Annotated in this window: 45 protein-coding genes, 1 tRNA gene, 1 pseudogene and 1 riboswitch (2 of these 48 only partly in view); of the genes and pseudogenes, 20 read left to right on the forward strand and 27 right to left on the reverse strand. The window is 71.1% G+C overall.

The window, feature by feature from the left end:
• The 6 genes from P3T29_RS09590 to P3T29_RS09615 all read right to left on the reverse strand — a co-directional run.
• Positions 1-458, reverse strand: the 5' portion of a protein-coding gene (locus P3T29_RS09590; protein ID WP_280715881.1) for a shikimate kinase. It extends 82 nt beyond the left edge of the window; only the first 458 of its 540 coding nucleotides appear in the window; the start codon lies at positions 456-458; the stop codon falls past the left edge of the window.
• Between the two features lie 173 nt (positions 459-631).
• Positions 632-1,285: an isochorismatase family protein gene (locus P3T29_RS09595; RefSeq protein ID WP_280715882.1), complete on the reverse strand. Its 654-nt coding sequence runs from the start codon at positions 1,283-1,285 to the stop codon at positions 632-634.
• Between the two features lie 513 nt (positions 1,286-1,798).
• Entirely contained in the window at positions 1,799-2,386 is a 588-nt protein-coding gene (locus P3T29_RS09600) for a transketolase C-terminal domain-containing protein (RefSeq protein WP_280715883.1), read from the reverse strand.
• A gap of 188 nt (positions 2,387-2,574) precedes the next feature.
• A complete protein-coding gene (locus P3T29_RS09605; protein ID WP_280715884.1) occupies positions 2,575-2,940 on the reverse strand; it encodes a hypothetical protein in 366 nt (121 codons plus the stop codon).
• Between the two features lie 428 nt (positions 2,941-3,368).
• A tRNA-Ser gene (locus P3T29_RS09610) sits at positions 3,369-3,456 on the reverse strand.
• 80 nt (positions 3,457-3,536) lie between these two features.
• Complete coding sequence (locus P3T29_RS09615; protein ID WP_280715885.1) at positions 3,537-5,174, reverse strand: trypsin-like peptidase domain-containing protein; 1,638 nt, start codon at positions 5,172-5,174, stop codon at positions 3,537-3,539.
• 215 nt (positions 5,175-5,389) lie between these two features.
• Positions 5,390-5,557: riboswitch (TPP riboswitch) on the forward strand.
• Between P3T29_RS09615 and P3T29_RS09620 the strand changes: the two genes are divergently transcribed.
• From P3T29_RS09620 to P3T29_RS09635, 4 genes are all read left to right on the forward strand, one after another.
• The gene (locus tag P3T29_RS09620) at positions 5,550-6,917 is read left to right on the forward strand and encodes a cytosine permease (RefSeq protein WP_280715886.1); all 1,368 of its coding nucleotides are present in this window, start codon (positions 5,550-5,552) and stop codon (positions 6,915-6,917) included. (Overlaps the previous riboswitch by 8 nt.)
• A gap of 149 nt (positions 6,918-7,066) precedes the next feature.
• Positions 7,067-7,918, forward strand: coding sequence for a glycerophosphodiester phosphodiesterase (locus P3T29_RS09625; RefSeq protein ID WP_280715887.1), 852 nt, complete (start codon positions 7,067-7,069; stop codon positions 7,916-7,918).
• Positions 7,919-8,243: 325 nt separating this feature from the next.
• Positions 8,244-8,819, forward strand: a complete 576-nt coding sequence (locus tag P3T29_RS09630) for an ATP-binding protein (protein ID WP_280715888.1) — start codon at positions 8,244-8,246, stop codon at positions 8,817-8,819.
• Positions 8,820-9,014: 195 nt separating this feature from the next.
• On the forward strand, positions 9,015-10,016 hold the full coding sequence (locus P3T29_RS09635; RefSeq protein WP_280715889.1) for a DUF5926 family protein: 1,002 nt from the start codon (positions 9,015-9,017) through the stop codon (positions 10,014-10,016).
• A 276-nt stretch (positions 10,017-10,292) separates the two neighbouring features.
• Here P3T29_RS09635 and P3T29_RS09640 read toward each other — a convergent pair whose 3' ends face one another.
• The gene (locus P3T29_RS09640) at positions 10,293-11,018 is read right to left on the reverse strand and encodes a bifunctional DNA primase/polymerase (protein ID WP_280715890.1); all 726 of its coding nucleotides are present in this window, start codon (positions 11,016-11,018) and stop codon (positions 10,293-10,295) included.
• Positions 11,019-11,506: 488 nt separating this feature from the next.
• Between P3T29_RS09640 and P3T29_RS09645 the strand changes: the two genes are divergently transcribed.
• From P3T29_RS09645 to P3T29_RS09655, 3 genes are all read left to right on the forward strand, one after another.
• Positions 11,507-13,042, forward strand: coding sequence for a PP2C family protein-serine/threonine phosphatase (locus P3T29_RS09645; protein ID WP_280715891.1), 1,536 nt, complete (start codon positions 11,507-11,509; stop codon positions 13,040-13,042).
• 223 nt (positions 13,043-13,265) lie between these two features.
• Positions 13,266-14,759, forward strand: a complete 1,494-nt coding sequence (locus P3T29_RS09650) for an aminopeptidase P family protein (RefSeq protein WP_280715892.1) — start codon at positions 13,266-13,268, stop codon at positions 14,757-14,759.
• A gap of 189 nt (positions 14,760-14,948) precedes the next feature.
• Complete coding sequence (locus tag P3T29_RS09655; protein ID WP_280715893.1) at positions 14,949-16,427, forward strand: hypothetical protein; 1,479 nt, start codon at positions 14,949-14,951, stop codon at positions 16,425-16,427.
• 66 nt (positions 16,428-16,493) lie between these two features.
• On the opposite strand, the gene P3T29_RS09660 is transcribed toward P3T29_RS09655, so the two are convergent.
• The gene (locus P3T29_RS09660; RefSeq protein WP_280715894.1) at positions 16,494-16,952 is read right to left on the reverse strand and encodes a rhodanese-like domain-containing protein; all 459 of its coding nucleotides are present in this window, start codon (positions 16,950-16,952) and stop codon (positions 16,494-16,496) included.
• Between the two features lie 133 nt (positions 16,953-17,085).
• On the opposite strand from P3T29_RS09660, the gene P3T29_RS09665 reads away from it, so the two are divergent.
• Together P3T29_RS09665 and P3T29_RS09670 are read left to right on the forward strand one after the other, a co-directional pair.
• The gene (locus P3T29_RS09665) at positions 17,086-18,105 is read left to right on the forward strand and encodes a helix-turn-helix domain-containing protein (RefSeq protein ID WP_280715895.1); all 1,020 of its coding nucleotides are present in this window, start codon (positions 17,086-17,088) and stop codon (positions 18,103-18,105) included.
• 206 nt (positions 18,106-18,311) lie between these two features.
• Positions 18,312-21,137, forward strand: a complete 2,826-nt coding sequence (locus P3T29_RS09670; RefSeq protein ID WP_280715896.1) for a right-handed parallel beta-helix repeat-containing protein — start codon at positions 18,312-18,314, stop codon at positions 21,135-21,137.
• A gap of 95 nt (positions 21,138-21,232) precedes the next feature.
• On the opposite strand, the gene P3T29_RS09675 is transcribed toward P3T29_RS09670, so the two are convergent.
• Positions 21,233-22,000 carry a MerR family transcriptional regulator gene (locus P3T29_RS09675; RefSeq protein ID WP_280715897.1) on the reverse strand — a complete coding sequence of 256 codons (768 nt, stop codon included), beginning with the start codon at positions 21,998-22,000 and terminating at the stop codon, positions 21,233-21,235.
• 259 nt (positions 22,001-22,259) lie between these two features.
• On the opposite strand from P3T29_RS09675, the gene P3T29_RS09680 reads away from it, so the two are divergent.
• Both P3T29_RS09680 and P3T29_RS09685 read left to right on the forward strand, forming a co-directional pair.
• Positions 22,260-25,136, forward strand: coding sequence for a PKD domain-containing protein (locus tag P3T29_RS09680; protein WP_280715898.1), 2,877 nt, complete (start codon positions 22,260-22,262; stop codon positions 25,134-25,136).
• A gap of 172 nt (positions 25,137-25,308) precedes the next feature.
• Positions 25,309-25,491 (forward strand): annotated as a pseudogene (locus tag P3T29_RS09685) (aquaporin); the annotation flags it as partial.
• 16 nt (positions 25,492-25,507) lie between these two features.
• Here the strand turns inward: P3T29_RS09685 and trxA are convergent.
• The 5 genes from trxA to P3T29_RS09710 all read right to left on the reverse strand — a co-directional run bounded on the left by trxA (position 25,508) and on the right by P3T29_RS09710 (position 30,018).
• Complete coding sequence (trxA, locus tag P3T29_RS09690) at positions 25,508-25,846, reverse strand: thioredoxin (RefSeq protein ID WP_280715899.1); 339 nt, start codon at positions 25,844-25,846, stop codon at positions 25,508-25,510.
• A gap of 29 nt (positions 25,847-25,875) precedes the next feature.
• Positions 25,876-26,274, reverse strand: coding sequence for a MerR family transcriptional regulator (locus P3T29_RS09695; protein WP_280715900.1), 399 nt, complete (start codon positions 26,272-26,274; stop codon positions 25,876-25,878).
• 60 nt (positions 26,275-26,334) lie between these two features.
• Entirely contained in the window at positions 26,335-27,663 is a 1,329-nt protein-coding gene (locus P3T29_RS09700; RefSeq protein ID WP_280715901.1) for an RNA polymerase sigma factor, read from the reverse strand.
• Positions 27,664-27,710: 47 nt separating this feature from the next.
• The gene (locus tag P3T29_RS09705) at positions 27,711-28,145 is read right to left on the reverse strand and encodes a YciI family protein (protein ID WP_280715902.1); all 435 of its coding nucleotides are present in this window, start codon (positions 28,143-28,145) and stop codon (positions 27,711-27,713) included.
• A 208-nt stretch (positions 28,146-28,353) separates the two neighbouring features.
• Positions 28,354-30,018, reverse strand: a complete 1,665-nt coding sequence (locus tag P3T29_RS09710; RefSeq protein WP_280715903.1) for an alkaline phosphatase family protein — start codon at positions 30,016-30,018, stop codon at positions 28,354-28,356.
• 300 nt (positions 30,019-30,318) lie between these two features.
• On the opposite strand from P3T29_RS09710, the gene P3T29_RS09715 reads away from it, so the two are divergent.
• From P3T29_RS09715 to P3T29_RS09735, 5 genes are all read left to right on the forward strand, one after another.
• Positions 30,319-31,140: a PP2C family protein-serine/threonine phosphatase gene (locus P3T29_RS09715; protein WP_280715904.1), complete on the forward strand. Its 822-nt coding sequence runs from the start codon at positions 30,319-30,321 to the stop codon at positions 31,138-31,140.
• A 162-nt stretch (positions 31,141-31,302) separates the two neighbouring features.
• Positions 31,303-32,283 (forward strand): MASE1 domain-containing protein, encoded by a 981-nt coding sequence (locus tag P3T29_RS09720; RefSeq protein WP_280715905.1) that lies wholly within the window; start codon positions 31,303-31,305, stop codon positions 32,281-32,283.
• A gap of 135 nt (positions 32,284-32,418) precedes the next feature.
• Entirely contained in the window at positions 32,419-35,265 is a 2,847-nt protein-coding gene (locus P3T29_RS09725; protein WP_280715906.1) for a PKD domain-containing protein, read from the forward strand.
• Positions 35,266-35,572: 307 nt separating this feature from the next.
• Positions 35,573-36,832 (forward strand): Ig-like domain-containing protein, encoded by a 1,260-nt coding sequence (locus tag P3T29_RS09730; protein ID WP_280715907.1) that lies wholly within the window; start codon positions 35,573-35,575, stop codon positions 36,830-36,832.
• Positions 36,833-37,282: 450 nt separating this feature from the next.
• The gene (locus P3T29_RS09735) at positions 37,283-39,175 is read left to right on the forward strand and encodes a transglycosylase domain-containing protein (RefSeq protein ID WP_348532807.1); all 1,893 of its coding nucleotides are present in this window, start codon (positions 37,283-37,285) and stop codon (positions 39,173-39,175) included.
• A 72-nt stretch (positions 39,176-39,247) separates the two neighbouring features.
• Here the strand turns inward: P3T29_RS09735 and P3T29_RS09740 are convergent, their stop codons facing one another.
• The 12 genes from P3T29_RS09740 to P3T29_RS09795 form a co-directional block, all read right to left on the reverse strand.
• A complete protein-coding gene (locus P3T29_RS09740) occupies positions 39,248-40,477 on the reverse strand; it encodes a hypothetical protein (RefSeq protein WP_280715908.1) in 1,230 nt (409 codons plus the stop codon).
• 183 nt (positions 40,478-40,660) lie between these two features.
• Positions 40,661-41,398: a TIGR03943 family protein gene (locus P3T29_RS09745; RefSeq protein WP_280715909.1), complete on the reverse strand. Its 738-nt coding sequence runs from the start codon at positions 41,396-41,398 to the stop codon at positions 40,661-40,663.
• An 82-nt stretch (positions 41,399-41,480) separates the two neighbouring features.
• Complete coding sequence (locus P3T29_RS09750) at positions 41,481-42,395, reverse strand: permease (protein ID WP_280715931.1); 915 nt, start codon at positions 42,393-42,395, stop codon at positions 41,481-41,483.
• A 240-nt stretch (positions 42,396-42,635) separates the two neighbouring features.
• Positions 42,636-43,850, reverse strand: a complete 1,215-nt coding sequence (locus P3T29_RS09755) for a GDSL-type esterase/lipase family protein (protein WP_280715910.1) — start codon at positions 43,848-43,850, stop codon at positions 42,636-42,638.
• Between the two features lie 119 nt (positions 43,851-43,969).
• On the reverse strand, positions 43,970-44,461 hold the full coding sequence (locus tag P3T29_RS09760) for a YbaK/EbsC family protein (protein WP_280715911.1): 492 nt from the start codon (positions 44,459-44,461) through the stop codon (positions 43,970-43,972).
• Between the two features lie 84 nt (positions 44,462-44,545).
• On the reverse strand, positions 44,546-45,358 hold the full coding sequence (locus tag P3T29_RS09765) for an S-methyl-5'-thioadenosine phosphorylase (RefSeq protein ID WP_280715912.1): 813 nt from the start codon (positions 45,356-45,358) through the stop codon (positions 44,546-44,548).
• Positions 45,355-46,146: an acireductone synthase gene (gene mtnC / locus P3T29_RS09770; RefSeq protein ID WP_280715913.1), complete on the reverse strand. Its 792-nt coding sequence runs from the start codon at positions 46,144-46,146 to the stop codon at positions 45,355-45,357. The genes P3T29_RS09765 and mtnC overlap by 4 nt, the downstream gene beginning before the upstream one ends.
• Entirely contained in the window at positions 46,143-46,769 is a 627-nt protein-coding gene (locus tag P3T29_RS09775) for a cupin (RefSeq protein ID WP_280715914.1), read from the reverse strand. The genes mtnC and P3T29_RS09775 overlap by 4 nt, the downstream gene beginning before the upstream one ends.
• The gene (mtnB, locus tag P3T29_RS09780; protein ID WP_280715915.1) at positions 46,766-47,449 is read right to left on the reverse strand and encodes a methylthioribulose 1-phosphate dehydratase; all 684 of its coding nucleotides are present in this window, start codon (positions 47,447-47,449) and stop codon (positions 46,766-46,768) included. The genes P3T29_RS09775 and mtnB overlap by 4 nt, the downstream gene beginning before the upstream one ends.
• On the reverse strand, positions 47,446-48,978 hold the full coding sequence (gene mtnA, locus P3T29_RS09785) for an S-methyl-5-thioribose-1-phosphate isomerase (protein WP_280715916.1): 1,533 nt from the start codon (positions 48,976-48,978) through the stop codon (positions 47,446-47,448). The genes mtnB and mtnA overlap by 4 nt, the downstream gene beginning before the upstream one ends.
• The gene (gene metK / locus P3T29_RS09790; RefSeq protein WP_280715917.1) at positions 48,975-50,201 is read right to left on the reverse strand and encodes a methionine adenosyltransferase; all 1,227 of its coding nucleotides are present in this window, start codon (positions 50,199-50,201) and stop codon (positions 48,975-48,977) included. Before metK ends, mtnA begins: the two co-directional genes overlap by 4 nt.
• A 38-nt stretch (positions 50,202-50,239) precedes the next feature.
• The gene (locus P3T29_RS09795; RefSeq protein WP_280715918.1) at positions 50,240-52,051 is read right to left on the reverse strand and encodes an AfsR/SARP family transcriptional regulator; all 1,812 of its coding nucleotides are present in this window, start codon (positions 52,049-52,051) and stop codon (positions 50,240-50,242) included.
• Positions 52,052-52,368: 317 nt separating this feature from the next.
• Between P3T29_RS09795 and P3T29_RS09800 the strand changes: the two genes are divergently transcribed.
• Positions 52,369-53,079, forward strand: a complete 711-nt coding sequence (locus tag P3T29_RS09800) for a methyltransferase domain-containing protein (RefSeq protein ID WP_280715919.1) — start codon at positions 52,369-52,371, stop codon at positions 53,077-53,079.
• A 195-nt stretch (positions 53,080-53,274) separates the two neighbouring features.
• Here the strand turns inward: P3T29_RS09800 and P3T29_RS09805 are convergent, their stop codons facing one another.
• The gene (locus P3T29_RS09805; RefSeq protein ID WP_280715920.1) at positions 53,275-54,039 is read right to left on the reverse strand and encodes an alpha/beta fold hydrolase; all 765 of its coding nucleotides are present in this window, start codon (positions 54,037-54,039) and stop codon (positions 53,275-53,277) included.
• Positions 54,040-54,236: 197 nt separating this feature from the next.
• Here P3T29_RS09805 and P3T29_RS09810 point away from each other — a divergent pair, with 197 nt between their 5' ends.
• From P3T29_RS09810 to P3T29_RS09820, 3 genes are all read left to right on the forward strand, one after another.
• Positions 54,237-55,181, forward strand: coding sequence for a TauD/TfdA family dioxygenase (locus tag P3T29_RS09810; RefSeq protein ID WP_280715921.1), 945 nt, complete (start codon positions 54,237-54,239; stop codon positions 55,179-55,181).
• Between the two features lie 23 nt (positions 55,182-55,204).
• Positions 55,205-56,197 (forward strand): TauD/TfdA family dioxygenase, encoded by a 993-nt coding sequence (locus P3T29_RS09815; RefSeq protein ID WP_280715922.1) that lies wholly within the window; start codon positions 55,205-55,207, stop codon positions 56,195-56,197.
• A 466-nt stretch (positions 56,198-56,663) separates the two neighbouring features.
• On the forward strand, positions 56,664-57,671 hold the beginning of the coding sequence (locus P3T29_RS09820) for a non-ribosomal peptide synthetase (RefSeq protein ID WP_280715923.1). The gene runs 3,585 nt beyond the window's last position; only the first 1,008 of its 4,593 coding nucleotides appear in the window; its start codon is at positions 56,664-56,666; its stop codon lies beyond the right edge, outside the window.

Raw genomic sequence — 57,671 nt, forward strand, 5'->3', positions numbered from 1 at the left:
ACGTTGTAGGTGGCCAACCGGTGGTAGATCGGGGTTCTGACGGCGACCAGCGTGCGCAGCCGGCCCGGCGGGTCGTCGGACAGCAGTATCCGGCCCTTGGCCGAACCGATCCGGCGCGCCAACTGTCCTTCCGGAACCGCGAGATGGATGACCAGATGGCGGTTGAGCAGCCGCTGGGTCGCCTCCTCCAGCACAGCCCCGCCGCCCAGCGCGAGGACACCCCGGTGCTCGGCCAGCGCGCAGCGCACCATCTCGCGCTCCCGCACCCGGAAGTGCGCCTCACCCTCGTACCGCAGGATGTCGCGGACGCGCAGGCCCGACGCGCTCTCGATATCGGCATCGGTGTCCCGGAAGCCCACCCCGAGCTGCCTGGCGAGCAGCCGCCCGACGGTGGTCTTGCCCGACCCGGGTGCGCCGATCAGGACGGCTACCGGCCGCTCCGGACTTCTCCGGCTCACCGGACCTCCCGAGCCCCCCGGACTTTCGGGCCGCCCGTCTCCCGTGTACGCCATGGTGGCTCCCCTCCATCTCAGATGCGGTGGCGTTTCAGATAGCGGTGCTGTTTCAGATGCGTGGCGTGTCAGATGCGGTGGTGTGTCAGATGCGGTGGCGTGTCAGATGCGCTGATCTGTCAGATGCGCTGGCGCGCCTGACCGAGCTCGGCGAGCACCGTCCTGGTGATCACCGTCATCGCACAGCGCTCGGCCGCGTACCGCAGGGCAGAGCAGTGGTACTCCCGGGAGAAGTCGGCGACGGCGTCGCCGACCAGGAACGGCTGGACGTCGTACGTGAAGGCGTCGCAGGTCGTCATCAGTACGCCGATGTGCGCGTACACGCCACAGACGATCAGCTGATCACGGCCCTGTGCCCGCATGAACGCCAGGAGTTCGGTGCGGAAGAAGGCGCTGTACCGCCAGTTGCTGAGGACCAGATCCCCCTCGGCCGGCCGAACCGGGTCGGCGATCTCCTGGTGCTCGGGAGAAGCGGTCATACCTTGGCCCCAGAAGTCCTTGAGCAGGCCGCGCTGTTCATCGGTCATACCGCCCGGCTGCGCCGTGTACGCCACCGGAACCCCGAGTTCGGCGGCCCGGTCCCGGAGCAGCGTGACATTCCGGAGCAGGTCACTCACCGGGGGCTCGTCGGCAGCGAAAGGCAGCAGGAAGTACTTCTGCATGTCATGGATCAGCAGGACTGCTCGCGCAGGGTCAACCGTCCACCGTGCGGTGTTCTCTGGCAGATCACCCTGGCCCGGCATCGGGTAAGGGGCGATGGCCGGGATTCCCATCAGTTTCCTTTCAGGCACGCGAGCAGACAATCCGGATCTCTTTCGCCCATGAGTGTGGGGAGACGAAAGAGCGCTGGTCAACGGCGGTCGAAAAACTTCGTCAGGTACTCCGGATTCCGCCGGCTGACAGCTTTTTGGCAGTCTCGTTCACATTCCCGATAATCGATGCTCCGGGTGAATTCTGACGGTAATTCCTGTCAGCTGGGCGTGACTTGGCGGAGCTGATACGTCACTACCGCAGAAGTGGCCGCACACACGAAGTGCCGGCATAACTCCGTCAGAAACGGCGGGCGGGCGGAGCGGGGCAGGGCGGAGCGGGGCAGAGCGGGTTGATACGGCGGGCGGGCGGAGCGGGCTGGTGTGGCGGCTGGTACGGCGAAGGGCCCGATCACCGGGTAGCGGTGATCGAGCCCTTCGTGGCTTTCTTGCCTTTTCTTGGCATTTCACGGCTCTTCTTGGCTTTTTGTGACCGCTCGCCGTTGGGATCGGCAATCAGGGGCGGCGATCAGGGCGTCAGTCGCGCTTCGGGGTCTTGGCCAGGCTCGAACGCGCGTGGGCGGCGACCCGCTCCGGCGTGAAAGCACACTGCTCACGGAGGGCCGGGTACGGCGCGGCGAGACCGACGTGATCCAGGCCCACCAACTCGCCGGCCGTACCGGCCATGGCGTACCAGCCGAGCGAAGCCCCCGCCTCCACCGAGACCCGGGCCCGGACGGCGCGCGGCAGCACCGCCTCCCGGTAGTCGGCGGTCTGCTCCTCGAACCACTCCACGCAGGGCATCGAGACGACCCGGGTCGGCGTCCCCTCTCGCTCCAGGATGTCCCGGGCGCGCAGCGCGACCGGCACCTCGCCGCCGGCGGCGATCAGGATCACGTCCGGCGTACCGTCCCCGGCGCTCGCCTCCACCAGGACGTACCCGCCGCGTTCCGCGCCGGCAGCGCCGTCGGCGGCAGCAGGCGTGCGGCTCGGCTCGGGGTCGGGGTGGCCATGCTCGTCGACCTCAACGGCGTCCACCGCCAGCGCCCTGACCACTTCGGCCGTCTTGTCGTCCAGGCGAGCCCACTCGAACTTGCCCTTGATGCTTCGTATTTGAGTAGTCATCAGAAGATTCAGGGCTCCTCTCCGAGGTACTGCGGCAGGGATCGGACCCACCCGACTCTCCGTCACCCTCCCCAGGGCCACAACCGCTCCCGGTCGACTACGTCACCTGGGCCCCCACCTGTGGGTCAGGTGGGGGCCCAGGTCATCGGTTACCCGGCAGCTGCGGACAGCGGAACGGCCTTACCTGCTCAACTGTTTGGATGCGTGATCTTGCTCGTGTCCAGGAAGAGCCCGCTGAACGCCACCAGGGATGCAGCGAGCGCCGCGCCGGCGGAGGGGCGCGCGGGAACGGCGAAAACCTCGACGGCCGCCCAGACCCCGATTCCGGCAGAAGCGAGGAGAACGATCCCCGGCAGGACTACGCCCCAGAAGACCCCTTCGCGCAGAGGATTGATGACCGCCCCCAGCAGACCCGCCGCGACCACCGAGATTCCACTCGTCAGATCCGGCACCCCGAGGTCGCGGGTAGTGGTGATGCTCAACCCCAGAAAGGCCATGAGCGCCAGGAACGCCAGAACAAGAATCGCCAGCAGAAGCCGGTCCATGGTGCTCACAGGTGGGGGATCCGGCGGAGGAGCCACTGGAACGGGCGCCGTCACCTCGACCAGCAGCACCTGCGGCGGCGGTTCCACGTCCACAGCCGGCCCCGGTGGTCGCGCCGGCTCGACCGCCACCGTCGGCGGCACACCCCGGAGGCAGGCAGCGGCAGCCCTGAACCTTGATCCGATCGAAGTCATGCCTCAACCCATACCTGCCGGCTACCACCCCCGCACGACGGGGGAACCCGACCGGCGTCGAGCCCGGCAGGCTACACCGAGCCTGCCGCCAGCGCCTTGGGGAAGGTAATCCTGACCCCCATCTGGCCCACCCGCAGTGGTCCAAGGCGGCATGCAAGTAGGGCAACTTGAGGCAGGGCATGACTCAGGCGGGGTGCCTGTTCTCACAGACACCCCGCCTGAGCTGGGCGTTTCCCGCCACACTGCGGAGAGCGTGGGATTTGAACCCACGGTGAGGGGTTACCTCACGACAGTTTTCAAGACTGTTCCCTTAGGCCGCTCGGGCAGCTCTCCTGGCGGAGGTCAGCCTAACGGGTCCGGAGGGGTTCGGTGCACACCGTTTTCCGGTGCGTGCCGAGGATTCGCGCGAGGGGTCAGTTGTCGCCCTTGCGTTCGCCGAGGGTGATGGTGGTGGTGCCGGGCTTGCCGTCGCGGGTGTACTCGACGGGGACCTTGTCGCCCGGCTTGTACGTCCAGATCTCGCTGACCAGGGTCGGGCCGCTGTCGATCAGGTGGTTGCCGAGCTTGGTGATGACGTCGCCGGCCTTCAGGCCGGCCAGGTCGGCGGGGCCGCCCGGGGTGACGGCCGGGGTGCCCTGGACCGGGCCGGTCTGGATCTGCGCGCCGTCGCCGGTGTAGTTGTCGTTGCGCAGCACGCCGAAGATCGCGTAGACCGGCGTGCCGGTCTTGATCAGGTCCTGGGCGACGCGCTTCGCCTGGTTGATCGGGATGGCGAAGCCGAGGCCGATGCTGCCGGCCCGGCCGGTGCTGCTGCTGGTGTTGGACTGGATCGCCGAGTTGATCCCGATCACCGCGCCGCTCGCGTTGAGCAGCGGGCCGCCGGAGTTGCCCGGGTTGATCGAGGCGTCGGTCTGCAGCGCGTTCATGAACGAGGACTGGGCCCCCGTGTCGTCGCCCGAAGCGACCGGACGGTCCTTCGCGCTGACGATGCCGCTGGTGACGGTGCCTTCGAGGCCGTACGGGGCACCGATCGCGATCGTCGCGTCGCCGACCGCCGCGTTGTCGGAGTCGCCCAGCGGCAGCGGGACGAGCTTCTCCTTCGACGGGTTGTCGAGCTTGATCACGGCCACGTCGTAACCCTGGGCGCGGCCGACCACCGAGGCCGAGTACGAGGAACCGTCGGAGAACTTGACCGACAGCTGCCCACCGGCCGCCGCCGCCGGGGCGACCACGTGGTTGTTGGTGAGGATGTGGCCCTCGGTGTCGAAGACGAAGCCCGTACCGGTGCCCGACTCCTGGGAGTTGGATGCCTTGATGGTGACGACGCTCGGCAGTGCCTTGGCCGCGATCCCGGCGATGGAGTCCGGGGAGCGGTCGACGGCCTTCTGGTTGTCGCCCACGGTGATGGTGGTGCTGGTGTGGCTGGAGCCGGAGTTGCCGCCGGAGTTGCTGTCGCTGTCGGTGATCCCGACACCGATCGCACCACCCGCGATGCCCGCGACCAGCGCCACCGCCGCGATCAGCGCGACCAACCCGCCGCGCTTCTTGCGCGGCGCCCCGCCAGGAGCGCCGGGGAAGTCGGCCGGGTAGCCCTGGTCGCCCGGACCGCCGGTGCCGCCCGGCGGGCTACCCCAGCCACCGAGCGGCTGCCCCGCCCCGAACGGGTGGTGCGCCTCGGCGGTCACGGTCGGTGCCCCAGGGGTCGGCGGGGCGGGCGGAGCAACCGGCGTGGCCGGAGCCGCGTACGGGTTGCCTCCCGAAACGGGCGCGGGCGCGTCGGCGTACGTGGGCGCAGCAGGCGGCAGCGGTGCGGCGGGCGCGACAGGTGCGGCCGGGAGCACCGGCGGCGGCGCGTCCAGGTACGAGGGCGCGGCGGCCGGAGCCGGCGCCTCCTCGGCGTCGCTCAGCTTGCTGAAGGAGAGCGTCGGCGCGGACTCGACGACGGGCGCGGCATCGGCCGACGCTGCGTCAGGAGCCGGACCCACCGCCCCCTGGCCGGCGGAGGGATGCTCCTCCGGCCCGGTGGAACCACTCGCGTGCTCGGTGCTCACGGACGACCTCCATAGCTGACAGGACTTTGGCCCATAGTTTTTCGCATCTCTGATTCAGTTACCGTAAGGACCCCCCTGAAGAACTCATAAGAATCCTTACGGGCCCCCGACGCCCCCTCGGCGCTGGTCCGGCACCGGACCGGCGCCGGTCCGCGATGCGGACGGCAGCCCCCTGGCCTTGGCGTTCCCGGGTCAGCCGGTTAGCCTTGCGCTCCAAACTGACACGCGGGAGCTTGGACCATCCAGGCTGAGAGTGCGCGGATCGACCGTACGCCATGTCACCCGATCATCCGATCGGACAAGCAGGTCGTACGGCCGGAGGAGCGCTGACCGCTCGAACCTGTCCGGGTAATGCCGGCGTAGGGAGAATCGGCCATGACGGCTGCCCCGCCACTCGTCGAACCGTCCACCACCACAGCGGACCACCGCCCCGAGGCGCCGCTGACGCTGGACACCTCACCACCCCGCACCCTCGGCTTCCGCGACCAGTTCGCGCTCTGGGCCAACCTCGGCGTCAGCCTGATCGGCTTCGCCAGCGCCGCGACGGTGCTGGGCACCCCGGGCGCGGAGCTCTCGTTCACCGCCGCCGTGACGGCGATCGTGGTCGGCACCGCGATCGGTACGGCGATGCTGGGCGTCGCCGCGCTGATCGGCGCGCGGACCGGCGCCCCGGCGATGGCGGTGCTGCGCGGGCTGTTCGGTACCAGGATCAGCTACGTCCCGACCGTGCTCAACATCGCCCAGTGCATCGGCTGGGGCGTGTACGAGCTGATCATCATCGCCCAGGGCGCGCAGACGGTGGCCGGTACCAACGGCTGGCGCTGGCTGTTCGTCGTCCTGGCCGGTGCGCTCACCACCGTGCTGACCATCTGGCCGCTGGGCTCGATCGCGGTGCTGCGCAAGTACATCGCGATCGCGGTCGGCGTGGCAATGGTCTACTTCACCGTCCAGCTCGGCCGCCAGGGCTTCCCCGACCCGGGCAAGGGCCACTGGACCGGTTTCCTGCACGCGACGGACGCGATCATCGCGGTGTCGATCTCCTTCGTCCCGCTCGCCGCCGACTACACCCGGCACTCCCGCACCACCCGCGCCTCGTTCTGGGGCACCTTCTCCGGCTACACCCTCGCCCAGGTGTGGTGCTACGTGCTCGGGCTGATCGCGCTACTGCAGTCCAACGGCGACGCCTCGAAGATCTTCTCCTCGTTCACCGGGGTGGCCGCGGGCTGGTTCTTCCTGCTCGTCCTGGTGCTGCGGGAGAGCGACCAGTCCTTCGCGAACGTGTACTCGACCGCGATGTCGATCCACAACCTGTTCCCGAAGGTCGACCGCCGGCTCCTCACCGGTGGGATCGGCGTGCTGGTCACCGGGCTGGCCCTGCAGATCCAGCAGTTCACCGACTCGTACTACGCCTTCCTCGGCCTGATCGGCTCGGTCTTCGTGCCGCTGCTCGCCGTGCTCGCGGTCGACTTCTTCCTCGGCGCCGGGCGGCGCGGCTGGAACCTGGAGCAGGACGCCCCCGCCCGCCCGCTGATGCTGCTGCCGTGGCTGCTCGGCTTCGCCACCTACCAGTACCTCGCGCCGACGGCCGTCGCGGGCTGGTGGACCAGCTTCTGGACCGACGCCCAGTCGGCCCTGCACTTCACCCCGCAGGAGTGGAGTTCCGCCTCGCTGTTCAGCTTCCTGATCGCCGGGGCGGCCACCTGGGCTATCGGCGTACTGCCCTCGCGCTCGCGCGCGGCGTAAATCTCCGAGGGGCGCGGGGCTCTGCTCCGCGCCCCTCTGGTTGCCCCCACGTTGGTTACCCCACATTGGTGACCCCACTGGGGATTGTTCACCGCGCGTTTTCCGTGGTGGCTGCTTTCGGCCATCCGAAGGCTCGTAGGGTTGTCGCTGTGGACACCCGGAACCTCGACTCGACCGCCCCCGGCGCGCACCTACCCGACCGCTCGGCCGTACGGGTGATCGCGCATCGCGGTTCCTCCGCCGCGCTCCCCGAGCACACCCTCGCCGCCTACCGCCTGGCGATCGAGGAGGGCGCGGACGCGTTGGAGTGCGACGTACGGCTGACCGCCGACGGGCAGCTGGTCTGCGTGCACGACCGTACGGTGCAGCGCACCTCGGACGGGCACGGCACGGTCTCCGCGATGACGCTGGCCCAGCTCTCCGCGCTGGACTTCGGCTCCTGGAAGTCCCCCGAGGACCCGCAGCCGCAGCCGGTGCTCACGCTGGCCCAGCTGCTGGAGCTGGTCGCCGACGCGGGCCGGCCGGTGGAGCTGGCCATCGAGACCAAACACCCGACCCGGTCGGCCGGCCGGGTCGAGGCCGAGCTGCTGCGGATGCTGGAGCACCACGGCCTGCTGCCCGCCGCACCCGCCGAGTCGGCCGGGTCCGCCAAGTCCGCCGCACCCGTCGGGTCGGCCGTACGGATCATGAGCTTCTCGGAGCTCTCGCTGCGCCGGATCCGCAAGGCCGCACCCGCCGTCCCCACGGTGTACCTGCTGGAGCGCCGCCTGCCGCTGCGCGGGCGGATCGCCTCGCTGCCCGGCGGCGCCGGGATCGCCGGGCCCGGCATCGACCTCGTCCGGGCGGATCCCGGGCTGGTGACGGCGCTGCGCCGGGCCGGGCACCGGGTGCACGTCTGGACGGTGGACGAGCCCGCCGACGTCGAGCTCTGCCTGCGGCTCGGGGTGGAGGCGATCATCACCAACCGGCCGCGAGAGGTGCTGGCGCAGCTCGGACGATAGATGATTATCGGCAGGAGCGAAGCCCCGCAGCGTCGGCCAATTGGCGTACGCGGGCGCGGGCGAGGGGGCGCGAAACACCTGCGAAGGGGGAATTCCGGGCCCTTTCACAACCGTCCGTAAGCAGCTAATCACCATTTGCGTACTGTGCGTTGCGGTACTCCGAATTGTCCGCCCGCGATCGGCCCACGGTCGTTTCGACGCATTCCCAGGGGGCATCCATCCTTCGGCAATCGCTGAAGGAGGTCCGGGGGTGGCACTGATGGTTGCGCGCGAAGTGCCGGTTACATCGACGCAGTCCTCAACACCGGCTTCGTCGACACTGGCAGTGCCGCACGGCGCCGCCAGTGTCGCGGTCGCGCGCCGACGGCTGCGCAGCGATCTGGGGGAACGTGAGATTCCGGACACGGTCATCGACGACGCCGTGCTGATCCTTTCCGAACTGCTCAGCAATTCCTGCCGGTACGCCCGGCCGCTGGGTCTGCTCGCCGAACTCGACGACCGGGACGCCGTCCGGGTGGGCGCGCACGCCCCCACCCGGCGCGGGTCCGGCTCCTCGGAGGCCGACCACCGGGACAGCGACCACCGGGACACCGGTCACCGGGACGCGGGTCCCCGGGACACCGGCCACCGGGACGCGGACCACCAGCCCGGCGGAGTGCTGGTGCGCTGGCAGATGCTCGGCGACGGCTCGCTCACCCTCGAGGTGACGGACGGCGGCGCGGTCACCCGCCCGCACCCGGCCCGGCCCTCGCTGACGTCCAGGGGCGGTCGGGGCCTGAGCATCGTCGGCAAGCTGGCGACCGCCTGGGGCGTCCGGGACGCGCCCGGCCGGGTCACCGTGTGGGCGGCGCTGCGCCCGGAACGGCCGGAGCACGCCGAACACGCGGCCAGGAGCGCCTGACCCGCGACGGCGACCGGGCGCGACCGACGGCGACCGGCCGGGCGGCCGTGAACCGCGCGTGAATCCCGGTGAATCTCGAAGGGCGGGAAACCTCAGTAGGCTGCGGGGAGTAAGACCGACCGGCGGCAGGCAGCGCGGGTCGCGGGCTCTGCTGCCGGTCGGTCAAAGTGTCACCGTCCCCGGGAGAGCCGCACCATGGCCAAGAAGGCCGCCAAGAAGTCGCCGCAGCGCAGTCAGTCCACCACCGTCGCCACGGGTGAGATCCCCGTCGTCGGCGCCCGGGAGGACTGCCCCTGCGGTTCGGGTCGCAGGTACAAGGCGTGTCACGGCCGGGAGGCCGCGCACGCGGTGCAGGAACTGGTGCACCGCCCGTTCGAGGGGCTGCCCGGCGAGGCCGACTGGGTGGCGCTGCGCGAGCTGGTCCCCGCCGCGACCGTGCCGCTGAAGCTGACCGCCGAGGCGGCGGCCGGCGCCCTCGGCGAGGTGCCGTCGGTGACCCTGGCGACCGTGCTGCCGCTCGCCTGGCCCGCGCTGCGGCGCCCGGACGGCTCGATCATGCTCGGCCTGCAGACCCAGTCCTCCTCCGGCGACCTGAGCCGGGACCTCGCGGACGCCCTCGAACTGGCGCTGACCACCGAGCCCGGCTCGCCGGTGCCCGCCCGCCGGACCGTCCCGGGCGGTCGCCGCCTGCAGGAACTCCTGGACCTGGACGCCGAGTTCGTCCCGGCCGTGCACACCGGCTTCGAGTTCTGGCTGGAGGACGCGGAGAGCTCGACCGGCGAGGTCGCGGCCTCGCTCGAGCGCGCCAACGCGTCCGCGATCCCGACCGAGAAGCTCACCGGTGTGGACTCCTCGTACTGGTGCGCCGCCGGGGACAAGAACCACCTGCGCTGGGTCATGACCGTGCCGGAGGAGCAGCTGCTCGACGCGCTGGCCCGGCTGACCACCGCCGAGCAGTCCTCGATCGGCCCGGACACCCGCCTGGTCGGCTCGTTCCGCGCGCACGGCCTGACCGTGCCGGTCTGGGACCTGCCCACGACGATGACCTCGGCCGACTGCGAGAAGCCGGCCGCCGAGTTCGCGGAGCGCCTGGCCGACACCCTCAAGGAACTGGCCTCGGCCGGGGCCGCGCCGCTCACCGCCGAGGAGCGCAGGGCGCGCGCCAACCTGGTGAACCGTCAGGTGACGCTCAACTGAGCCCCCCGAACGGGAGAGTGACTCGCGTCACATTTCAGCCATCCGGGGGAAATGGCCAGGTCGCACGCCAGATGGACAAATTGGCTCGGACGCGGATCTTTGTTACCATTTAAACAGTCCGGTCGCTGGTGCATCCCCCGTCGCCAGCGACCGGATCTTCCATTTCCGCCGACGTCCGGTGACTCTCCCCGCGCGGCGGAAAATGGAAATTCCCGGCCCGAATACCGATTCAGGACACCGGCGGAAACGCCTGCGGGCACACCGGCCGGAACGCTCTCAGAACGCCAGCCGGCTGCCGTCCGGCGCGGTCGTACTCGCCGCGATCAGCACCCCGAGCAGCCCGCCCACCTGCGGCAGCCATGGCCGGTCCTCGATCGGCGCGCGCACCCAGCGGACGCCACCCGAGCCGGTCCGCGAGGGCGGCAGCACCAGGTAGCCGTCCGGTCCGTGGTAGCGCAGCGAGCCCGGCACCCACGACCGGTCGGCGAGCAACTCGCCGAGCTCCGCCAGCGAATAGGGCGCGACCAGCAGCACGTACCGGCCCGGAGTCGCGAGCACCGGTCCCAGCGGCACCCCGTGCAGCTTGAGGTACTCCAGCGCCCGCGCGCCCGCCTCCGAGGGCAGGCTCACCGCGCAGACCGCGTCCCCGGTGGCGACCAGCACCGACGCCTCCGGGCTGCGCTGCTCCCACCACCAACTCACCATCCGCGTATCGGTGCTGGCCGCCAGCAGCGGCGGATCGTGCGGATGGCCCCCCGGCGCGGGACAGCACGGCTCCCCGCAGGAGCACGCCCCCGGCAGCCCCGGCACACCGTGGGCGCCCGGTACCACCGGCCAACCCCGGCCGGCCGCTGCCAGGGCGGCGCCCAGCAGGGCCACCCTGGCCCGGCGGCGACCGCCGGGAAGCAGCAGCCACCCCCGCCGCAGCAGCCCGCACAGCGACCAGCTCCGGCGATGCCGACGCCGCTGCGACCATGTCCGTCCGGGGCGCGTCCGCTGCATGGGCGCTCGTTCCTTTCCGCGACCGTTGGGCTCGGACCGTCAGACCGTGACTGCGACGAGGATGCGGCGCCACGGCAGTGCTGTGCGGTGCGATGTGCAGTGCGCACGACATGAGACGGGCAGGGCCCCTGAGAAGGTCGGCCCCTGGAACGAGAATCCCTCATGCGACCAGATGGACGCCGCTCGGAAGCTGCTGGTTCCACCGTACGAGTGAGTGAGTGGTGGCCGGACGAGACAACGGCCACTTGAAGCATACGATCCGGACGGCTTCTTGACCCCCAGTCAGCCGGACGCCGTCAGCCCGCCGGCCGGCGCCGGGCCCGCGCCTGTGCCACGGGCCTGTGCGGCGGGCCCTGTCATCGATCTGGACATGCCCCGATCGGCCTGTGTACAAGTGGGTGATTGATGCCGAAGTAGAGAGATAGAAATCGTTTTGGCCGGTCTTGGGAGTCCTGCGTGACACGTACCAGTGTGTGGGGAGTTAGGACATGACCGACGCCAAGCCGCTCGATCTGCCGGTGTCAGGCATGCAGCAGTCAGGCGTGCAGCAGTCAGCTGTGCAGCAGTTGGCGCAGCATCCGGCTCAGCAGTCGGCTCAGCCGTCAGGTCAGCCGTCAGCTCGGCAGGCGGCCGGAGTGCAGGTCCCGTCGGCGGGACCGCTGTGGGTGGGGGCCGCGAGCGGCGGCGGCCGGCCTGGGGCCTATCCCGCGCTGCTCGCGCTAGGCGCCGAGCCCGGTACGAGCCTGCAGGACCGTTTGGCCGGATGGCTGTCCGATTTCACCAGCCTGCACGAGCACACCGAACGGCTCGCCTCGGCCCGTGGCCTGGCGGCCACCCTGGACGCCGTACTCGCCTCGGGCGCCGCCCTGCTCGGGGCCCGGCGGGCGTTGGTCACCACCACGGCACGCGGCTCCGGCCGGGCCGTCGGCCTCGGCCTGGACCGGTCCAGCCTGGGCGCGCTGGAGACCGTACCGGCGGAGCACGGCCCCTTCACCGGCCTGCTGAGCCACCCCGTCCGAACCGGGCAGCTGCTGATCACCGACCTGGCGGCCGACCCGGGCGTCGGCCTGCGCTTCCGCGAGGTCGCCGCCGGGCTGGGCCTCGGCGCCTGCTACGGCCTGCCGCTGGCCACCACGGCGGACGGTCCGCTCGGCGCCGTCGTCTGGTTCTTCGACGAGCCCACCGAACCGGACGAGCGCCGCCGGCACCTGGTCCGGCTGTACTGCGACCTCGCCGCCCCACTGCTCGCCAAGCAGCTGGAGGCGGACCGCGCCCGGCGGGCCGCCGACGCGCTGCGCCGGGGCCTGCTGCCCGACCGGCTGCCCGTCGTCCCCGGGCTCCGGCTGGCCGCCCGCTGCGTACCGGCCGAGCTCGACCACTCGGCCGGCAGCGACTGGTACGACGCCATCGCGCTGCCGGACGGCTCGCTCGGGCTGACGGTCGGCAGCGTCTCCGGCGACGGCCCCGGCGCCGGGCCGGACTCCGCACCGGGCGCCGCGACCGCGATGGGCCGGGTGCGCGCCGCACTGCGGGCGTACGCGGTGCTGGAGGGCGAGGACCCGGTCTCCGTCCTCGGCGACCTGGAGCTGCTGCTCAAGACCACCGAACCGACCAGGTCCGCCACGGCCGTGTACGCCTGGGTCGAGCCCGACGAGCGCCGGATCACCCTGGCCGGGGCCGGACACTGCCCGCCGGTCCTGGTCACCCGGTACGGCGCCAACTTCGTCGAGACCTCGCTCTCCGCCCCGCTCGGCATGCTCAGCTGCTGGGAGGCCCCGGGTGTCGAGCTCGCAGCGGAGCGCGGCGACCTGCTGCTGCTCTACACCGAGGGCCTGGCCCGCCGCTTCGGCCCCACCCTGCACGCCGGGCAGACGGCGCTACGGCGGGCCGCCGCCGACGCACCCCGGGACGTCCGGCTCGACCCGGACCGGCTCTGCGACCACCTGCTGGCCTGTCTTGCCGCAGACGCGGCTGGGCCTCCGGCCACGGACGACCTGGTGGTGCTCGCTGCTCGCTTCGAGTGAGGCAGCCGGTTGCATTCTCAAGAGGCGCGAGGGGCTGAGCGAGACAGGAGGCTGCGGACCGTTGCCTTCCGGTTTCGCGCAGTTCCCCGCGCCCCTGGTATGGCTGAGCACAGCGGCCGAGCAGGCGTTCGGCTGGACATCCGTACCATGGGACGCACGGCCGCCCACGCGCGTCGCGATCCGACGGGTCCGGGGCGGCACCACTCGCAAGGAGGCGACGTACGTGACCGAGGACCGTACCCCGGCGGCAGCCGACAACCCCGAGGGCGCCGTGGACGGCGACGCCGAGCAGCCGATCAAGGGACGTAAGAACGGCTTGTACGGCGAGGTGTCCGACGAACTCGCGGCCTCGATGAAGTCCGGCTGGGGCGACACCGAGCTGCGCGGCCTGGCGCCGATCGCCCAGGCCGGGTACGCCGCCGAGCGCCGCGCGAGGCTGTCCGCCAAGTACCCGGGCGAGCGGCTGGTGGTCCCGGCCGGGAACCTGCGGACCCGGTCCAACGACACCGAGTACTCGTTCCGCGCCGCCAGTGAGTACGTGCACCTCACCGGCGACCAGACCGAGGACGCGGTGCTGGTGGCGGAGCCCGTCGCCGACGGGCACGAGTTCAGCCTCTACCTGCTGCCGCGCTCCAACCGGGAGAACGGCGAGTTCTGGCTCGACGGCAACGGCGAGCTCTGGGTCGGCCGCCGGCACAGCCTGGCCGAGGCCGAGCAGCTGCTCGGGCTGCCCTGCCGCGACGTCCGCAAGGCCGGCGAGGAGCTGAAGGCCGCCGCCCCGGCGCCGACCCGGATGGTGCGCACGTACGACACCGGCCTGGAGGCCGAGCTCGCCGAAGTCCTGGACGAGGAGAAGGACACCGAGTTCAAGGAGTTCCTGAGCGAGCTGCGGCTGGTGAAGGACGACTGGGAGATCGGCGAGCTGCGCGCGGCCTGCACCTCCACCGTCAACGGATTCACCGACGTGGTACGGGAGTTGGGCCAAGCCGTGGCCACCTCCGAGCGCTGGATCGAGGGCACCTTCTGGCGTCGCGCCCGGGTCGAGGGCAACGACATCGGCTACGGCTCGATCTGCGCGGCCGGCCCGCACGCCACCACCCTGCACTGGGTCCGCAACGACGGCGATGTCCGCCCGGGCGAGCTGCTGCTGCTGGACGCGGGCGTGGAAACCAACACCCTCTACACCGCCGACGTCACCCGCACCCTGCCGATCAACGGCCGGTTCAACGCGCTGCAGCGCAAGATCTACGACGCGGTGTACGACGCCCAGGAGGCGGGCATCGCGGCCGTCAAGCCCGGTGGCCGGTTCCGCGACTTCCACGACGCCTCGCAGCGCGTGCTCGCCGAGCGGCTGCTGGCCTGGGGCCTGCTCGACGCCTCGGTCTACGACGTCGAGAAGGTCCTGGAGCTCGGCCTGCAGCGCCGCTGGACCCTGCACGGCACCGGCCACATGCTCGGCCTGGACGTGCACGACTGCGCCCAGGCGCGCCGCGAGTCGTACGTCGACGCGCTGCTGGAGCCCGGCATGGTCCTCACCGTCGAGCCCGGCCTGTACTTCCAGCAGGACGACCTGACCGTCCCGGAGGAGTACCGGGGCATCGGCGTCCGGATCGAGGACGACATCCTCGTCACCGCCGACGGCAACGAGAACCTGTCGTCCGCCCTCCCCCGCACGGCCGACGACGTCGAGGCCTGGATGGCTTCGCTGACTGGCTGACGCCTAGTCACATCGCGCTGGGCGGCCGGGTTTCCCGAGTTCATCGGGGCACCCGGCCGTCCGGCGGTCGGAACCCTTTACACCGGACCGAACACCCTGATAGAAGCTTTGGAGCGCCCACTCCGGTCCGCTGACCGAGGTGTGTCCCATGGACCACCGGGGCGCTCGACTCACGGGGGGTCCACCATCATGCGCCTGCGCGCCATAGCTGCCCAACTCGCCGTCACCACCGCACTGTTAGGACTCGCCGTCCCGGCCGCAGCTGCGGCCACGGGCGGCCCGCACGCCGTCCTGTCCGTCAAGTCGGCGGGCAAACCGCACCTGCTGAGCTACCTGTTCGACGGCTCGGCCTCGACCGGCCCGGTGCCGATCGTCAAGCAGGAGATCACCTTCGGCGACAGCCCGTCGCAGTACGACTGCACCCACGGGTGCACCCACACGTACAGCAGCACCGATCAGTACCTGGTCAAGCTCACCGTCACGGACCGGAACGGCAACACCGACTCCGCGATCGTCGAGGTGGGCGCCTCATACCCGGCGGGGCGCCTCCGCCCGGCGTCCGGCCGCATCCTCGACACCCGTACCGGGTACGGGCACCGGGGCAAGCTCGGGCCGGGCGGCGAACTCACCGTCAACATCGATCCGGTGAAGCCGGCCAACGGCATCACCAACAACAACCCCAGCATCCTCGCGGCGGTCGTCAACGTCACGGTGGTGAACCCGACTGCGGACAGCTACCTGACGGTGTACCCGACGGGCCAGGCGCGGCCGACTACCTCCAACAGCAACTTCACCCCCGGACAGACCAGCGCACACCTCGTCACCGTCCCGCTGGGCGCCGACGGCACCTTCACGATCTACAACCACACGGGCAGCACCGACATCGTGGTGGACACGGTCGGCTGGTACACCCCGGTCGGCGAGGACAACTTCACCGACCTCGCGCCCACCCGGGTGCTGGACACCCGCATCGGCCTGGGCACCGGGAAGGCCGGGCAGATCGCGCCGCACACCACGTCCTGCTTCACGCTGCCGGCGGACAAGCTGGGCCTGCCGAGCGACGTCGACTCGGTGGTCCTGAACCTCACCGCGACCCGCTCCGACCGGGCCGGCTTCCTGGCCACGACCCGCGGCAGTGACCCCCACTCCTACACCGGCACCTCCAACGTGAACTTCGGGCCGGGCGAGACGGTCGCCAACCAGGTGATCGCGCCCGTCCTGAACGGCCGGTTCTGCGTCAAGAACGGGCCCGCCGACGTCGACGCCGTCGCGGACGTCAGCGGCTACTACGACCCCCACGGCTACACGGCCTTCACCCCCGTCACCCCCGGGCGGCTCCTGGACACCCGTACCCCCGAGGCGCCGATCGGCCCCGGCGGCTGGCGGCGCGTCGTCGCCGCCAACATCTCCGGCTTTCCCGTTCCCCTCAACGCCACCACCACGGTGGTGAACCTGACCGCCACGGGATCCGACCGCAGCGGCTACCTCACCGCGTTTTCCGGCTTCGGCCCCGATCCGGACGTCTCCAACGTCAACTTCGCTGCCGGACAGACCGTCTCCAACCTCGCCTATGCCGGGCTCGGGCACTACTTCTTCAACGTCTACAACAGCGCGGGCCACACCGACGCAGTAGTCGACCTCTTCGGCTACTTCAGCCGCACGCACTGAGCTCACCCGTGCAGGCGCCGCCCCGGCAGGTCCGGGGCGGCGCTCCGCCTTTCCGGGGCGGCCGGCTCAGCAGACCAGGCCGAGGTCCGACGGGGTCGCGTTGGCCGGGTCGATCGGGCGGCGGCCCTCGGTGGGCCAGCCCTCGCGGACCCAGTACTCCAGACCGCCGATCATCTCCTTGACCTCGCGGCCGAGCGCGGCGAGCTTCATCGCGCCCTTGGTGGAGCCGTTGCAGGCCGGGCCCCAGCAGTAGACGACGAGCAGGCCGGGCGGCAGTTCGGCGACCCGCTCGGCGGTGATCTCGGCGACCGGGAGGCTGATCGCGCCCGGGAGGTGGGCCTTGCGGTGGGAGCCCTCGGCACGGACGTCGAGGATGGTGAAGTCCTGCTGCCCATCTCGCAGCGCGTACCAGACGTCCGCCGGGTCGGCCTGGCAGCCGAGGCGCTCGGCGAAGAAGGCGAAGGCCCGCTCGGGGGTGGCCGCCGGGATCTCGGTCACGGGCGAGGTGCGGATGCTGGTGGTCATGTCCGGGCTCCTGACAGTCGATTGCGTGCTGCGGCGATGCATTGATCTTCCGATCCGGACACCCTCCGCCGACAGTGGCGTGAACGACTACACTCGCCAAGATTCCGCCAGAACGAAGATCAGGGAGAGCACGATGGGCCCGGTGGCTGTGACGATCGGACCGCCGCCCGAGCCGGTGCACACCATCGCGGTGTACGCGTTCGACGGCATGGCACCGTTCGAACTCGGCGTGGTGGTCGAGGTGTTCGGCCTCGCCCGGCCCGAGCTGACGGGGTTGCTGGGCGCGCCCTGGTACGGGTTGAAGGTCTGCGCGGACCGGCCCGGCGTTCCGCTCAGGGCGATCGGCGGCTTCTCGATGACGGCCCACCACGGGCTGGACGAGCTGGCCGCCGCCGACACGGTCATCGTGGTCGCCGTACCCAACACCTTCAGCGGCGAGGTCTCCCCCGGCCTGGTCGCCGCGCTGCGCACGGCGCACGAGCGCGGCGCCCGGATCGTCTCGATCTGCTCCGGCGCCTTCGCGCTGGCCGCCGCCGGTCTGCTGGACGGCCGGGACGCCACCACCCACTGGCGCTACGCCGAGCTGCTCCAGCAGCGCCACCCGTCGGTGCGGGTCAACCCGGACGTGCTGTACGTCGACAACGGGGACATCCTGACCAGCGCGGGCAGCGCGGCCGGTATCGACCTCTGCCTGCACCTGGTCCGCCGCGACCACGGCGCGAAGGTGGCCAACACCGTCGCCCGCCGCTTCGTCGTGCCGCCGCACCGGGCGGGCGGCCAGGCCCAGTTCATCGAGGCCGCCGTCGCGCCGGTCGAGGAGGAGGACGACGGCGTGACCCGCAGCATGCTGTGGGCCCTGGACCACCTCGCCTCGCCGCTCACCGTCGCCGTACTGGCGCAGACGGCCCGGATGTCCGACCGTTCCTATCTGCGGCACTTCACCGCCCGCAACGGCACCAGCCCGATGCGCTGGGTCATCACCCAGCGCATCGCGGCCAGCCTGCCGCTGCTGGAGTCGCCGGACGGCACGGTGGAGGAGATCGCCACCGCCGTCGGCTTCGAGAGCGCCGCCACCTTCCGGCACCACTTCGGCCGGGCGATGCGCACGTCCCCGACGGCGTACCGGCGGACGTTCGGCCACGGCGCGGCCTGAGCGGCGTGGCCGGTCGGGCCGCCGGCCGGTGCCCCGCACACACGCGCACGGGCACTGGCCGGGGGCGTAGGTCTGGGATCGGTAAAGATCGGTAACGGGGGTGGACCTGGGAGGAGCAGGCGGACGGGTGTATGGAACGCTGTGCACGCTCGGAGCGTCGGACGGCGCCCCGGGCCGAACAGTCACATCTTCAGGGGGAACTTCTCTTGTCCATCCGCCGCCGTGCCGGACTTGCCACCGTCGCCGCTGCCGTGGTGGCGGGTGTCGTCATGCCGATACCCGCCTTCGCGGACACCAGCACCACGCTCTTCGTCGACAACACACCTGGGAAGTGCTCGGACGCGGGTCAGGGCACCGCCGCGCTGCCCTTCTGCACCGTGCAGGCCGCCGCGGACATCGTCCAGGCCGGTCAGACCGTCCAGGTGGCGGCCGGGCCGACCACCTACCCGGAGCAGGTCACCGTCAAGAACTCCGGTACGCCGGGGCACCCCATCACGTTCAAGGGCGACTCCACGGTCCCCGAGAACATGCCGCAGGTCGGCCTCGACTACTGGCAGAGCAAGACGAAGCAGGGCCACGGCTTCGTGCTGTCCGGTGTGCACGACGTCACCGTGCAGAACTTCGTCTTCGACACCCCGCAGGAAGCGGTGCTCGTCACCGACTCCGACCGGATCACGATCGACCACAACCTCTCCTACAACGGGACGTTCACCAACTCGCCAGGCATCCGGCTGAGCGGCCGGACGACCGACTCCGTGGTGAGCCGCAACCAGGTCGGCGACTCCGGCTTCGCGGGCATCGCGGTCGACAAGGGTGTGACCGGTACGGTCGTCACCACCAACGCGCTGAGCGGGAACCAGGGCGCCGGCATCGTCGTCACCGACGCCCCCGGCACGGTCGTGACCAGCAACACCCTCAAGAGCAACAACGGCCGGGGCATCTCGCTGGCGGGCGACTCCAGCGGCGCGACGGTCGAGAACAACATCATCACCGGGTCCGACTTCGGCTCGAAGGACCCGGCCCACGCCGTGGAGCTGTCCGTCTCGGCCGGCTCCGTCAGCGGTACCAAGGTCGACTACAACGTCGTCCGCCCGACCGGCACCGGCACCGGCTACGCCTGGGGTGCGGACGTCTACCCGTCGCCGGCCGCCTTCCACACGGCCACCGGCCAGGGCTCGCACGACCTCAACGACAACCCCCAGCTGCCGATGGACCTTACGGGCAACAGCACCGTCGTCCCGCTGGCCGACTCGCCCGCGACGGACTCCGCCGACGCCTTGGCGCCCGGCGAGCTGTCCACCGACCTGATGGGCAACCCCCGGGTCGACGACCTCAACCGGGCCAACACCGGTACGGGCAACGGCTTCTACGACCGTGGCGCGATCGAGCTGCAGCCGTTCAAGAGCTTCCAGATCCGGGTCGACAACACCTACGGGCCGCACCCCATGCAGGTGACGGCCAAGGTGCAGTCGACCCGGAACTGGCCGGACACCGTGACATACAGCTTCGACTTCGGCGACGGCAGCGACCCGGTCGCGACCAACTCGCCGCAGGCGGCCCACTCCTACACGGCCAAGGGCGCGTACCTGATCACCGTGACGGCGACCGGCGTCACGGACGGCTCCGTGACGAAGGTGACGACGTCCTCCCCCGTCACCGTGAACGACCCGGGCCCGGTCGTGCCGCAGCTGGAGATCACCCCGGCCGACCGGAACACCAACAACGGGCCGCTGAGCTTCATGTTCAACCTGGACAAGTCGGCGGCTCCCTATCGGCTCAAGAGTTACCGGGTCGACTACGGCGACGGGACGCCGGCCTCGGTCGACAACCCGATCAGCTACCACAACTACGCCAAGCCTGGTGACTACACCGTCACCGCCACTGTCACGGACGAGTCCGGCGCCCAGGGCACCGTCACCAAGACCGTGCACGCCGCCTACCCGACGATGGGCTTCACGCCCATCACCCCGTTCCGGGTGCTCGACACCCGGAAGCCGCAGGCCCCCAACTTCGGTGGCCGGGTCGGCCAGGGACAGTCGGTCGACGTGAACCCGTACATCTCGATCCCGTCCGGGATGCACCCGGCCGCGGTCGTCCTGAACGTCACCGCCGTCAACGGCGACAAGGGCGGCTACCTCACGGTGTACCCGCGCGGTGCGCAGCGCCCGACCACGTCGAACGTGAACTTCACGGCGGGGCAGAACGCCTCGAACCTGGTGACCGTCCCGCTCGGCGACGGGGAGCAGCTGTCGGTGTTCAACCACACCGGCAACGTCGACGTGGTGATGGACGTAGTCGGCTTCTACCAGGGCGGCACCGGCGACCGCTTCACCACGGCCGGACCGGCCCGCCTGCTGGACACCCGTCGTAAGGGTGGCACCGCGCTCGGTCCGGACGGCAGCACCAGCATCCAGGTCCGTGGCGTCAACGGCGTCCCGGCCAACGCGACGACCGCCGTGCTCAACCTGACCGTCACCGGCGCCGACACCGGCGGCTACCTGACAACCTACCCCAGCGGCACCGCCCGGCCCGGCACCAGCAACCTGAACTTCACCGCCGGCCAGACCGTGCCGAACCAGGTCGTCGTCCCGATCGGCGCCGACGGCAAGGTCACCCTCTACAACCACACCGGCAACACCGACGTCGTCGCCGACCTCTTCGGCTACTACAGCCCGACCGGTGACAGCCTCTTCACCCCCGTCATCCCGACCCGCCTGGTCGACACCCGGATCGCCAAGAGCACGCTCGGCCCGGACAGCACACTGACCGTCCCCACCGGCACCCCCGCCGGCACCACGGGCGCCGTGCTCAACGTCATCAGCACCGGTTCGACCACCGGCGGTTACCTCACCGTCTGGGCAGACGGCACCGACAAGCCCGGCACCTCCAACCTCAACTTCACCGCCGGGCAGACCGTCCCCAACCACGTCACCACCCCGGTCGGCACCAACGGCAACGTCGACGTCTACAACCACACCGGCAACACCGACGTCGTCGCCGACCTCTTCGGCTACTTCAGCAAGTCCAACTGACCGAGCGGTCTCCGGACGAACAGGGCCTCCCGGTCTTCACCGGGAGGCCCTGCGGTTTTCCGGGCCCGGGCCCGGCCCACCCGGCCTGGCCCGACTCAGACCGACTCGGCCCGGTCCGCGTTGGCGATGATCGCGTCGCGGAACCACTGGGCGAGGCCCGGCGCGAGCTTCTCGTAGTTCGCGGCGAAGCGCGGATCGGCGACATACATCTCGCCGAGTCCCCGGTGGATGGCGAAGTGGCAGTCGTAGAAGTGCTCCGAGATGTGCTGCCGGTGCGTCTCCGCCAGGTCCATCGCCTCGCCGCTGCCGGCGGCCGCTCCGGCGCTGAAGACCTCCAGCAGACGGGAGTTGATGGCGTCCGTCTCGACCTTGATCCGCTCCCAGTCCGCCTTGGTGTACCTGCCGGTACGGGCCTGGGACTGCTTCCAGGCATCGGTGTCGCCCCAGCGCTCCTGGGCCTCCTCCTCCCAACTCTCCTGGTAGTCCGCCCCGAAGACCTCGAACTTCTCCTCGGGCGTCAGCTGAATGCCCATCTTCTGTGCCTCCATCGCTCGTTCGACGGCTGCGGCCAACTCCTGGAGATGCCCGATGCGTTCGCCGAGCAGCTGGTGCTGCCGGCGCAGGTGCGCACTCGGACTGACCGAGTGGTCGTCCAGGATGGCCGCGATCTCTTCGAGAGGGAAACCGAGTTCGCGGTAGAACAGGATCTGCTGCAACCGGTCCAGGTCCGCGTCCTGGTAGCGGCGGTAGCCGGCCGGGGTACGTCCGCCGGGCGACAACAGCCCGATCCCGTCGTAGTGGTGCAGGGTCCGTACGGTCACCTTGGCGATCGCCGCGACCTCGCCCACCGAGTAACTGCTCATCGGGTCACTCCCTCCTTCCTGAGGTCAACCCTGCCGCCTCACGTCGCGTGAGGGTCAAGCGCGATAGGTACACGGGGGGTGCCACCGGCCCGGACGGGTCTTGGAGCCGCCCGGCCGAGTATTCTCCCGACCCCGCTGGCAGGCAGCGCGGCCGATCCGCCATGATGCTCATCTACTACAGAATGATCGTCATACTCACGGCCAGGTTGTGCCTGGCCGGTGAAGCGGTGCGATCACCCAACGGGGGGAAGTCGTCTCGGTGCGTTCCCGCAGACTCTCCGGACTCATCGGAGCAACCACACTGGCCCTGAGCATCGGGGCCCCCGCCACGACCGCCGGAGCCGCCACCGCAACCGGCGACACGCTGTACGTCGCGAAGGGCGCTGCCTGCTCGGACACCGGCACCGGCACCCAGGCGCAGCCCTACTGCACCGTCCAGGCCGCCGCCGACGCGGCGCAGCCCGGCCAGACCGTCCAGGTCGCCCCCGGCGCGTACTCGGAGCAGGTCAACCTGACGCACTCCGGCACCGCCGACAAGCCGATCACCTTCCTCGGCGGCTCGTTCCACGGCGGCGGCAACACCATGCCGCGCATCGGCACCGGACATGGTCTCCTCAACGGACAGTCGCACGGTTTCACGGCGACCGGCGTGCAGTACGTCAACGTCAGCGGGTTCAACATCTTTGCCAAGGCCGAGACGGTCCTGCTGACCGACACCGCGCACGTCACCTTCGACGGGAACAGGATCAACGGCGGCGGGATGAGTGCGATGGCACCGGCGGCCATCCGCCTGACCGGCCACTCCACCGGCGACACGATCAGCCGGAACTCCATCGGCGGCTACGCCTGGCAGTCGATCGCCGTCGAGGCCGGGGCCACCGGCACCGTACTGACGGGCAACGCGATGGCCCAGCTGAGCGGCGCCGACGGGATCAACGTCACGGACGACCCGGGCACCGTCATCACCGGCAACTCCGTCGCCACCACCTGCGGCACGGCCGTCGGCCTGCTCGGCGCCTCGTCCGGGGCCGTGGTCGAGAACAACATCCTCGCGGCGGACTCCGGCGACATCGCCAACATGCTCTGCGAGAAGCGCCCCACCAAGCTCTCGGTGTCGGCCGCCTCCGAGCCCGGCCTGACGGCCGACTACAACCTCGTCAACCCGTACATCACGCACTACAACCTGGACAACCGGTTCCAGACCGGCTCGGCCTACCAGTGGGGCGGGACGCACTACGACACCGCCACCGAGTTCACGGCGGCGTCGGGCGGCCAGGGCGTCCACGACCTCATCACCGACCCGCAGTACTCCGGCAGCTGGGCCGCCACCGGCCTGCGCCTCCAGTCCACCTCCCCCGCCATCGACTCCGCCGACGACACGGCCCCTGACGCGCTCGCCGTCGACCTGAACGGGTACCACCGGATCGACGACCCCAACGTCCCCAACACCGGTAGGAACAACGGCTTCTACGACCGGGGCGCGCTGGAGTACACGGACGCCTACCAGGTCACCGGGATCAAGGTCCCGATCTGGGCGGTCCCGACCGGGGCCCCGGTGACGATCGACTTCGACAGCTCGGGGTTCTGGTCGCCGGCGGTCTCGTACCAGGTGGACTTCGGCGACGGCACCACCCCCGTGGTGACCACCGGCACGACGATCCAGCACAGCTACGCGACACCGGGCGAGTACGAGCCCAAGATCGTCGTCACCCGGGCCAACGGCGACACCAGCCCGCCGCAGACCGTCTACCTCGCCGTCAGCGCGCCCGGTCCGCTCGTCCCGGCACTGACGGTGAACCCGGCCCTGGGTGCGCTGGCGTACTCCTTCGACCCCGGCCGCACCAGCTCCCCCTGGGGGTACGCGGCGGTGACCGTGGACTTCGGTGACGGCACCTCGCAGGGCCAGACCTACCCGGGCGCTCTCCAGCACAGCTACACCGCCGAGGGCGACTACCAGGTGACCCTGACCGTCACCGACCAGGACGGCCACACCGCGAAGACGACCCAGCCGCTGCACGTCTCGTACCGGCCGTCCGGCTACACCGCGCTGACGCCCACCCGGGTGCTGGACACCCGCTCCGGCGCCGCCGACAGCAGCACGCTGGGTCCGGACCAGACGCTGACCATCCCGCTGATGAGCCGGGGGAACACCGGTCTCGGCGCCCTGCCCTTCGCGCAGCAGCCCAGCGCCGTGGTCCTGAACGTCACCGCGATCCCGAAGGACTCCGGCGGCTACCTGACGGTCTACCCGGCGGGCGGCAAGCGACCCGGCACCTCGAGCCTCAACTTCACCAAGGACCAGGCCGTCCCCAACCTGGTCACCGTCCCGGTGGGCCCGACGGGTGACGTCGCGGTCTACAACAAGGCCGGGAACGTGGACGTGGTCGCCGACATCCTCGGCTACTACAGCCCGGGCAGCGGGGACCGCTTCACCACGCTGAGCCCGTCCCGGCTGGTCGACACCCGCAGCGCCGGCGTCGCGGGCAGGCTCAGGGCCGGCCAGGAGATGACCGTCCAGGTCGCGGGCAAGGGCGGCGTCCCGGCCGGCGCCAGCTCGGCCGTCCTCAACCTGACCTCGACCGGTTCGGACAGCGGCAGCTACCTCACCGCCTACCCCACCGGCGCCACCCGCCCCGGCACCAGCAACGTCAACTTCGCCGCCGGGCAGACCGCCGCCAACCAGGTCATCGTGCCGCTCGGCGCCGACGGCAAGGTCACCGTCTACAACCACACGGGCAGCACGCACGTGGTCGCCGACGTGTTCGGCTACTACAGCGCGGCCGGCCAGTCGCTCTTCACCCCGGTCACCCCGACCCGCCTGCTGGACACCCGCAAGGTCGGCGTGCCCCTGGGCGCCTACAGCCTCGCCATCGCCACCGCCGGCGTCGGCGTCCCCGCCGGAGCCACCGGCGCGGTCCTCAACGTCACCAGCACCGGCTCCACCAACGACAGTTACCTGACCGTCTGGGCCGACGGCACCCCTCAGCCCGGCACCTCGGACCTCAACTTCACGGCCGGGCAGACCGTCGCCAACCACGTCACCACGCCGCTGGGCGCCGACGGCGCCTTCAGCATCGCCAACCACACCGGCACCACCGACGTGATCGCCGACCTCTCCGGGTACTTCGCCAAGTAGGACCCGCTCCGAGTACGCGACAGCAACAGGGCCTCCCGGTACCGACCGGGAGGCCCTGCGCGTACCGCTCTCCGACCGTACGAGTCTCCGAGCGAAGCGGTCCGCGTACGCCCCAACTTGGGTGCACCGGCCAATGGTCGGCGCGGGCGGCCGTTGGGACGATGGCGTCACGGCCTGCTGGGGCACCTCCTCCGGTAGTTTCGCCAACCCCGCGCTGACCTTCGGCCGCGCGCTCAGCGACACCTACACCGGCATCGCACCGGGCTCCGTCCCGGCCTTCGTACTGGCCCAGACGATCGGCGCGATCCTCGGGCTGGCCCTGGTCGCGCTCCTCTTCGGTCGCCGCCGGGCTTAGCGGTCCCAGGTGCTGGTCAGAGCACGTCGGCCAGGTCGCGCAGCAGGCGGGCCTTGGCGCGGGCCCCGACCATGGTCTTCACCGGTTCGCCGCCCTGGAAGACCATCAGGGTGGGCATCGACAGCACGGCGTAGGCCGCCTGGGTCTCCGGGTTGCCGTCCACGTCCAGCTTGACGATCTTGAGGCGCCCGGCCTCGTCCCCGGCGAGTTCGTCCAGCACCGGCGCGATCATCCGGCACGGCGCGCACCAGGTGGCCGTGAAGTCGACCAGCACCGGCAGGTCCGACGCCAGCACCTCCGCCGCGAACGTCGCGTCGGTGACCTCGACCACGACGCCCGTCTCTGTCTGCACCATGATTCGCACTCCTTTCAATTGATGGTTTATCAGTTCGGATCGGGCGTGAGTTCGCAGCGCGGCTCGCCCGCAGCCGACTCCAGTTCGGCCCGGGCGAGTTGCGCCCCGACCTGCTCCCGGACGGCCTGCAACCCGGCGATGCACTCGTCCAGTTCGGCGAGCTTGGCCCGGTACACCTCCAGCGAGGCCGGGCAGGAGTCGCCCGCCGGGTGCCCGGCGCGCAGGCACTCCACGAACGGTCTGGTCTCCTCCAGCTCGAACCCGAAGTCCTGCAGCAGCCGGATCTGCCTGAGCAGCCGCACGTCGTCCTCGCCGTATGCCCGGTACCCGTTGCCGGTACGCCGGGCGGACAGCAGCCCGCGCGACTCGTAGTACCGGAGGGTGCGCGTGGTGGTGCCCGTCCGCTCTGCCAGTTCGCCGATCCGCATACAGCTGACGGTAGACCTTGACGCTGACGTCAACGCCAGCGAATCACGCAACGCCAGCAATCACGGCGGCCCGCAGTCGGCGGCCCGCCCGAGCAGCACCGCCCGCTCGCGCCCGTTCCGGGTCAGCTCCGCCGCGCGTTCGAACTCCTGCCGCGCTTCGTCGAACCGCCCGAGCTTGAAGAGCAGGTCTCCGCGCACGGTGGGGAGCAGGTGGTAGCCCTTGAGCGCGGGCTCGTCGACCAGCTGATCGACGAGGTCCAGACCCGCCGCCGGGCCGTACGCCATGCCCAACGCGACCGCCCGGTTCAGCTCGACCACCGGGGACGGTGTGAGCCCGGCCAGTTCCGCGTACAGCTCCGCGATCCGCCGCCAGTCCGTCTCCTCGGGGGTACGGGCCCGCGCGTGGCAGGCGGCGAGCGCGGCCTGCAGCGCGTACGGGCCGAGACCGGTGCCGCTTTGTGCCACGAGCCGCTCGGTTTGGACCAGCGCGGCGAGGCCCCGGCGGATCAGGACGTGGTCCCAGCGCCCCCGGTCCTGGTCGAGCAGCAGGACGGGTACGCCGTCCGGACCGGTCCGGGCGGCGGCGCGGGACGCCTGGATCTCCATCAGCCCGACCAGGCCGTGCACCTCCGGCTCGTCCCGGGCGAGTTCGGCGAGGATGCGGCCGAGCCGCAGCGCCTCCTCGCAGAGCGCGGGCCGCATCCAGTCGTCGCCGGCAGTAGCCGCGTACCCCTCGTTGAAGATCAGGTAGACCACCTCCAGTACCGAGGAGAGCCGGCTCGCCAGCTCCGCCCCGCGCGGAACCTCGAACGGGACGTGCGCCTCGGCCAGGGTTCGCTTGGCCCGGGTGATCCGCTGGGCGACGGTCGGCTCCGGGACGAGGTAGGCGCGCGCGATCTCCCTGGTGGTCAGCCCGCCGAGCAGCCGCAGCGTGAGCGCGACTCTCGCCTCGGTGGCCAGCACCGGATGGCAGGCCGTGAAGACCAGGCGCAGCAGGTCGTCCTCGATGTGGTCGGCGGTGTCCTCCAGTACGGCGTCGAGGGCCGCGTCGCTCTCCGACGCGGCCCTCGCCCGGTCGCTCTCCAGCTCGTGGCCCAGCTCGACGATCTTGCGCTCCAGCCGCTGCTGCCGCCGGATCAGGTCGATCGCCCGGTGCTTCGCCGTGGCCATCAGCCAGGCGCCCGGGTTTCGCGGCACGCCCGTGGCTGGCCACTGCTCCAGCGCGGCCACCAGCGCGTCCTGGGCCAGCTCCTCGGCCAGCCCGAGGTCGCGGACGAGCCGGGTGAGCCCGGCGATCAGCCGCGCCGACTCGATCCGCCAGACCGCCTCGATCGCGCGGTGCGCGTCGCCGTCCGGCGCGGAACTAGGGTCGGAACCAGGTGCCGTCACGGCAGCCCATCAGATCAGCTTCGCCGTGACGGCACCAGCGGCACGCCCTACCGGGGGTTCGCGGGGTTCGCCCCCAGCCCCTCACGGATCGTCTCCTCGCGTGCGGCTTCCTCCGGCGTGAAGACATCGGCCGGGAAGTCCGCTGCCTCGAACACCTGCCGGACCTCGACCTCCGCGCCGCCGTCGAACGGGATCCGCTTGGCCCACTCGACGGCCTCCTCCTTCGACTTCACCTGGATCAGCCAGTACCCGGCGAGCAGCTCCTTCGTCTCGGCGAACGGCCCGTCCGTCACCGTGCGCTTCTCGCCGTCGAACCTGACCCGCGCACCCAGCGAGCTCGCCCGCAGCCCGTCGAGCCCGAGCAGCACCCCCGCCTTGGCCAGCTCCTCGTTGTACGCACCCATCACGGCCAGCTCCTCCGCCGTGGGGAGCACGCCCGCCTCGGAGTCCTTGTTCGCCTTGACCAGCATCATGAATCGCATCGCCGTGTCTCCTTCTGACTCTTGTTCTGACTCTTGCGGCTCAGGCCGGCACTGCCGACCCGCTCTACCTACACGTCGAACGGGAGCCGACACTCTCGACACGTCGGGGGAAGATTTCTTCGACCCGGTCGGCAGGAAACCCTCGCGGGAAGCAGGAAGGGGCCGCACGCCGGTGACGACGTACGGCCCCGATGCGGGAAACGCCAGGTCAGCGGACCGGCAGCACCCGGGTGTGCTCCTTGCGGACCGCCTGGAGGGCCTGCGGGTCGAGGCCGAGCAGGCTCAGGATGGTCGGGGCGATCTGCTTGGTCTCGACCGTCGCGGAGTCACGTACGCCGCCCGGGGTCGAGGCGCCCGAGACGACCAGCGGGACGTCCAGGTCGTCCGCGTGGGCGCCGCCGTGCTCGGCGACCTTCTTGGTGCCGCCGGTGTAGACGACGCCGTACTGGGCGATGCCGAAGACGTCCGGGACGCGGGCGTCACCGGGCTTGACGCCGAAGTAGTCGGCAGCGGCCGCACCGGCGTAGACCTTGGTCAGGCCGCCGTTGGTGAACGCCTTGGGCTTGGCGTTGATGTCGGTGCCGGTGCCGTGCTGCGCCAGCAGGTAGTTCTTGGCGAACTCGGTGGCGGCCTTGGAGCGGTCGTTCAGCCAGAGCAGCACGCCGTCGTCGTCCACGGCGTGCGCCACCAGGTCACCGGCCTTCGGGTGGAGCTTCTTCCAGGCGGCGTTCAGGCCGTCCAGCAGCGGGCCGTCGTCGATCCGGGTCAGCGCGGCCGGGTCGGTGGGCGACTGGCCGTGCTTGGCGGAGAGGATGATCGTGGTGCTGCCCGCCAGGTGCTCCTTGCGGATCTCGGCGGTCAGCGCGCCGATCTGGTTGTTGACGAAGTCCAGGTTCTTCACCAGCAGCGGGCCGGGGACGTTCTTCGCCGAGTAGCCGCCCTGGAGACCTTCCGAGGTGGTCAGCTTCTGGGCGGTGGAGACCGACTGGAGGTTCAGGCCGAAGATCGCCGGGGTGCCGACCTTGTGCGTACGGCTGTGGTCGTAGCCGTCGATCTCGTTGAGGACGGCCTGCACCTTGTAACCGTCGTACTGCTCGGTGGCCTTGTTGTCCGTGGTCCAGTCGCCACCGGCCGGGTAGCCCGGGGCGTCGCTGTTGATCTCCGGTGCGAACAGGTCCTGGATACCGGTGCCCGACGGTCCGTTGAGGATGTCGTACGCGGCGTGCTTGTCCGACCAGGCGGTGCGCAGACCCGCGCTGCGGGCCACCTCGAACATGGTGTTCACCTGGAGGTACGAGTGCGGGTAGACCGGGCGGCAGGTCTTCGGGTCGACCGGCAGCTTGGTCGGGTCGAGCAGGCTCGCCGCGTTGCCGGTCAGCGAGAGGATGCTGTTCGGCAGGCCCTTGAGGCCCTGGCCCGCGTCGATGGACGCCTTGTTCTTGTCCAGGTCCTCGGTGAGGTCCACCTCGACGCCGGGCTTGACGCCCGCACAGTGGGTGGTGCCCGCCGGGAGCAGCGCCGCGTCGTAGGTGTCGTCGTAGTAGACGCCGGTGGTGCCGGGGCCGCCGCCGGTCGCCTGGGCGACCATGCCGGGGAAGGAGTCCGAGGGCGTGGTGGTCTTCGCGTCGGTGTACTCCACCCCGCTGCCGACCAGGCGGGCCAGCGCCGACTTCGGGTGCTGGGCGACGTACCAGGCCAGATCCGACTGGTGCAGCCCGTCGACGGAGACCAGCAGGACGTGCTTGGCCGCCGCGCGGTGCTGCGCGTCGACGGAGTCGGCGGTGGTGGCGGCGTACGACTGGGCGATGGTCGCTCCGGCCAGGACTCCGGTGGCGCTGAGAACGGCGGCGAGTCGAACAGATCTGCGGGTCACGAATGCTCCTCGGTACTCATGCGGTACGGGTACTCATGCGGTACTCGGCAATGGCCTCGCGCTATGAGTAGTAGGCCCTCGTGTATCCGCCACGGCGTGCGCATGAACGGACGGGGAAGGCCTTGAGCTGTTTCCGCCGGGCCCTGCCCGGTCCCGACCAGTGGACCGCGCGGCCCCGGCCAGCGGACGGCCGGGCTCTGGCATGCGGACGGTCAAGCTCTGCCAAGCGGACGACCCGGCTCGGAAATAGGATGACCCGGACTGACCCGATGCAGCCCGGAGGGTCGATGAGGAGGGTCGATGACCCGACGCCGTCCGATCCGACCCGCGAGTGCCGACGACCTGCTGACCGAGCTCGGGCGACTGACCGCCCAGGCGCTGGAACGGGCCGAGCTGCAGCAGGCCAGGGTGGAGCTGGCCGAGGCGTTGCAGCGCGAGCTGCTCCCCGCCGCCCTGCCCGAACTGCCCGGCCTGCGGACCGCCGCCCGGTACGCGCCCGCCCGCCACGGCCTGAACATCGGCGGCGACTGGTACGACGGTTTCTGGCTGCCCGACGGCGCACTCGGCTTCTCGATCGGCGACGTACAGGGCCACGACGTCGAGGCGGCCGCGTTCATGGGACAGGTCAGGATCGGGCTGCGCGCGGTGGCCGCAGCCGCCGCCGACCCCGGCGAGGTGCTGAGCCGGGCCAACGACCTGCTGCTGGCGATGGACACCGAACTCTTCGCGACCTGCAGCTTCCTCCGCTTCGACCCGGAGAGCTGGGAGCTGAGCAACGCCCGGGCCGGCCACGTACCGGCGGTCTGGGCCACCGACGACGGCCGCTTCGGCCTCGCCCAGGACGAGGGCGGCCTGCCGCTCGGCGTCCTGCCCGACGAGGGGTACCCCGTCACCCGGCGCCGGCTGACGGCGGCCGGAGCGTTCGTGCTGGTCACGGACGGTGTGGTGGAGGGGCCGTCGTTCCCGATCGAGGCCGGGCTGGACCAGGTGACGCAGGTGGTCCGCGCCGGACTCGGCGCCGACCCGGGCGAACTGGCCGCCGAGGTCATCAAGGTCGCGGACCTCACCGGGCACACGGACGACGCGGCCGTGCTCGTGTTGCGGCACGACGCGGCTGGGTGATCCCCGGGGCGCGGGACTGAACGTCGCGGGAGGGTACACGTCGTTGCCTTCCGATTTCGCGCACGCAGTTGATTGAGCAGAGCCCCGCGCCCCTGGAGAGTGCAAGTGACTGTCCGCGTGTCACGGTCGGTCAGGGGTGCGGGACGTTGTCTGATGGCTGCTGTGGTGCGTAACGAGGTACTCCGGCGGCTCGGGGCGGCAGGTCTGCGGATCCTCGCCGTCGCCGTCGCCTACTTCGTGGCCGGTCGGCTCGGCCTGCTGCAGCAGGTGGTGATCGCGGGTGCGAAGGTCACGCCGCTCTGGCCGCCCACGGGCATCGCACTGACCTGTCTGCTCCTGCTGGGCCTGCGGATCTGGCCCGGGATCGCGCTCGGCGCCTTCCTGGTCATCGTCTCGATCGGGCCGGCGGATCCGGCCTCCGTCGGGATCGTCGCGGGGAACACGCTGGCTCCGGTGTGCGCGTGCCTGATACTCCGGTGGGTCGATTTCCGGGTCGAGCTGGACCGGCTGCGGGACGGGCTGGCGCTGGTCTTCCTGGGCGCCCTGGTCGGGATGCTGATCAGCGCGACCATGGGCACGGGTTCGCTGGTGCTCTCCGGCCTGCCGCTCAGCGGGTTCTGGTCGACCTGGGCGTCCTGGTGGACGGGGGACGCGATGGGCGTTCTGGTGGTCACGCCGCTGCTGCTCGCGCTCCGGACGGTCCGGCTGCCCCGGCACACCGACCTGTACGAGTGGGCCGAGCCGGTGCTGCTGCTGGCCGGCACCACCGTCGTCACGCTCGTGGTCAGCAGGACTTCGCTCGACCTGCTCTTCCTGGTCTTTCCGCTGCTCATCTGGGCTGCTCTGCGGTTCCAGCCGGCCGGGGCCGCGCCGTGCGTACTGCTGGTCTCGGTGATCACCATTGTGGCGGCGACCGACCACGTCGGGCCGTTCGCGCACCACGGCCTGCTCGCCACCATGGTCACCTTGCAGGCGCTCAACGGGTCGGCCGCCCTGACCACGCTGCTGCTGGCGGCCGTCGTCGCCGAACGGAAGAGCACCTACCGCAAGATCGAGGACGCCTGTCTCGACCTGGCCGAGGTGGTGGCCCGCCTCGCCCCCGGCGAGCCCACCCCGCGTTGGCCGCCCGACGAAGGCCGCTGAGCGGCTCACCTGCTGGAACGTCAGGATGCCGAACCCCCGCGACAGTTCGAACAGTCATGCGGAAGAATGTGCACCGCTCCGCCCGGGGATGATCTACCCGAGGGACGGAGCGTCACATTTACAGGGGGTATCACCGTGCGCCTGCGACACTTCGCCGGCCTCGCCACCGCTGTCACCGTCACGCTCACCGGCGGCCTTCCCGGCCCGACCGCCTCCGCGACGACCAACGGCGAGACGCTCTACGTCAATCCGACCGTCCCGTGCTCCGACACCGGGAGCGGTTCGGCACTGCCTTACTGCACCGTCCAGTCCGCCGTGGACGCCGCCCAGCCCGGCCAGACGGTGCAGGTGGCGCCAAAGCCGGGCGGCTACCGGGAAGCCGTGACCGTCCGGCACTCCGGCACGCCCGGCAACCCGATCACCATCACCACCGGCGCCTGGAACAACAGGACGGACGCGCAGACCGCCTTCGTCCAACCGGACAACGCGGCAACCGCCTTCACGCTGCAGGGCGTGCACGACGTGGTGATCCGGAACTTCGAGATCGGCTCGGCCGGGCAGGCCGCCGTGCTCACCAGCGCCAGCCAGATCACCCTCGACCACCTCGGCCAGGACTACGAGCCGCCGTTGAAGGAGGAGCGCGGATCGATCCAGGTCCTCGGCCCCTCGAACGGCGACACGATCTCCCGGAGCCTGATCAGCGGCAACGGGACGCCCGTGCTGTTGGACGAGGCCGAGACCGTCGTGGGGGCCCCGACCGGGACGGTGATCACCGCCAACGAGCTGGCCGGCGGCCAGAGTCCGACGATCGTGACACAGAACGCCGCCTCCACGACCATCACCAACAACACCCTGCTGCAGAACTGCGGCACCCTGGTCACGCTGACCGGCCAGTCGAACAGCGCCCAGATCTTCAACAACATCCTGGACGCGACCGGCACCGGCTGCGCGGGCCAGAGCCCGCTGCTCTCGCTCGACATCGGGTCCGCGTTCAACTCCCTGGTGAGCCACAACCTGCTGAACGCCGTCAGCGGCGGCGTCCCGTACAGCTGGGCGGGCAAGCTCTACAACACCCCGGCCGACCTGATGGCCGCCAACGCCGCGGCGTACTCGGGCCCGGGCTCGGGCGCCGTCCCCGGCACCGGCGACCTGGTCGCCGACCCGCAGTTGGGCCAGGACGGCTTCGCCGACAACGGTCTGAAGCCGACCTCTCCCGCGCTCAACTCGGCGGACGACAAGGCCCCCGGCATCCTGCCGACCGACCTCAACGGCAACCCGATCGAGGACGACACGCAGGCCCCGCACCCCGGCACCGGCCACCGCGACCGGGGCGCCTACCAGTTGCAGAGCCTGACCCCGGCCACCGTCCGGCTCGACAACTCCGAGGGCCCGTACCCGGTGACGGTCACGGCCACCGCGAGCTCGCAGCAGAACTGGCCGACAACGGTCAGCTACTCCTTCGACTTCGGTGACGGCACTCCCGCCGTAGTGTCCGACAACCCTTCCGCGAAGCACACTTACCAGAAGGCCGGCTCCTTCACGGTCGCCATGACCCAGACGGACGCCGCCGGGAACGCCTCCACCTATCAGATCGACCAGCCGGTGAAGATCAGCCCGCCGGGGCTACCCGCCGTGGCCTTCACCGCCGCGCCGTGCACCATGCAGATCCGGAGCTGCCTGCACCCGCTGGTCTACGCCATCAACACCAGTGGCACCACCGGCCCGTGGCCGATCACCGGCTACACCGTGGACTACGGCGACGGCAGCCCGGTCGCGAGCAACACCCTCCCGCACGCCTACCGGACCGCCGGTGACTACCAGGTCACCGTGACGGCCACCGACCAGGGCGGGCAGACCGGTTCACTCACCAAGACCGTCAAGGTCGGCTACCGACCCAGCAATTACAGCGCGTACCCCCCGGTCCGGGTGGCCGACACCCGCAGCGGGAGCCACCCCACCAAGCTGGCCCCGGGCGGCAAGCTCACCCTCAACGTCGGTGACTCCGGCATCCCGGCCGACTGGGCGGCCAGCGCGGTCGTCCTCAACGTCACCGCCGTCAAGCCGACCGGCGGCGGCTACCTGACCGCCGCCCCCGGCGGCCTCGACCAGCCCAAGAGCTCCAACATCAACTACACCCCGGGCTCGATCGTCTCCAACCTGGTCACCGTCCCGGTCGGCACCGACGGCACCGTCAACATCTGGAACGGCGGCTCCGGCTCCCCGGTGGACGTGGTCGTGGACGCCATCGGCCAGTACACCCCCGACACCGGCAGCCAGTACGCACCGGTCGCGCCCGTACGACTGATGGACACCCGGTACGGCATCGGTGTCCCCACCGCAGGCCCGATCAGCTCGAACTGCACCACCACGCTGGCGATCCGGGGCCAGGGCGGGGTGCCGGCCCAGGCCACGTACGCGGTACTGAACATGACCGTCACCAGCCCGCAGTACGACGGGTTCCTGACGGTCGGTCACACCAAGGCCACCTCCAACCTCAACTTCAGCGCCGGCCAGACGGTCGCCAACCAGGTCATCGCCCCGATCGACCCGGACGGCACCGTCACCATCTGCAACACCGGCGGCCTGGTCCACGTCATCGCGGACGTCTTCGGCTACTACTCCGCCGACGGCGGCAGCCTGTTCACGGCGGTACCGCCGAAGCGGCTGACCGACACCCGCTACGACGGCACCGGCACGCTGGGCGCCGGCGCCTCGCACGCGGTCGACTCGGGCGCCCCGGCCGGGGCCACGGGCGCGGTCCTGAACGTCACCGCCGTCACGCCGACCGGCAGCGGCTTCCTGACCGTCTGGGCCGACGGCACCCCCCAGCCCGGCACCAGCAACGTCAACTTCACCGCCAAGCAGATCGTGCCCAACCACGCCATCACGCCGCTCGGCGCCAACGGCAAGTTCGACATCTACAACCGCGCCGGACAGACCGACGTGATCGCCGACCTGTTCGGCTACTTCGCCAAGCCGTAGTCACAGCCGTAGTCACGGCAGCGGTACCGCAGCGCTATCGAAAGGAGCGGGGCCGTCCAGGGGTGGGTACCCCCGGGCGGCCCCGCTCCACGTCGTCGTGACGGCCCAGCGCTTCCCGCGCGGGCGGCTCGGCGGCTCGGCGGCCGAACAAACGTCCTGATTCTGTGACAGTCGCCGTTCAGGTGAGACCTGATGCTCCGCTCACACGTGAGATCAGGTGAGTCGGTCTTCAGCAAGGTCAGCACCGGACGTCCGGCTCACGCGTGAACAGAGCCGCACAGAGCGGGACCGAGCAGGGGGACGAGCAATGCAGTCGATTCGAGTACGGCCGACGGGTGAGCGTGCGGTCGGCGTCCGGTCGATGGGGAAGCCGAGGCCGTCGGGCCGGCGGGCCGTGACGACGTTGGCGCTGGGCAGCATGCTCCTGCTGCTCACGGCCTGTGGCGGTGGGACCTCCGGGGGCGGATCGAAGGCCGCGAACGCGTCGGGTGCCGCGCCGGCCACGCCGAAGGTCTCGGCGGCCCAGGTGGAGGTGGAGCCGAAGAACGGTGCCCAGGACGTGGCGCCGAGCGGCGCGCTGAAGGTGTCCGTGACGAGCGGCAAGCTGACCCAGGTGTCGGTGGCCGGCCCGGACGGGAAGGCCGTTCAAGGGGCGGTCAGCGCGGACGGCCTGAGCTGGGTACCGTCCGCCGGGCTCGCCGTGGGGACGGCGTACAAGGTGGACGCGCAGGCCGTCGACGCCCAGGGGGTGCCGACCAGCGTGACCAACAGCTTCACCACGCTCTCCCCGGCGAAGAAGGCCCGTACCGAGGACAACCTGTCCTCGGGCGCGACCTACGGCGTCGGCATGATCATCCGGGTCGACTTCCACCAGACCGTCAAGAACAAGGCGGCGGCCGAGAAGGCGATCTCGGTGGTGGCCTCCGACGGCACCCAGGTCAAGGGCCACTGGTTCAACGACGACAACTGGCTCGACCTGCGCCCCCAGAACTACTGGAAGCCCGGCACCACCGTGACGGTGCACTACCGCACCACGAACGTGGAGCTCTCCCCCGGCGTCTACGGCAACTCCGACCGCGACGAGTCGTTCACCATCGGCCGGTCCAAGATCAGCACTGTGGACTCCGCCGCACATCAGATGACCGTCGCGGAGGACGGCGCCGCGCCGAGGGACATCGCGGTCACCACCGGCTCCGACGAGAACCCCTCGTACAACGGGACCATGGTGGTGTTCGAGATGGGCCGGATGATCCATATGGACTCGGCCACCACGACCATCAAGGGCTCGCCGTACGTGGTCGACGAGCCGCACGGCCTGAAGCTGACCAACACCGGCACCTACGTGCACGGCAACCCCAAGGCCGTCACCGCCGCCGGCCACGAGAACATAAGCCACGGCTGCGTCGGCCTGCCGGACACCGAAACCGGCGACGACAACTCCGTGGCGGGGAAGTTCTACGCCGACTCGATGATCGGCGACGTGGTGATCGTCAAGAACTCGGTGGGTGCCCAGGTCCAGCCGGACAACGGCCTGAGCGGCTGGAGCCTGCCATGGTCGGCCTGGTAGAAACCGCCGTGCGTCGGGCGCACCGACCAGGACAGGGCAGCGGCACCTCAGCGGCGTCCCAGTGGCGCGAGGCTCCATTTTCCGGCCCCGGCTGCTTCGGCAATGAAGTGCGGCTGAGCAAGCCCTCGATCTGACCGGGACCGGTCACGGACAGCGCCGTCCACGAATCATCGAGCGCAGCCGCGAAACCAGAATCTTCTAACAAACGTTTCCTACTATGAGCATTCGATCGGGGACGTAGATCACGGGGGGCACATGCTTGCCAGCAGTCGGCGCGCGACCGCGTCCATACGCGGGCGTCTGCGTGGCCCGCTCTCGACCTTGCTACGCCGAGGACGACTGCCAGGCCAGGGGCAGCAGGAGCCTAAGGAGCACCCGGGGGCCCAGCGGCCCCAGGGGCACCGGGCACCCAAGAGCTCCCGGGGCTACCCCCGGCCCGGTCGGCGGGGTGTGCGGCGCTGGCTGCCGTCCGGGCGGCAGGTGCTGATCACCACGCTGCTCAGCACCGTCGCCCTGGTCGGCGTGGTGGGCTACGCCTACTCGCAGACGCAGATCCCCACCGACCTGAAGGCCTTCGCCACCCAGCAGAACAACGTCTACTACTGGGCCGACGGCACCGAGATGGCCCGGACCGGTGAGGTCGACCGGCAGGACATGCCGCTGGAGAAGGTGCCGCAGGGGGTGCAGTGGGCGGTGCTGGCCGCCGAGAACGAGACCTTCTACACGGACTACGGCATCGACCCCCAGGGCATCGGCCGGGCCGTGTACAACATGGCCACCGGCGGTCAGACCCAGGGCGGCTCCACCATCACCCAGCAGTACGTGAAGAACGCCTATCTGAGCCAGCAGCAGACGGTGAGCCGGAAACTCACCGAGATGTTCATCGCGATCAAGCTCGACCAGCGGACCAGCAAGCAGCAGATCCTCGAGGGGTACCTCAACACCAGCTGGTTCGGGCGCGGCGCGTACGGCATCCAACGGGCCGCCAGGGCGTACTACGGCAAGGACGCCTCGGAGCTCAACCCGAGCGAGGGCGCCTTTCTCGCCTCACTGCTCAAGGGAGCCAGTCTCTACGACCCGGCGGTCCGCCCCGAGAACCGGGCGCGGGCGGTGGACCGGTGGAACTACACCCTCAACCGGATGGTCAAGATCGGGAAGCTCTCGGCTGCGGAGCGGGCGACGTACACCACCTTCCCCGAGCCCATCGACCCGCCCAAGCAGGCCGGACTGACCGGGCAGACGGGCTACCTGGTGGACATGGCCAAGCAGTACGTGACCACGCACACCGGCATCTCCGACGCCCAGTTCGACCTGGGCGGCTACCAGATCTACACCACCTTCGAGAAGCCGAAGGTGACCGCGCTGACCGACTCCGTGAAGGCGGCGGCCGGGCGGCTGAACGCCGACCCGGGGCTGCGGGTCGGCGCGGCCACGGTGGCGGCGGACGGCCGGATACTCGCGATCTACGGCGGCCCGGGCTACCTCAAGCAGGGCTACAACAACGCCAACTCCGCCATCGTACCGGCCGGTTCGGCGTTCACCCCGTTCGTCTACGCCACCGCGCTCGGCCAGGGCGTTCAACGGCAGCGGGACACCGGCCGCACCCCGGTCTCCCCCACGACGCGCTACAACGGCGACGACCAGGCCCAGCTGATGACCCCCGAGGGCCCGTACTGGGACCGCAACGGGAAGCTGGTGAAGGGGATCAACGACGGCGGAAAGTCCTGGGGCAGCATCGGCCTGCGCGAGGCGGTGGAACAGTCCGTGAACACCCCGATGCTGCAGCTCGGCCTGGACGTCGGCCTGGACCAGGTGCGCAAGACCGCCACCGACCTGGGGCTGCTCCCCGAGACCCTGGGGGCACAGGTACCGGCCTTCTCGCTCGGCAACTCCACGCCGAGCGCGGTGCGGATGGCCGACGCGTACGTGGCCTTCGCGGCGGGCGGCATGCACACCGATCCGTACTCGGTCGTCCGGATCACCCGTGACGGAGCCTCGGTCGGCGTGCAGAAACCGGCTTCTGCACGGGTACTGACCCAGGACGTGGCGGGCCAGGTCAACGCGGCGCTGGTGGGCACGGTGGACGGCGGCACCGCGAAGGCCGCCCAGCTGCCCGGTCGTACGGTGGCCGGCAAGACCGGCACCACGCAGGACAACAAGGCCGGCTGGTTCGTCGGCTACAGCGGGCAGCTGTCCACGGCCGTCGCGGTGTTCCGGCTGGACGCGAAGGGCGTCGAGGCACTGCCGCTGGACGGCCAGGGCGACCCGGCCAAGTCCGCCGCCGCCACCAACTACCCGCTCGACATCTGGAGCACCTACATGAAGACCGTGCCGGTCGAGTAGGCGCCCGGGAGCCTGCGAAGGCCGGGACCCCTCCTCGAGGGGTCCCGGCCTTCCTGTTCCCTGCCGTCGGTCCTACTTGATGATGCTGGTCCAGTCCGGGGCCTGCCCGGGGTCCAGCTGGCGCAGCTGGGCCAGCACCTTCGGGTCCTGGACGTCCATCCAGTCGGCCATCTCCTTGAAGGACACGCAGCGCACGCCGTCGCGCTTGCAGACGTCCCGCATCACGTCCTCGACGGCCTTCATGTAGATGCCGCCGTTCCAGGACTCGAAGTGGTTCCCGATGAACAGCGGCGCCCGGCTGCCGTTGTAGACCCGCTCGAAGCCGTTCAGGTAGCCGTCCTTGGCCTCCTGCTCCCAACCCGCGTACTTGGACGGGTCGCCCTGGACGTTGCCGTTGCTCTGGTTGTCAAGGAAGTTGAAGTCCATCGAGAGGACCTGGAAGTTCTGCTTCGGGTACGGCAGCTCCTGCAACGGGAAGTTCCAGATGCCGTTGATCTTGGCCGGCCAGATCTGGAAGTCGCCCGGCGAGCTGGCGTCGTAGCGCCACCCCAGCGCCTTCTCGGCCGGCAGCAGGGTCTTCTGGCCCTCCAGGCACGGCGCACGGCCGCCGACCAGCTCCTTCTGGTAGTCGAACGGCAGCGGCGCGATGTCGGAGAAGCCGGTGTTGGTCTTCCAGTTCTCGACGAAGGAGTAGGCCTGCTGGGTCTCGCTCTGCCACTCGGCGGTGCTCCAGTCACCGCCGCCCTTCGGGCCGCAGAAGTGGCCGTTGAAGTGGGTGCCGATCTCGTCGCCGTCCTGCCAGGCCTGGCGCAGCTGCTCCAGGGTGCCCCTGATGTGAGCGTCCGTCGGGAAGTCGATGGCCGCCGTGCCGACCGGGTGCTGCGGCGGGCTGTAGAGGTAGCTCTTGGACTTCGGCAGCAGGTACATGCCGCTCAGGAAGAACGTCATCTGGGCGTTGCTCTCCTTGGCCACCTCGCGGAAGTGGGAGAAGAGGTGGTCGTCGCCCTCCAGCGCGCCGTCCCAGGAGAAGACCACGAACTGCGGCGGCTTCTCACCCGGCTTCAGCTTCACCGGCACCGGCTGCTTGGGCTCCGGCCCGGTCTCGGAGGTCGACCCGTCACCGAGTACGTGGACCTTCCCGTCCCAGGGCTGGGTGGGCCGGGGGGTGGGAGTGCCGCCCGGGGCGCCGTTCGGCGAGGCGCTGACCGACGCCGGGCTTCCGGCCTGCAGGGCGGCCGCCGGCGACCGGCCACCGGCGCCCCGTGTCAGGGGAGCGAGCGCCAGCGCGACAGCGATGCCCATGCCTCCTGTGACCAGGATGGCCGTACGCCGAGTGGTCCTCACCATCAACCTCGCTCCAGGAAAAGTTCTACAGACCTACTGTCACTCAGTACTACTGAACGGTGAGGACTCTGGTTCCCCAGGAGGGAAAGACGTACCAGGCCACCACATCGGTCACAGGTTCGCTGCGATGGTAACCACCGATCACTCGTACGGATCGCGCGGCTGGGGCACCGGCACCACCTGCGCGGCGGTGAGGGCCGGCACCGCGTCGGGCTGGGTGGACTGCCCGTCCGGCTGCCAGACGCCCGTGACCTCCACCCAACTCCCCGCAGGCGGAGCAGCCGCACCACGTATCTCGGCCTTGTAGGTCATCGCGTCGGCGGCGCAGCAGCTGATGACCAGTCGGGTGACGTACCAACCGCCGCCGCTCTTCGGAGTGGCGAACCCGAGCAGCTTCACCCGGCGGCCCGCCAGCGGACGGGCGGTGTCCCAGAGCGCCCGCACGTCGAACTCCGCCAGCGGCATCGCCAGCGGATCACCGGCGGGCAGCGCCGGGAAACCGCGCGCGGCCGTGTCCGGCTTGGCCACGGCGCTCGCCGCGTGCTGGGCGGTGTACGAGCCGAGCGCGGGCGGCGAGACCAGGAAGATGGTCGCCACCGGGAGAATCAGCAGCCAGGCGATCCGGGGGCCGTGGCTGTGGCCCTCGCCGTGGCCGTGGCCCTCGTGCCCCTGGTGATCGTCTTGGTCCTCGTCGTGGGAACCGCGCAGGGCGGCAACGGCGCTCAGCGCGCCCAGCGCCACCAGCACCAGCCCGGCGGCGATCAGGTACGGCCCCAACGCCTCCCGTACGTACCTCAGATAGGTGTCGCTGAACAGCGAGATGCGCAGGATCGCCGCGCCCAGCAGCACCAGCAGAATCGCCTGTACCTCGCGCTTCACCGCGCCACCCCTCCGCCGCTCTCCACCCTCGTACCGGCTGCCCCTGCGCTGCTCGCCCCTGCGCCGCTCGCCCTTGCTCCGCTCACAGCAGCCACCAGCCCGCCAGCGCCGAGGCCGCCACCGCGACCGTGAACGTGGTGGCGGAGAACCGCCAGGCGAAGGACCAGCCGAACGTACCGGTCTGCATCGCCACCAGCTTCACGTCGACCATCGGGCCGACCACCATGAAGGCCAGCCGGGCGGCGAGCGGAAAGGCGCTCAGGCTGGCCGCGACGAAAGCGTCCGCCTCCGAACAGACCGCCAGCACCACCGCCAGCAGCGCCAGCACCAGCACCGAGACACCGGGCAGCTGGGCGAGGCCGCTGAGGAACTGCCTGGGGACCACCACGTTGAGGGTGGCAGCCGTGATGCCCCCGACCACCAGGAAGCCGCTCGCGTGCAGGAACTCGTGCGCGAACGCGGCCCGGAAGGCCGTCCACCGCCCCGCACCGGTCGGCTGCGCCCGCCGGACCGACGGGCGCAGCCACTCCGGGCGGCCGAACCGCGCCCACAGCCAGCCCACCACGACGGCGGTGGCCAGCGACGCGGCGAACCGCGCCAGCACCATCTCCGGCCGACCGGGGAAGGCGACCGCCGTCGCAGTCAGCACCACCGGGTTGATCGCCGGCGCGGAGAGCAGGAACGCCAGCGCGGCAGCGGGCGCCACCCCACGCGAGATCAGCCCGTCCGCCACCGGCACCGAGGCACACTCACACCCCGGCAGCACCGCCCCGGTCAGCCCGGCCACCGGCACCGCGAGCGCCGCCCGCTTAGGCAGCGCCCGCTCCAGAAAGGCCGTCGGCACCAACGCGGTGATCGCTGCGGACAGCAACGTACCCAGCACCAGGAACGGGAGCGCCTGGACGCAGATCGCGACGAAGACCGTGGCCCAGGCCTGCAGCCCGGGCGTGTCCAACCAGTCCCCCAGCCAGTACTGCCCGGCCAGCAGTACCAGCATCCCCCCGACAAGCAGCTCCAGAGAGCCGATTCGCCGCTTGCTCGGTGCTGCGACATCGGACGGGCGGTCCGGCGCGATCGTGCTCTGGTCCGTCATACCTGTAAGCCGCTCCCCTTGAAATCACCTCTCAGCACTCACTCGGACGATAGAACGTCACCTCGAACCCATCGAACGGAGGGCCGCCGCTGCCGGGAACCCGGGTACCCGCCGCCGCTCGGTCCCCGCTGATCCCGCTGCTGCTCAGCCCCCGCTGACCTCGAACGGACCGCCGTCGCCGAAGGCCCGCTCGGCGAAGCGCTCGCCGATCCGGCGGTGACCGGCGGAGTCCGGGTGCAGCAGGTCGGGCAGCGGCAGCTCGGCGAAGTCCGCCTCGCCGTAGAGCGAGCGACCGTCGAGATAGTGCAAGTTCGGGTCGTCGGCCGCCCGGTCGGCGATGATGCGGGAGAGCTCGTCCCGGATGACGTTGAGCGTCAGCCGGCCGCCGGCGCGGTCCGACGGGTCGCCGAGGGCCCGGAACTGCAGCTTCTGGCCGTCGAAGTCCATTGCGAGGGGGCCCGGGGTGTCCTCCTGGATCGGGCAGAGGACCGGGGAGACGACCAGCAGCGGCGTGCTGGGGTGCCCCTCGCGGATGGTGTCGAGGAAACCGTGGACTGCCGGGGAGAAGGCACGCAGGCGCATCAGGTCGGTGTTGACCAGGTTGATGCCGATCTTGAGGCTGATCAGGTCCGCCGGGGTGTCACGGATCGCGCGCGCGGTGAACGGGTCGAGCAGCGCGTTGCCGCCGAAGCCCAGGTTGATCAGCTCCACGCCGCCCAGGGCGGCGGCCAACGCCGGCCAGGTCGCGGTCGGGCTGTCGGCGTTGGAACCGTGGCTGATCGAACTGCCGTGGTGCAGCCACACCCTGCGGCCACCGTCCGGCACGGCCTCGACCGGGGCGTCGGTGCGCAGGGCGATCAGCTCGGTGATCTCGGTGTGCGGCAGCCAGATCTCGATGTCCTTGTCGTCTGCGGACAACTCGGCGAACCGGACGGTGCCGGGCGGGCCGGGGCGGGTGACCGCAGACTGGTTGGCCATGTCGATGGTGTGGACGTTGCCACCGGACGCAACGGCCTGGCCGGTCGGACGGCCGTTGACGACCAGGTCGTAGACGCCGTCCGGACGGGCCGGTCCGCCCTGGTAGACCGTCTTCGTCGGGAGCACGTCCAGCTCGACGGCGGTGGCCCGGGTACGGAAGACCAGCCGCACACCTGAGGGTTGGGCCTCGACCATGGCCAGATACCCGTCGGGGAACTGCTTCCGGGCCCGGGCGGGCAGCCGGTGCGGCAGCACCCCGTGCGCAGTGCGTTCCAGCTCGAGGGCGCCGCGCAGGATGCGCGGTTCGATGGGTGTGGTGATCCAGTCGGTCGCGCTGGTGTCCGTGCCGTGGCCGGGGACGTCGTCGGGCTGGGATTTCATGGTCACAGACTGACGACCGGATGCTCGGTGTGCACATGAATTTCCCGGGTGGCGCGTCGGCACGTCGGCTCGGGACCTGCGACGGGTGGGCCGGGCGGTGGCCCCGCCCACCCCGGCGGTCAGGCGGCGATCGGCGCGACGGTCGGTCGGGCCAGATCGAGGTAGTCCGAGACGGAGAGCGCGACCGACAGGTCGAGCCGTCCGGCATTGAAGAAGATCTCATCGTGCACGAGCAGTCCCTCGTCCACGAGCAGTTCCAGTTCGGGCGAGAAGGCGAACGGGGTGATCGACCCGCTCACGCTGCCCGCGAGGCGTTCGGCGACCTCGAGGGAGGCGAAGGACGCCTCCCGGCCACCGAACCTTTCGGCCAGGGCGTCCAGGTCGACCTTTCGATCGCCCGGTACCACCGCGAGCACGTAGCGGCGGGAGCGCTTGCCCGTCGCCACGCGCACCACGATGCACTTGGCGGCCTGTTCCAGCGGATGTCTGCGCAGTTCGCTGGCTATGTCGGTGCGGCCCTCCGGTTCGTGCTCGATCATCCGGTAGCGGGCCGAGCTGGACCGGAACAGGTCGGTCAGCCTGGTGCAGACATCCTGGTCAGCAACGTGCATGGTCACCTCCGGGTGGAGTAGCAGTGTGGTTGCCCCTCCGGGCAGCCCCCGGCTGCCCGGAGGTGGAGCGTCAGGGGGTGGGGGTCAGGGGAGCTCGAACGGCAGCTCCATTCCGTCGAGCACGGTGGAGCAGTGGCAGCTGCGCTGCTGCGGCAGCAGCGCGACCGCTTCCAGTACCAGCGCGCGCAGGCGCTCGACGTTCTTCGCGAACACCTCGAACACCTCGGCCTGGGCGACGCTCTCGCCCGCCTCGATGCCCGCGTCCAGGTCGGTCACCAGCGCCACCGGCGTGTAGCAGAGCGCCAGTTCGCGGGCCAGCACGGCCTCCGGGAAACCGGTCATGTTGACCAGCGACCAGCCTGCGGCGGCGAACCACTGGGACTCCGCCCGGGAGGAGAACCTGGGGCCCTCGACGACCACCATGGTGCCGCCGTCGACCGCGCCGACGCCGGTGGCGGCGGCCGCCTTGAGCAGCACGCCCCGGCCGTCCGGGCAGTACGGGTCGGCGAAGGAGACGTGCACGCCGCCCTGGTCGTAGTAGGTCTGGAGCCGCCCGCTGGTGCGATCCACCAGCTGGTCCGGGACAACGACGCTGCCCGGCCCCAGGTCCTGGCGGAGCGAGCCGACTGCGCACGGCGCCAGCACCTGACGCACGCCCAGCGACCGCAGCGCCCACAGGTTGGCGCGATAGTTGATCCGGTGCGGGGGAAGGCCGTGGCCTCGGCCGTGCCGGGGAAGGAAGGCGACCCGCCGACCGGCGACGGTGCCGACCGAGAGCTTGTCGGAGGGTGGACCGAAGGGCGTGTCAATGGCGAACTCGTGGGCATCTTCCAGGAGTTGGTAGAAGCCGCTGCCTCCGATGACGCCGATCTCGGCATCCTGGGCCTCGGTGGTCATTGCTGTCCTTCCTTCGCTGGGGACTTCGGTGCGCGGTTCGGTGGGACGGTCGGTGAGCCGGCCGGACTGACGGCCGGACTGACGGTCTGCGGGACGTCGAACCGGACCCGGTCGAGCGCCGCGACGGTGGGGTGGCCGGTGATCTCCGCGCCACGCGGGTCACCGGGCCGGCGCACGCCGACGGCCCGCCAGCCGGCCGACCTGGCCGCGTCGAGCTCCTCCCCCACATCGCTGAGGAAGAGCAGCTGCCCGGCGGGGAGTCCGATCGCCGAGGCGATGGTCCGGTAGGAGCCGGCGGCCCGCTTACCGCCCGCGCTCTCCAGATCGAAGTAGCCCTGGAGCAGCGGCGTCAGATCGCCGTGGCCGGAGTGCGCGAACCAGTCGCGCTGCGCCCCGGCCGCGCCGGAGGAGTAGATGTAGAGCGCGATCCCGGCCTGGTGCCACTCGCGCAGCACCGGCGGCACCTCAGGGTAGACGTGCCCGCTCAGGCTGCCGTCGGCGAAGCCCTCGGCCCAGATCAGGCCCTGAAGCGCCTTCAGCGGCGCCGCCTTGACGTCGGCGTCCGCCCACTCGGCGAGGGTGCGCAGCACGGCCGGCTCGTCCAGCCCGGGCGCCTGCCGGTGGCTGCGCACCGCGTCCAGCAGCTCCTGGTGCCGAGCGCTTCCCCGGTGCGTGTCGAGCCAGCCGGCCAGCCGGCGGCGGGCATACGGGAAGAGGACCTGGTGCACGTGGTCGATCGAGCCCGTGGTGCCCTCGATGTCGAGCACCACGGCCCGGGGCACGGTCATCCGGCCGCGTCCAGCTGCTCGTTCAGCTGCTCGTCCAAGTGCGCGTCCGACTGCTCGTCCAGCAGCTCGTCCAGGCCCGGGAAGTGCTCGGCGATACCCGAGCCGGTGAAGTCGCCGATCCAGCCGTCCTGCTGCTCGAAGAAGCGCACGGCGGTGAACGCCGGTCGCTCGCCCATGTCGAACCAGTGCGTGGTGCCGGCCGGGACGGAGAGCAGGTCGCCGGCCTCGCAGACCACCGCGTACACGGCCTGGTCGAGGTGCAGGTAGAAGCAGCCCCGGCCGTGCGCGAAGAAGCGCACCTCGTCCTCGGCGTGCCGGTGCTCGTCCAGGAAGGTCCGGCGAGCCTGGGCGGCGCGCTGCTGCGACTCGGCGCTGTCATCGGTGTACAGACTTGCCACATCGACGAGTTGCAGGTTCTGCCGAGCGCACAGGCCGTCGATCTCGTCCTGGTAGGCGGCCAGCACCTGGGCCGGCTCGCTGCCCGGGCCGAGCTGCGCGCGCAGCGGCCAGCGCCGGAAGTCGACGCCGCACCCGGCCAGCGCCTCGGCGATCACCTGCGGGTCCCGGGTGCGCAGCCGGACGGTGTCCGGGGCGCCTTCCGGCATGATCTGAAGCAGCGTCATCTTCTCGTCCTTCCAGTGGGTTCGACGCCGAGCAGCAGGAGGTGGCAGATCGCCTCCAGGCACTCCAGCCGGTTCCGGGCCTCGGCCAGGTCGGCGCCCCAGGTGGTGATCCCGTGGTCGGCGATCAGCAGGCCGGGCGGCGCGTCCGCCCGCGCGGCCAGGTACGCGGCGATCTCGTCGGCGATCCTGGGCACGTCGGGCCAGTTGGCGAAGACCGGCAGCTCGGTGCCGGACGCCTCGGCCAGGCCGAGACCCTTGAGCAGCTCGAACCCCTCGAGCCGCAGGCCCTCGCCGCCGCCTGCCCGGCAGGCGACCGCCGTGGCGTAGGGCGGGTGCACGTGGATCACCGCACCGGCATCGGTGCTGCGGTACACGGCGGCGTGGATCGAGGTCTCGGCGGAGGCGCGCAGCACGGTCGGGCGGGCCGGAGCGCCGCTCCGGGCGTCCACCAACACGGTGTCCTCGGCGGTGAGTTCGCCCTTGTCCCGGCCGCTGGCGGTGATCAGGGCGAGCGGTTCGGAGCCGGGCAGCCGGACCGAGAGGTTGCCCGAGGTGCCGGGCATCCAGCCGCGCAGGTACAACGCACGGGAGAACGCGGCGAGTTCGGTGGCCAGCTCGATGGCGGGCCCAGCCGCGTCGGGGGCTTCCCGGGCGAGGGGCACGGGACGGAGGTCGATCATCCGGGCACCTCGCAGAGCGTCAGCAGCCGGTGGCCGGCCAGGCGCTGTTCACCGCCGAGCCCGCGCAGTGCCACCAGGGCGGTGAGGCCGGCCACCCGGCCGTCGGCGTCGGCGACCAGCTGGGCGGCGGCCGCCAGCGTCCCGCCGGTGGCGAGCACGTCGTCCACGATGAGCACGCGCTCACCGGGACGGATCGCGCCCTGCTGCAGTTCGAGCCGGTCCTCGCCGTACTCCAGGGTGTAGCTCGCCCGGTGCACCGCGCCGGGCAGCTTGCCGGGTTTGCGCGCGAGCACCAGCGGCAGGGCACCACGGGCGGCGAGCGCCGCGCCCAGCACGAAGCCACGGGACTCGATGCCGAGGACCCGGTCGACCTGCCCGTCGAAGGCGGCGAGCACGTGGTCGGCCAGCTCGCCCAGCACCCCGGGCTCCGCGTACAGGCCGGCCAGGTCGCGGAAGAGCACGCCCGGGGTGGGGTGGTCGGGGTACTCGGTGAGCAGGGCCTCGATGCGCTTGGCCAGCACCTCGGGGTCGGCCGTCGGGCCCCCCGGGCGCAGCGTGCGCCGCTCGGAGACCACGGCGGTGATCAGGTGGCCCGGGGTGACGTCGAAGGCGGGGTTGAAGACGGCGGCGCCGGCCGGTGCGACGGTGGTCGCGCCGAACGAGGTGACCTCGCCGGCGGGACGTTCCTCGACCACGATGCCGCTGCCGTCGGCGAGTTGGTCGTCCCAGCTGGATTCGGGGGCGACCACGACGAACGGGATGCCGTGCCGGGCGGCGGCGACGGCCAGCCCGTACGTGCCGATCTTGTTGGCCGTGTCGCCGTTGGCGGCGATCCGGTCGGCGCCGACCAGGACGCAGTCGACCAGGCCCTGGGCCATCGCGGCCGCAGCGGCCGAGTCCACGCACAACCGGTAGGGGACGCCGGCCTCGCCGAGTTCCCAGGCGGTGAGCCGGGCGCCCTGGAGCAGCGGCCGGGTCTCGTCCACCAGGACCTGCTCGACCCGGCCGCGTGCGGCGAGTTCGAGGATGGTGCCGAGCGCGGTGCCGACCGCCGCAGTGGCCAGGCGGCCGGTGTTGCAGTGGGTGAGCAGGCGCAGCGGCCGGTCCGGGGTGAGGTCGAGGACCAGCTCGGTGGCCCGCTCGACGGCGGCCCGGTTGACCGAGATGTCCTCGGCGAGCATCGCCTGGGCCTCGGCGAGCACGGCGTCCGCGCCCTCCGGCAACCGGCCCAACGCGCGCCGGACCGCCCATTCGAGGTTGACGGCGGTGGGGCGGGCGGCCGCGAGGCGGGCGGCGTCCGCCCGGACGGCTGCCAGGTCGGCACCGTGCGCATAGGCCGCCAGGGCGACACCGAGGGCGCCGGTCAGACCGATGGCGGGTGCGCCGCGTACGGCCAGCGTCTGGATGGCGGCGATCACCTCGTCGACGGTGCGCAGGGTCAGCTGCCGGTACTCGGCGGGCAGCGCCCGCTGGTCGACCGCGAGGATCGCGCCCTCGGGAGCGAGCCACCGCACGGAGGGCTCGGTCATGCCTGGACCGCCTTGCGCAGGGCCTGGGCGCGGTCGGTGCGCTCCCAGGTGAAGTCCGCGTCCTCGCGACCGAAGTGCCCGTACGCGGCGGTCTTCGCGTAGATCGGGCGCAGCAGGTCGAGGTCGCGGATGATCGCGGCGGGGCGGAGGTCGAAGACCTCGGTGACGGCCTTCTGGATGTCCAGGACGGGGACGGTCTCGGTGCCGAAGGTCTCGACGAACAGGCCGACGGGCTCGGCCTTGCCGATGGCGTAGGCGACCTGGACCTCGGCGCGGCGGGCCAGGCCGGCCGCGACGATGTTCTTGGCGACCCAGCGCATCGCGTACGCGGCGGAGCGGTCGACCTTGGACGGGTCCTTGCCGGAGAACGCGCCGCCGCCGTGGCGGGCCATGCCGCCGTACGTGTCGATGATGATCTTGCGGCCGGTCAGGCCGGCGTCGCCCATCGGGCCGCCGATCTCGAAGCGGCCGGTCGGGTTCACCAGCAGGCGGTAGCCCTCGGTGACCAGCTTGATGCCGTCGTCGGCCAGGCGCTTGAGCTCCGGCTCCACGACGAACTCGCGGATGTCCGGGGTCAGCAACGAGTCCAGGTCGATGTCCGACGCGTGCTGCGAGGAGACCACCACGGTGTCCAGGCGGACGGCCTTGTCACCGTCGTACTCGATGGTGACCTGGGTCTTGCCGTCCGGGCGCAGGTACGGGACCATCCCGTTCTTGCGAACCTCGGAGAGCCGGCGGGCCAGCCGGTGCGCCAGCGTGATCGGCAGCGGCATCAGCTCGGGGGTCTCGTCACTGGCGTAGCCGAACATCAGGCCCTGGTCGCCCGCGCCCTGCCTGTCGAGGTCGTCCCCTTCGTGTCCCTCCGAGACCGCACCCTCGACCCGGGCCTCGTACGCGGTGTCGACACCCTGCGCGATGTCGGGCGACTGCGCCCCGATGGACACCGAAACGCCGCAGGAGGCGCCGTCGAAGCCCTTCTTGGACGAGTCGTAGCCGATTTCGAGGATCTTGTCCCGGACCAGCTGCGCGATAGGCGCGTACGCCTTCGTCGTCACCTCACCGGCGATGTGCACCTGGCCGGTGGTGATCAGCGTCTCGACGGCGACCCGGGACGTCGGGTCCTGCGTCAGCAGAGCGTCCAGGATGGTGTCGCTGATCTGGTCAGCGATCTTGTCGGGGTGACCCTCGGTCACGGACTCCGAGGTGAACAGGCGGCGGGACATGGCTCTCCAAGGGGTGGTCAGGTGCAGGTGATGGGGAATCAGGCGGCGTAGCTGCCCTGGCGGGCGAGCAGGGCGGGGCCGGGGAGGGTGCGGGCGAGCAGCCGGACCAGCTCGTGGAAGCCGTACAGCGGTCGGCGGTCGGCGCGCACCTCCAGCAGCCGGGCCTCGACCAGGTCGTCCAGCACCCGCTCGGTGGGGCCCTCGGCGGTGCCCAGGACGACGGCGGCGGCCTCGGCCGAGAAGGTGGGCTGGGGGATGGTGGCCAGCTTCGGCAGGGCGTGCCTGGCCTGTGCGCTGACCCCCTTGAGCGGGCTCAGCAGCCGGTGGCTGACAGCCAGTTCGCCGAAGCTGAGCTCCTCCAGGCGGGTGCTCGGGATGGCCAGCCGGCGGGCCAGCTGGCCGGTGGACCAGTGCGGGCGGGTGGCCAGCCGCAGGCCGGCGATCCGCAGCGCCAGCGGGAGGCCGGCGCAGGCCGCGATGATCGACTGCGCGGCGTCGGGGTTCTCACCGATCCGGTCCGGGCCGGCGATCGCCATCAGCAGTTCCAGCGCCTCGCCGTCGTCGAGCAGCGGTACGGTCAGCGAGGGCGCGGCGGCGAGATGGCCCCGGCTGGTGATCAGGACGCCGACCCCGGGGTCGTTCGGCAGCAGCGGCCCGAGCTGCAGGTCGCTGGCGGCCCGGTCGAGCACCACCAGCAGCCGCTTGCCCGCCGTGTGCGTGCGGTAGAGCCCGACCAGTTCGTCCAGGTCGCCGGAGGCGCGGGCTGCGTCGACACCGAGGGCGTGCAGGAAGAGCGAGAGCACCTCCCACGGGTTCTTCGGCGAGCCGTCCGGGCGGCGCAGATCCGTGTAGAGCTGGCCGTCGGGGAAGCGGCCCCGCACGGCGTGCGCGGCCTGCACCGCGAGGGCGCTCTTGCCGATACCCGGCATGCCCGACAGCAGGACGGCGCCCGCGCGGCCGCCACCCTCGGGGGCCAGTACGCCCCGGATCCGGGCCAGGTCGGCGCGGCGGCCGGCGAAGTCCAGCAGCTCGGGCGGCAGCATCGCCGGGACCGGGCGGGCCGCCACGCGCTGGGCCGGGATGACCACCCGGGGCGCGGCCGGGGCCTGGGGGGCCGCCGGCAGGTCACCGCGCAGGATCGTCCGGTGGACGTCGGTGAGGACCGGCCCGGGGTCGACGCCGAGCTCCTCGGCGAGCACCCGGCGGCCGGCCTGGTAGGTGGCGAGCGCGTCGCCCTGCCGGTCGCAGCGGTACAGCGCGGTCATCAGCTGGGCGCGCAGCCGCTCCCGTAGCGGGTGCTCGGCGAGCAGGCCGGTCAGCTCGGGGACCAGTTCCCGGTGGCGGCTGAGCGCCAGATCGGCCTCGATCCGGTCCTCCAGCACCACCACCCGGGCCTCGTCCAGGCTCGGCCGCTCCGCGTCGGCCAGGTGGTCGGTGACGTTGGCGAGGGCAGGACCCTGCCACAGGGCGAGCGCGGAGCCCAGGTGCACCGAGGCGTCGTAGTAGCGGTGCTGGTCCAGCGCCTCCCGTCCGAGCCGGGCGCTGCGTTCGAACTCCTCCACGTCGAGGCGGGCGGTGCCGGTCCGGATCAGGTAGCCCTGGGACTGCCGGACCAGGTCGACCTCGGGGCCGAGTCTCTTGCGCAGCCGGGAGACGTAGGTGTAGATCTGCGCGTTTCTGGTCGCGGGTGGATCCCACCCCCAGAGCGCGGTACTCAGCCGGTCGTCCGAGACCACCGTGCCCCGGTACAGCAGCAGCGCCGCGAGCACAGTGTGGATCTTCGTCCCGGACAGCGGGACCACGTTCTGGTTCTGTCGTGCCCCGATCGGGCCGAGCAGCTGGAATTCCATCGTTTCCTCCTGCTACGAACTCACGCCGCACGGACCCGGCGGCGGATACGAAACGTGATCGGGGCGAGCTCTCCCCCGTGGATCAGCTCTGACTGCGGATTCGCCCGGTGCGCACCAGGGATCGAACCGACATTCGCAATTCTGGGCCAGCGGCAACCGATCCCGCTGCTGTCGCGTCTGACAAGAGCCTGTCCAGGCAGCCTCCTGCCACCGGTCCCACCGGAATCGGCCAAGGTCGGCGGCTAGATTGACAAGGCACACTGCTGCACCGGCATCACCGAGAACCGATGCCGCAAGCAGCCAACCGGGGAGGAAACATGACTGATCGTTCGCTCGCGGCTCGGGTCTGGTCGAAGAAGGGCGCCCGTCGGGCGATGATCGGTGCCGGCGCCGCCGGCACGGTCGCCGCCTGGTGGTTCACCGACTCCGCGCCGTACCCGTACTCGCAGCGCTGGCTGCTCGACCTGCCGCTGCCCTTCCTGACCCTGAACCGGCTGGACGAGGTCCTGCAGGCACGGCCGGGCGAGCGGATCCTGGAGATCGGCCCCGGCACCGGCCTCCAGTCACTGCACGTCGCGCCGCAGTTGGGCTCGGGCGGGCAGCTGGACATCGTGGACATCCAGCAGGAGATGCTCGACCACGTGACCCGCCGGGCCACCGAACAGGGCATCGGCAACATCGCGGCGACCCACGCGGATGCGCACCAACTGCCCTTCGAGGACGGCTCGTTCGACGCCGCCTACCTGGTGACGGCACTGGGCGAGATCCCCGAGCCGGCGGTCACGCTGGCCGAGCTGCGGCGGGTGCTCAAGCCCACCGGGCGGCTGGTGGTCGGCGAGTTCTTCGACCGGCACCAGATCCGCGCGTCCTCGCTGGTCGGTCTGGCCGAGGGCGCGGGGCTGCGGGTCACCCGGCTGTACGGCCCGCCGTTCGCCTACTACGCGGTGCTGCGGCCGTTCGCCGTACCCGTCGCGCTGCCGAAGCAGGCAGGCGAGCCGGACGCGGAACTGAGCCCGGTCGAAGCGTGACCGCCGGGGTATGACCGCCGAATCATGACCGTCGGGGCATGATCAGGCAGCAGGCCCGCCGGGGCGAGGTCGCGAACCACCCGTTCGCGAGCCACCCGGCGGGCCTGGCGTCGTTTGTTCAGCGGTCGTTCAGCGGTCGCGGTCGATCCAGCGGCCGGCTCAGCGGTCGGCTCAGTGGTCGGCTCAGCCGTCGGCTCAGCGGTTGACGACCCGGTGCAGCCGCAGATCGTCGGCGAGGTAGCCGGAGAGGTGGTTCAGCAGCTCGCCCTCGCAGCCCTCCAGGTAGAAGTGGCCACCCGGAAAGGACTTGAACTCCGCGCGGGCCGAGCTGAGTTCGGACCAGCCACGGATCCGTTCGGGGGTGCAGCCACGGTCCTGCGCGCCGTAGTACACCACCAGCGGGCAGCCCACCCGGTCGCGGCCGGCCGGCTGGTACGTCTCGATCAGCTGGAAGTCGGCGCGCACCGGGGGCAGCAGCAGAGCGCGCAGCGCGGTGTCGGCGAGCAGGTGCGAGGTGGAGTTGCCGAGCTGGTTGATCTCCGCAAGCAGGGTCTCGTCGTCGGACAGATACGTGGTGGTCGGCTCCAGCGTGTGCGGCGCGCCGCGCCCGGAGACGAACAGCCGGGTCGGGCGCAGCCCGTGCCGACGGCCCAACCGGAGCGCGGTCTCGTACGCCACCGCGCTGCCCATGCTGTGGCCGAAGAAGGCGAACGGCCGGTCCAGGTAAGGCAGCAGCGCCTCGGTCAGCTCGTCGGCGAGCCGGGCCATGTCGGTCACCAGCGGCTCGCCGATCCGGTCCTGACGGCCCGGATAGCAGACCGCGAGCAGCTCGTGGCCGGCCGGTAGGCGGCGCTGCCAGTTGCGGTAGAAGGTCGGGGATCCACCGGCATGCGGAAAACACACCAGGCGCAGTTCCGAATCGGCCGGAGCGCCGTAGCTGTGGAACCACTTGCCGCTCATCGATCTCCTCCGTGCTCCAGGTATCCCGGCCATGGTCCGCCGCAGATCTATAGCGGATCTATAGCGGGTCCACAGCGGGTCCCTACCAAGGCCGTGTCCGTCGGCCGCCGGCCGATATCGACCGCGTATAGGTCAACTGCCCACCCTCACCGTGGAGCGGCAGCGAGTTGCGCCGCACGAGCCCGTGAGGAGCACCTATGACGGAAACCCAACTGACCTGGGCGCCACTGGAGGTCGGTCCGTCCGACGCCGGCGTCCCGGCGACCGTGGCGGGTCTGGCCGAGTACCTGACGGCGGCCGGACCCGCACTGGACGAGCGGCTGCTGACGGCGAAGGCCCTGGTCTTCCGGGGCTTCGGGGTCACCGAGGCCACCCTGGACCCGGTCCTGGACCGGCTGCTGGCGGACCGGCTCTCCTACGTCCACGGGAACTCGCCGCGCACCAAGGTCGGCGCCAATGTCTACACCTCGACCGAGTACCCGGCCGAGTTCACCATCTCGATGCACAACGAGCTGTCGTACAGCGCGGCCTGGCCGGCCCGCCTGCTGTTCTTCTGCGCGCAGGCCGCCACCACCGGCGGTGCCACCTCGGTCGTCGACGCCGCGCACTGGCTGCGGTCGCTGGACGACGAGGTGCGCGCCGCCTACGCCGACGGCGTCCGGTACACCCAGAACCTGCACAGCGGCTTCGGCCTGGGCAAGAGCTGGCAGGAGACCTTCGAGACCACCGAGCGGGACCAGGTGGAGGAGTTCCTGCGCGAGGCCCGGGCCGAGTGGGTCTGGAAGCGGGACGGCGGCCTGCGGATCGGCCAGGTCCGCCCGTCCACCACCCGGCATCCGGTCACCGGCGAGGAGGTCTGGTTCAACCAGTCCGACCAGTGGCACCCGGCCGCGCTCGGCGGCGAGGGCGTGGCGCTGGCCAAGTTGCTGCCGGCCGACGAACTGCCGCAGTCGGTGAGCTTCGCCGACGGCCGCCCGATCCCGGACGCGTACGTACTCCAGGTCCGCGACCGTGGCCTGGCGGGTGCGGTGGACGTCGACTGGCGGCAGGGCGACCTGCTGGTGATCGACAACGTACTGGTGGCGCACGGACGACGGCCGTACAGCGGCAAGCGCCGGGTGCTCGTAGCGATGTCCAACTGACTCTGATCGAAAGGACGTTATTCATGACCACGATGACCGAGGCGCCACTGGCGCCGTCCACCGGCGCCCTGACACTCCGGCTCACGGACCGCGAACGGTACGAACTCGGCCTGCTCGCCGATGAGTTGGCCAGAGTCGGCACCGGCCGGGTGGACGACCTGAAGTGGCTCGACCAGGCCCGGGAGCTGTCCTGCCGGATCCCGCTCCGGCTGCTCGAGATCATCCGCCGTTACCGGCACGACTGCGGTCCGGCCGCGCTGCTGATGATCAGCAACCTGCCGGTGGACGAGAGCGGCCTGCCGGACACCCCGACCGTCCGCGAGTCGGTGGAGCGCCGGGCCACCATCCCGGCCGCCGTCTCGGCGATGCTCTCGCTGCAGCTGGGCGAGGTGATCGCGTTCAAGGACGAGAAGACCGGCGCGCTGGTGCAGAACGTGGTGCCGGTGCCGGGCCTGGAGCAGTCGCAGAGCAACGCCGGGTCGGTCGACCTGCAGATGCACGTCGAGAACGCCTTCCACCCCAACCGGCCGGACTTCGTCGGCCTGCTGTGCCTGCGCAACGACCACACCAGGACGGCCGGCACGCTGGTCTCCTCGATCCGCCAGGCACTGCCGCTGGTGTCGGACGAGGCCCGCCGGGTACTCGGCCAGCCGCGCTTCGTCACCCAGCCGCCGCCGTCCTTCCAGGCGGGCGACAGCGCCCCGGCGCACGCCGTCCTGGACGGCGATCCGGCCGACCCGAACGTGCGGGTGGACTTCGCCGCCACGGTGGCGATCGACGAGGAGGCGCGCCAGGCCCTGGAGCGGCTGCGGGACGCGGTCGCGCTCGCCGCCTCCGTACTGGTGCTGCAGTCCGGCGACCTGGCGTTCATCGACAACCGGATGGCGCTGCACGGTCGCAGCTCCTTCGTGCCGCGCTACGACGGCAACGACCGTTGGCTGCACCGCACCTTCGTGCACCTGGACAACCGCCGCAGCCGGGTGGACCGCCCGGGCGACGGCGCCGTCCTGAACTGAAGGCCGGCCACTGCAGGCCGGCCTGAACCGAAGCACCGCCCGAACCGAAGCACCGCCCATCTGCGGCCGCGTACCGGCCCGGCCCCTCCTGCGGGTCGGGCGGTACGCGGCCGCAGGCTTTCCCGGGTCCCGCCCGGCGTCCCCGGGTCCCACCCGGGCGTCCTCGCACCCCTGCCGACCTGCGCGGGCCCGGCTCCACCGAGAGCCGGCGATATAGAAGCGCTATAGCGCGGGGCCGCAATCTTTGACTGGCCGCCAGAGCGGAGCGAGCCGCCCACGCCGGCCGCCCGCGAAAGAGCCCCAGCTGCCAGAACCCAGCTGCCAGAGCCCAGTTGCCAATAAGCCCACTTGCCAGAGCCCCAGCCGTATGAGCCCCCGCTGCAAGGGCCTCGGCGTCCGCGCTCCCAGGCGCCCTCCCCTTCGCACTTCTTGGCCCAGTCCGATCATGACCCGCGAGGAGCATCCGTTGACCAGCCCACTGCTTCTGCCCCGTATCTTCGCCCGGCAGGCGTCCCGGACACCGGGCGCGGTGGCCGTGGTGGACCAGGACCACCAGCTCAGCTACCAGCAACTGGCCTCCGAGGCCGGCCTGCTGGCGGACCGGCTGCGCGCCCTGGGGGTCGGCCCGGGCAGTCTGGTCGGAGTGCTGCTGCCGGCCGGCGTCGATCTGCCGACCGCGCTGCTCGCCGTCTGGCACGCGGGCGCCGCCTACCTGCTGCTCGACCCGGCACTGCCGGGCGCGCCGACGGCCGAGGTGATCGGCGAGGCCGGGATCAAGGTCGTGCTCACCCACCGGTCGCTGGCCGGCCTGGCCGGCCCGGCCCAGACGCTCTGCCTGGACCTGCCCGCCGAAGCGGGCGGCGCCGCCGAGGCCCGCCCGTTCGAGGACCGCGCGGACGCCCCCGCCTTCGTCTCCCGCACTGCCGACGGCGCGCTGCTGACCGTCGACCACGCGAGCGCCGCGCACTACGCCCTCGGCCTGGCCGAGCGCCACGAACTGGCGGAGGCGGACCGGGTGCTGTGCACCGGCGCGGTCGGCCGGCTGCCCTGGGAGGTCTTCGCGGCGCTCGGCTGCGGCGCCACCCTGGTGATGGGCGGCGCCGACCCGGCCGCCGCGGCCCGCACGCACGGCGTCACCGTGCTGCCGGTCTCGGGCTCGTTCGCCGACCGCACCCCACAGGACTACTCCGGTGTCCGCCTGGTGGTCGCCACCGACCTCACCCCGGCGCAGCTGGCGCACTGGGCCGAGGGCACCGGGGCCGAGCTGTGGCAGTCCTACGGCCCGGAGGTCTGCGGCGTGGAGCTGGCCGCCGGCCCGTTCGACCCCCGGCAGCCGCAGGCCGTCCTCCCCGGCGAGCAGCCGGAGCTGTGGGTGCTGGACGAGTACGGCGACCCGGTGCCGCCGGGCGTCCCCGGCGAACTGCACATCGGCGCGCTCGGCAGCGCGTACGCCTTCCCCGGCCGCCCGGACACC

The sequence above is a fragment of the Kitasatospora sp. MAP5-34 genome (assembly GCF_029894335.1).
In the GTDB taxonomy this organism is placed as follows: domain Bacteria; phylum Actinomycetota; class Actinomycetes; order Streptomycetales; family Streptomycetaceae; genus Kitasatospora.

Excerpts from the sequence above, each read along its gene's own strand:
- P3T29_RS09595 (WP_280715882.1), bottom strand. The coding sequence starts at position 1,285 with ATGGGAATCCCGGCCATCGCCCCTTACCCGATGCCGGGCCAGGGTGAT.
- P3T29_RS09600 (WP_280715883.1), bottom strand. The coding sequence starts at position 2,386 with ATGACTACTCAAATACGAAGCATCAAGGGCAAGTTCGAGTGGGCTCGC.
- P3T29_RS09620 (WP_280715886.1), top strand. The coding sequence starts at position 5,550 with ATGACGGCTGCCCCGCCACTCGTCGAACCGTCCACCACCACAGCGGAC.
- P3T29_RS09635 (WP_280715889.1), top strand. The coding sequence starts at position 9,015 with ATGGCCAAGAAGGCCGCCAAGAAGTCGCCGCAGCGCAGTCAGTCCACC.
- P3T29_RS09640 (WP_280715890.1), bottom strand. The coding sequence starts at position 11,018 with ATGCAGCGGACGCGCCCCGGACGGACATGGTCGCAGCGGCGTCGGCAT.
- P3T29_RS09645 (WP_280715891.1), top strand. The coding sequence starts at position 11,507 with ATGACCGACGCCAAGCCGCTCGATCTGCCGGTGTCAGGCATGCAGCAG.
- P3T29_RS09655 (WP_280715893.1), top strand. The coding sequence starts at position 14,949 with ATGCGCCTGCGCGCCATAGCTGCCCAACTCGCCGTCACCACCGCACTG.
- P3T29_RS09660 (WP_280715894.1), bottom strand. The coding sequence starts at position 16,952 with ATGACCACCAGCATCCGCACCTCGCCCGTGACCGAGATCCCGGCGGCC.
- P3T29_RS09665 (WP_280715895.1), top strand. The coding sequence starts at position 17,086 with ATGGGCCCGGTGGCTGTGACGATCGGACCGCCGCCCGAGCCGGTGCAC.
- P3T29_RS09675 (WP_280715897.1), bottom strand. The coding sequence starts at position 22,000 with ATGAGCAGTTACTCGGTGGGCGAGGTCGCGGCGATCGCCAAGGTGACC.
- trxA (WP_280715899.1), bottom strand. The coding sequence starts at position 25,846 with ATGGTGCAGACAGAGACGGGCGTCGTGGTCGAGGTCACCGACGCGACG.
- P3T29_RS09695 (WP_280715900.1), bottom strand. The coding sequence starts at position 26,274 with ATGCGGATCGGCGAACTGGCAGAGCGGACGGGCACCACCACGCGCACC.
- P3T29_RS09705 (WP_280715902.1), bottom strand. The coding sequence starts at position 28,145 with ATGCGATTCATGATGCTGGTCAAGGCGAACAAGGACTCCGAGGCGGGC.
- P3T29_RS09715 (WP_280715904.1), top strand. The coding sequence starts at position 30,319 with ATGACCCGACGCCGTCCGATCCGACCCGCGAGTGCCGACGACCTGCTG.
- P3T29_RS09730 (WP_280715907.1), top strand. The coding sequence starts at position 35,573 with ATGCAGTCGATTCGAGTACGGCCGACGGGTGAGCGTGCGGTCGGCGTC.
- P3T29_RS09740 (WP_280715908.1), bottom strand. The coding sequence starts at position 40,477 with ATGGGCATCGCTGTCGCGCTGGCGCTCGCTCCCCTGACACGGGGCGCC.
- P3T29_RS09750 (WP_280715931.1), bottom strand. The coding sequence starts at position 42,395 with ATGCTGGTACTGCTGGCCGGGCAGTACTGGCTGGGGGACTGGTTGGAC.
- P3T29_RS09755 (WP_280715910.1), bottom strand. The coding sequence starts at position 43,850 with ATGAAATCCCAGCCCGACGACGTCCCCGGCCACGGCACGGACACCAGC.
- P3T29_RS09760 (WP_280715911.1), bottom strand. The coding sequence starts at position 44,461 with ATGCACGTTGCTGACCAGGATGTCTGCACCAGGCTGACCGACCTGTTC.
- P3T29_RS09765 (WP_280715912.1), bottom strand. The coding sequence starts at position 45,358 with ATGACCACCGAGGCCCAGGATGCCGAGATCGGCGTCATCGGAGGCAGC.
- mtnC (WP_280715913.1), bottom strand. The coding sequence starts at position 46,146 with ATGACCGTGCCCCGGGCCGTGGTGCTCGACATCGAGGGCACCACGGGC.
- P3T29_RS09775 (WP_280715914.1), bottom strand. The coding sequence starts at position 46,769 with ATGACGCTGCTTCAGATCATGCCGGAAGGCGCCCCGGACACCGTCCGG.
- mtnB (WP_280715915.1), bottom strand. The coding sequence starts at position 47,449 with ATGATCGACCTCCGTCCCGTGCCCCTCGCCCGGGAAGCCCCCGACGCG.
- mtnA (WP_280715916.1), bottom strand. The coding sequence starts at position 48,978 with ATGACCGAGCCCTCCGTGCGGTGGCTCGCTCCCGAGGGCGCGATCCTC.
- metK (WP_280715917.1), bottom strand. The coding sequence starts at position 50,201 with ATGTCCCGCCGCCTGTTCACCTCGGAGTCCGTGACCGAGGGTCACCCC.
- P3T29_RS09795 (WP_280715918.1), bottom strand. The coding sequence starts at position 52,051 with ATGGAATTCCAGCTGCTCGGCCCGATCGGGGCACGACAGAACCAGAAC.
- P3T29_RS09800 (WP_280715919.1), top strand. The coding sequence starts at position 52,369 with ATGACTGATCGTTCGCTCGCGGCTCGGGTCTGGTCGAAGAAGGGCGCC.
- P3T29_RS09805 (WP_280715920.1), bottom strand. The coding sequence starts at position 54,039 with ATGAGCGGCAAGTGGTTCCACAGCTACGGCGCTCCGGCCGATTCGGAA.
- P3T29_RS09810 (WP_280715921.1), top strand. The coding sequence starts at position 54,237 with ATGACGGAAACCCAACTGACCTGGGCGCCACTGGAGGTCGGTCCGTCC.
- P3T29_RS09815 (WP_280715922.1), top strand. The coding sequence starts at position 55,205 with ATGACCACGATGACCGAGGCGCCACTGGCGCCGTCCACCGGCGCCCTG.